The 56,944-nt window shown below is 54.6% G+C and carries 53 protein-coding genes, 2 tRNA genes and 3 pseudogenes; 34 read left to right on the top strand and 24 right to left on the bottom strand.

The window, feature by feature from the left end; all coding sequences use genetic code 11:
* Positions 1 to 207 precede the first annotated feature (207 nt).
* On the top strand, positions 208 to 1,836 hold the full coding sequence (locus FN082_RS00295; protein WP_139541090.1) for an ABC transporter substrate-binding protein: 1,629 nt from the start codon (positions 208 to 210) through the stop codon (positions 1,834 to 1,836).
* A 141-nt stretch (positions 1,837 to 1,977) separates the two neighbouring features.
* A tRNA-Ser gene (locus tag FN082_RS00290) sits at positions 1,978 to 2,065 on the top strand.
* A gap of 201 nt (positions 2,066 to 2,266) precedes the next feature.
* Here FN082_RS00290 and FN082_RS00285 read toward each other — a convergent pair.
* The 3 genes from FN082_RS00285 to FN082_RS00275 form a co-directional block, all read right to left on the bottom strand.
* Positions 2,267 to 2,680, bottom strand: coding sequence for a carboxymuconolactone decarboxylase family protein (locus FN082_RS00285; RefSeq protein ID WP_208436564.1), 414 nt, complete (start codon positions 2,678 to 2,680; stop codon positions 2,267 to 2,269).
* Between the two features lie 153 nt (positions 2,681 to 2,833).
* Positions 2,834 to 3,397 (bottom strand): RNA polymerase sigma factor, encoded by a 564-nt coding sequence (locus tag FN082_RS00280; RefSeq protein ID WP_139541092.1) that lies wholly within the window; start codon positions 3,395 to 3,397, stop codon positions 2,834 to 2,836.
* A complete protein-coding gene (locus FN082_RS00275; protein ID WP_139541093.1) occupies positions 3,397 to 3,609 on the bottom strand; it encodes a YgaP-like transmembrane domain in 213 nt (70 codons plus the stop codon). The genes FN082_RS00280 and FN082_RS00275 overlap by 1 nt, the downstream gene beginning before the upstream one ends.
* Before the next feature lie 292 nt (positions 3,610 to 3,901).
* Between FN082_RS00275 and FN082_RS00270 the strand changes: the two genes are divergently transcribed.
* A complete protein-coding gene (locus FN082_RS00270) occupies positions 3,902 to 4,279 on the top strand; it encodes a RidA family protein (protein ID WP_139541094.1) in 378 nt (125 codons plus the stop codon).
* A gap of 41 nt (positions 4,280 to 4,320) precedes the next feature.
* Here FN082_RS00270 and FN082_RS00265 read toward each other — a convergent pair whose 3' ends face one another.
* The 6 genes from FN082_RS00265 to FN082_RS00240 form a co-directional block, all read right to left on the bottom strand.
* Entirely contained in the window at positions 4,321 to 5,013 is a 693-nt protein-coding gene (locus tag FN082_RS00265) for a DUF4405 domain-containing protein (protein WP_235891800.1), read from the bottom strand.
* Positions 5,014 to 5,018: 5 nt separating this feature from the next.
* Positions 5,019 to 5,669 carry a flavodoxin gene (locus FN082_RS00260; protein ID WP_235891801.1) on the bottom strand — a complete coding sequence of 217 codons (651 nt, stop codon included), beginning with the start codon at positions 5,667 to 5,669 and terminating at the stop codon, positions 5,019 to 5,021.
* Positions 5,670 to 5,832: 163 nt separating this feature from the next.
* A complete protein-coding gene (locus FN082_RS00255; RefSeq protein ID WP_139541095.1) occupies positions 5,833 to 6,588 on the bottom strand; it encodes an SDR family oxidoreductase in 756 nt (251 codons plus the stop codon).
* Between the two features lie 57 nt (positions 6,589 to 6,645).
* Positions 6,646 to 7,599: a 2-hydroxyacid dehydrogenase gene (locus tag FN082_RS00250; RefSeq protein ID WP_139541096.1), complete on the bottom strand. Its 954-nt coding sequence runs from the start codon at positions 7,597 to 7,599 to the stop codon at positions 6,646 to 6,648.
* A gap of 70 nt (positions 7,600 to 7,669) precedes the next feature.
* Entirely contained in the window at positions 7,670 to 8,047 is a 378-nt protein-coding gene (locus FN082_RS00245; protein ID WP_112215258.1) for a VOC family protein, read from the bottom strand.
* An 84-nt stretch (positions 8,048 to 8,131) separates the two neighbouring features.
* Positions 8,132 to 9,460 carry an MFS transporter gene (locus FN082_RS00240; RefSeq protein ID WP_142980942.1) on the bottom strand — a complete coding sequence of 443 codons (1,329 nt, stop codon included), beginning with the start codon at positions 9,458 to 9,460 and terminating at the stop codon, positions 8,132 to 8,134.
* 618 nt (positions 9,461 to 10,078) lie between these two features.
* Here FN082_RS00240 and FN082_RS00235 point away from each other — a divergent pair.
* The 3 genes from FN082_RS00235 to FN082_RS00225 all read left to right on the top strand — a co-directional run bounded on the left by FN082_RS00235 (position 10,079) and on the right by FN082_RS00225 (position 13,668).
* Positions 10,079 to 11,032: a DctP family TRAP transporter solute-binding subunit gene (locus FN082_RS00235; RefSeq protein ID WP_185932094.1), complete on the top strand. Its 954-nt coding sequence runs from the start codon at positions 10,079 to 10,081 to the stop codon at positions 11,030 to 11,032.
* 229 nt (positions 11,033 to 11,261) lie between these two features.
* Complete coding sequence (locus FN082_RS00230; RefSeq protein ID WP_142980940.1) at positions 11,262 to 12,476, top strand: citrate synthase family protein; 1,215 nt, start codon at positions 11,262 to 11,264, stop codon at positions 12,474 to 12,476.
* A gap of 163 nt (positions 12,477 to 12,639) precedes the next feature.
* A complete protein-coding gene (locus FN082_RS00225) occupies positions 12,640 to 13,668 on the top strand; it encodes an LLM class flavin-dependent oxidoreductase (RefSeq protein WP_139541100.1) in 1,029 nt (342 codons plus the stop codon).
* A 52-nt stretch (positions 13,669 to 13,720) separates the two neighbouring features.
* On the opposite strand, the gene FN082_RS00220 is transcribed toward FN082_RS00225, so the two are convergent.
* From FN082_RS00220 to FN082_RS00200, 5 genes are all read right to left on the bottom strand, one after another.
* Positions 13,721 to 14,056, bottom strand: coding sequence for a gamma-glutamylcyclotransferase family protein (locus tag FN082_RS00220; protein WP_139541101.1), 336 nt, complete (start codon positions 14,054 to 14,056; stop codon positions 13,721 to 13,723).
* A 140-nt stretch (positions 14,057 to 14,196) separates the two neighbouring features.
* Positions 14,197 to 14,955 carry a thiol:disulfide interchange protein DsbG gene (gene dsbG, locus FN082_RS00215; protein ID WP_139541102.1) on the bottom strand — a complete coding sequence of 253 codons (759 nt, stop codon included), beginning with the start codon at positions 14,953 to 14,955 and terminating at the stop codon, positions 14,197 to 14,199.
* A 45-nt stretch (positions 14,956 to 15,000) separates the two neighbouring features.
* Complete coding sequence (locus FN082_RS00210; protein ID WP_139541103.1) at positions 15,001 to 15,723, bottom strand: DsbA family protein; 723 nt, start codon at positions 15,721 to 15,723, stop codon at positions 15,001 to 15,003.
* A gap of 6 nt (positions 15,724 to 15,729) precedes the next feature.
* Positions 15,730 to 17,772 carry a protein-disulfide reductase DsbD family protein gene (locus tag FN082_RS00205; RefSeq protein ID WP_142980939.1) on the bottom strand — a complete coding sequence of 681 codons (2,043 nt, stop codon included), beginning with the start codon at positions 17,770 to 17,772 and terminating at the stop codon, positions 15,730 to 15,732.
* Between the two features lie 46 nt (positions 17,773 to 17,818).
* Positions 17,819 to 18,196, bottom strand: a complete 378-nt coding sequence (locus FN082_RS00200; RefSeq protein ID WP_142463962.1) for a hypothetical protein — start codon at positions 18,194 to 18,196, stop codon at positions 17,819 to 17,821.
* 295 nt (positions 18,197 to 18,491) lie between these two features.
* Here FN082_RS00200 and FN082_RS30535 point away from each other — a divergent pair.
* The 7 genes and pseudogenes from FN082_RS30535 to FN082_RS00160 form a co-directional block, all read left to right on the top strand.
* Positions 18,492 to 18,587: pseudogene (locus FN082_RS30535) on the top strand (hypothetical protein); the annotation flags it as partial.
* A tRNA-Thr gene (locus tag FN082_RS00190) sits at positions 18,570 to 18,645 on the top strand. The pseudogene FN082_RS30535 and the gene FN082_RS00190, both read left to right, overlap by 18 nt.
* Positions 18,646 to 19,248: 603 nt before the next feature.
* On the top strand, positions 19,249 to 20,196 hold the full coding sequence (gene leuO / locus FN082_RS00180) for a transcriptional regulator LeuO (RefSeq protein ID WP_139541107.1): 948 nt from the start codon (positions 19,249 to 19,251) through the stop codon (positions 20,194 to 20,196).
* Positions 20,197 to 20,490: 294 nt separating this feature from the next.
* On the top strand, positions 20,491 to 20,988 hold the full coding sequence (locus FN082_RS00175; RefSeq protein WP_142463963.1) for a hypothetical protein: 498 nt from the start codon (positions 20,491 to 20,493) through the stop codon (positions 20,986 to 20,988).
* Between the two features lie 419 nt (positions 20,989 to 21,407).
* Entirely contained in the window at positions 21,408 to 22,424 is a 1,017-nt protein-coding gene (locus tag FN082_RS00170) for an iron ABC transporter substrate-binding protein (protein ID WP_142980937.1), read from the top strand.
* A 23-nt stretch (positions 22,425 to 22,447) separates the two neighbouring features.
* On the top strand, positions 22,448 to 24,022 hold the full coding sequence (locus FN082_RS00165; protein ID WP_185932093.1) for an ABC transporter permease: 1,575 nt from the start codon (positions 22,448 to 22,450) through the stop codon (positions 24,020 to 24,022).
* Position 24,023: 1 nt separating this feature from the next.
* Positions 24,024 to 25,052 (top strand): ABC transporter ATP-binding protein, encoded by a 1,029-nt coding sequence (locus FN082_RS00160; RefSeq protein ID WP_142981153.1) that lies wholly within the window; start codon positions 24,024 to 24,026, stop codon positions 25,050 to 25,052.
* Positions 25,053 to 25,062: 10 nt separating this feature from the next.
* Here the strand turns inward: FN082_RS00160 and FN082_RS00155 are convergent, their stop codons facing one another.
* Entirely contained in the window at positions 25,063 to 26,031 is a 969-nt protein-coding gene (locus FN082_RS00155; RefSeq protein ID WP_142980936.1) for a PDR/VanB family oxidoreductase, read from the bottom strand.
* 13 nt (positions 26,032 to 26,044) lie between these two features.
* Positions 26,045 to 27,082 carry a molybdenum cofactor-independent xanthine hydroxylase subunit HpxD gene (gene hpxD / locus FN082_RS00150; RefSeq protein WP_142463929.1) on the bottom strand — a complete coding sequence of 346 codons (1,038 nt, stop codon included), beginning with the start codon at positions 27,080 to 27,082 and terminating at the stop codon, positions 26,045 to 26,047.
* Positions 27,083 to 27,206: 124 nt separating this feature from the next.
* Between hpxD and hpxR the strand changes: the two genes are divergently transcribed.
* On the top strand, positions 27,207 to 28,130 hold the full coding sequence (hpxR, locus tag FN082_RS00145; protein WP_142463930.1) for a LysR family hpxDE operon transcriptional regulator HpxR: 924 nt from the start codon (positions 27,207 to 27,209) through the stop codon (positions 28,128 to 28,130).
* A 230-nt stretch (positions 28,131 to 28,360) separates the two neighbouring features.
* On the opposite strand, the gene hpxO is transcribed toward hpxR, so the two are convergent.
* On the bottom strand, positions 28,361 to 29,515 hold the full coding sequence (hpxO, locus tag FN082_RS00140; protein ID WP_142980935.1) for an FAD-dependent urate hydroxylase HpxO: 1,155 nt from the start codon (positions 29,513 to 29,515) through the stop codon (positions 28,361 to 28,363).
* A gap of 242 nt (positions 29,516 to 29,757) precedes the next feature.
* Between hpxO and uraD the strand changes: the two genes are divergently transcribed.
* On the top strand, positions 29,758 to 30,258 hold the full coding sequence (uraD, locus tag FN082_RS00135) for a 2-oxo-4-hydroxy-4-carboxy-5-ureidoimidazoline decarboxylase (protein ID WP_142980934.1): 501 nt from the start codon (positions 29,758 to 29,760) through the stop codon (positions 30,256 to 30,258).
* The gene (uraH, locus tag FN082_RS00130; RefSeq protein WP_139541114.1) at positions 30,255 to 30,581 is read left to right on the top strand and encodes a hydroxyisourate hydrolase; all 327 of its coding nucleotides are present in this window, start codon (positions 30,255 to 30,257) and stop codon (positions 30,579 to 30,581) included. Before uraD ends, uraH begins: the two co-directional genes overlap by 4 nt.
* A 169-nt stretch (positions 30,582 to 30,750) precedes the next feature.
* Here the strand turns inward: uraH and guaD are convergent, their stop codons facing one another.
* Positions 30,751 to 32,070, bottom strand: coding sequence for a guanine deaminase (gene guaD, locus FN082_RS00125; protein ID WP_142980933.1), 1,320 nt, complete (start codon positions 32,068 to 32,070; stop codon positions 30,751 to 30,753).
* 110 nt (positions 32,071 to 32,180) lie between these two features.
* Positions 32,181 to 33,668 (bottom strand): NCS1 family nucleobase:cation symporter-1, encoded by a 1,488-nt coding sequence (locus FN082_RS00120; RefSeq protein WP_142980932.1) that lies wholly within the window; start codon positions 33,666 to 33,668, stop codon positions 32,181 to 32,183.
* A 144-nt stretch (positions 33,669 to 33,812) separates the two neighbouring features.
* Between FN082_RS00120 and FN082_RS00115 the strand changes: the two genes are divergently transcribed.
* The 3 genes and pseudogenes from FN082_RS00115 (at position 33,813) to puuE (ending at position 36,221) form a co-directional block, all read left to right on the top strand.
* Positions 33,813 to 34,529, top strand: a complete 717-nt coding sequence (locus FN082_RS00115) for a GntR family transcriptional regulator (protein ID WP_142467371.1) — start codon at positions 33,813 to 33,815, stop codon at positions 34,527 to 34,529.
* A pseudogene (gene hpxA, locus FN082_RS00110) lies at positions 34,529 to 35,437 on the top strand (allantoin racemase). The gene FN082_RS00115 and the pseudogene hpxA overlap by 1 nt, the downstream one beginning before the upstream one ends.
* Complete coding sequence (gene puuE / locus FN082_RS00105; protein WP_235892110.1) at positions 35,322 to 36,221, top strand: allantoinase PuuE; 900 nt, start codon at positions 35,322 to 35,324, stop codon at positions 36,219 to 36,221. The pseudogene hpxA and the gene puuE overlap by 116 nt, the downstream one beginning before the upstream one ends.
* A 166-nt stretch (positions 36,222 to 36,387) precedes the next feature.
* Here puuE and hpxZ read toward each other — a convergent pair whose 3' ends face one another.
* The 4 genes from hpxZ to hpxW are packed head-to-tail and all read right to left on the bottom strand — an operon-like array spanning position 36,388 to position 39,946.
* Positions 36,388 to 36,774 (bottom strand): oxalurate catabolism protein HpxZ, encoded by a 387-nt coding sequence (gene hpxZ, locus FN082_RS00100; protein WP_167492792.1) that lies wholly within the window; start codon positions 36,772 to 36,774, stop codon positions 36,388 to 36,390.
* Positions 36,771 to 38,168 (bottom strand): AtzE family amidohydrolase, encoded by a 1,398-nt coding sequence (locus FN082_RS00095; RefSeq protein WP_142980929.1) that lies wholly within the window; start codon positions 38,166 to 38,168, stop codon positions 36,771 to 36,773. Before FN082_RS00095 ends, hpxZ begins: the two co-directional genes overlap by 4 nt.
* Positions 38,165 to 38,353, bottom strand: coding sequence for an oxalurate catabolism protein HpxX (hpxX, locus tag FN082_RS00090; protein WP_142512370.1), 189 nt, complete (start codon positions 38,351 to 38,353; stop codon positions 38,165 to 38,167). Before hpxX ends, FN082_RS00095 begins: the two co-directional genes overlap by 4 nt.
* A gap of 9 nt (positions 38,354 to 38,362) precedes the next feature.
* Entirely contained in the window at positions 38,363 to 39,946 is a 1,584-nt protein-coding gene (hpxW, locus tag FN082_RS00085) for an oxamate amidohydrolase (protein WP_142980928.1), read from the bottom strand.
* Between the two features lie 168 nt (positions 39,947 to 40,114).
* Between hpxW and hpxU the strand changes: the two genes are divergently transcribed.
* The 15 genes from hpxU to FN082_RS00010 all read left to right on the top strand — a co-directional run bounded on the left by hpxU (position 40,115) and on the right by FN082_RS00010 (position 56,824).
* On the top strand, positions 40,115 to 40,954 hold the full coding sequence (gene hpxU / locus FN082_RS00080) for a MurR/RpiR family transcriptional regulator HpxU (RefSeq protein ID WP_142463938.1): 840 nt from the start codon (positions 40,115 to 40,117) through the stop codon (positions 40,952 to 40,954).
* A gap of 214 nt (positions 40,955 to 41,168) precedes the next feature.
* Positions 41,169 to 41,954 (top strand): transporter substrate-binding domain-containing protein, encoded by a 786-nt coding sequence (locus tag FN082_RS00075; RefSeq protein ID WP_142980927.1) that lies wholly within the window; start codon positions 41,169 to 41,171, stop codon positions 41,952 to 41,954.
* Positions 41,955 to 41,963: 9 nt separating this feature from the next.
* Positions 41,964 to 42,629, top strand: a complete 666-nt coding sequence (locus FN082_RS00070; protein ID WP_142980926.1) for an amino acid ABC transporter permease — start codon at positions 41,964 to 41,966, stop codon at positions 42,627 to 42,629.
* The gene (locus FN082_RS00065) at positions 42,629 to 43,285 is read left to right on the top strand and encodes an amino acid ABC transporter permease (protein WP_180349658.1); all 657 of its coding nucleotides are present in this window, start codon (positions 42,629 to 42,631) and stop codon (positions 43,283 to 43,285) included. The genes FN082_RS00070 and FN082_RS00065 overlap by 1 nt, the downstream gene beginning before the upstream one ends.
* Positions 43,266 to 44,006, top strand: coding sequence for an amino acid ABC transporter ATP-binding protein (locus FN082_RS00060; RefSeq protein WP_004100907.1), 741 nt, complete (start codon positions 43,266 to 43,268; stop codon positions 44,004 to 44,006). The genes FN082_RS00065 and FN082_RS00060 overlap by 20 nt, the downstream gene beginning before the upstream one ends.
* 10 nt (positions 44,007 to 44,016) lie before the next feature.
* On the top strand, positions 44,017 to 45,258 hold the full coding sequence (locus FN082_RS00055) for a pyridoxal-phosphate-dependent aminotransferase family protein (RefSeq protein ID WP_142980925.1): 1,242 nt from the start codon (positions 44,017 to 44,019) through the stop codon (positions 45,256 to 45,258).
* Positions 45,255 to 46,505, top strand: a complete 1,251-nt coding sequence (gene hpxK, locus FN082_RS00050) for an allantoate amidohydrolase (RefSeq protein WP_142980924.1) — start codon at positions 45,255 to 45,257, stop codon at positions 46,503 to 46,505. Before FN082_RS00055 ends, hpxK begins: the two co-directional genes overlap by 4 nt.
* A 372-nt stretch (positions 46,506 to 46,877) precedes the next feature.
* Positions 46,878 to 48,563, top strand: a complete 1,686-nt coding sequence (locus tag FN082_RS00045) for a ShlB/FhaC/HecB family hemolysin secretion/activation protein (protein WP_142980923.1) — start codon at positions 46,878 to 46,880, stop codon at positions 48,561 to 48,563.
* 33 nt (positions 48,564 to 48,596) lie between these two features.
* A complete protein-coding gene (locus FN082_RS00040; RefSeq protein ID WP_142980922.1) occupies positions 48,597 to 53,936 on the top strand; it encodes a two-partner secretion domain-containing protein in 5,340 nt (1,779 codons plus the stop codon).
* Positions 53,933 to 54,439: a contact-dependent growth inhibition system immunity protein gene (locus FN082_RS00035; protein ID WP_142980921.1), complete on the top strand. Its 507-nt coding sequence runs from the start codon at positions 53,933 to 53,935 to the stop codon at positions 54,437 to 54,439. Before FN082_RS00040 ends, FN082_RS00035 begins: the two co-directional genes overlap by 4 nt.
* A gap of 140 nt (positions 54,440 to 54,579) precedes the next feature.
* Positions 54,580 to 54,906: an adhesin gene (locus tag FN082_RS00030; protein ID WP_142980920.1), complete on the top strand. Its 327-nt coding sequence runs from the start codon at positions 54,580 to 54,582 to the stop codon at positions 54,904 to 54,906.
* The gene (locus tag FN082_RS00025; RefSeq protein WP_142467512.1) at positions 54,906 to 55,256 is read left to right on the top strand and encodes a hypothetical protein; all 351 of its coding nucleotides are present in this window, start codon (positions 54,906 to 54,908) and stop codon (positions 55,254 to 55,256) included. Before FN082_RS00030 ends, FN082_RS00025 begins: the two co-directional genes overlap by 1 nt.
* 122 nt (positions 55,257 to 55,378) lie before the next feature.
* Positions 55,379 to 55,774, top strand: coding sequence for a hypothetical protein (locus tag FN082_RS00020; protein ID WP_142467513.1), 396 nt, complete (start codon positions 55,379 to 55,381; stop codon positions 55,772 to 55,774).
* A gap of 226 nt (positions 55,775 to 56,000) precedes the next feature.
* Positions 56,001 to 56,288 (top strand): endonuclease toxin domain-containing protein, encoded by a 288-nt coding sequence (locus FN082_RS00015; RefSeq protein WP_208436563.1) that lies wholly within the window; start codon positions 56,001 to 56,003, stop codon positions 56,286 to 56,288.
* 65 nt (positions 56,289 to 56,353) lie between these two features.
* On the top strand, positions 56,354 to 56,824 hold the full coding sequence (locus FN082_RS00010; RefSeq protein ID WP_142980919.1) for a contact-dependent growth inhibition system immunity protein: 471 nt from the start codon (positions 56,354 to 56,356) through the stop codon (positions 56,822 to 56,824).
* Between the two features lie 11 nt (positions 56,825 to 56,835).
* Here FN082_RS00010 and FN082_RS00005 read toward each other — a convergent pair.
* Positions 56,836 to 56,944: pseudogene (locus FN082_RS00005) on the bottom strand (integrase); the annotation flags it as partial.

The raw sequence follows: 56,944 nt of genomic DNA, 5'->3' as shown, positions 1-56,944 counted from the left end.
CATAGTGCTTTTACCCATCTTTACTCAAAGCCAGATGGCTGCCTCGCAGAATATTATTTCAGAATTTAGAGAATAAATAGCATGTTTATGTGTTCACCATCTGAAGCTAGATCAAAATCTGATAACTAACTGAAAAATATTGCGTTATAGCCGTTCTGTGACTAAGTCTGGAGAGGGTACAAACGAAGCGCAATAAAGGCAAGGGATATGAAACCACAAAAATATAATCACATAACACGCATGCTGCTGGCCGTCGGCCTGTTCTCAATGACCGTTCCGGCGCTGGCCGCTCAGGTGCCACCGGGAACGGTGCTGGCAGAGAAGCAGGAGTTAGTCCGAAATAACGGCAGCGAGCCATCGTCGCTGGATCCGCATAAAGTGGAAAGCGACGTTGAGTTCAATATTCTCAGCGATCTTTTCGAAGGGCTGGTCAGCGTTTCTCCCGCAGGCGAGATTCAGCCCCGGCTGGCCGAAAAATGGGAAAATAGGGATAACACCGTCTGGACATTTCATTTACGCCCAGGTGTAACCTGGTCCGACGGTTCGGCAATCACCGCACAAGATGTTGTCTGGAGCTGGCAGCGGCTGGTCTCACCGCTAACCGCTTCCCCCTATGCGAGCTATCCTGGCAATATGCATATCGTCAACGCTGCGGAGATCGCGCGAGGGCAAAAAGCGCCCGAAACGCTGGGAGTGAAAGCGATAGATGATGCCACCCTCGAGGTGACACTCACTCAGCCAAATGCGGCGTTTCTGGCGATGCTGGCGCACCCGTCTCTGGTTCCACTCGATAAAGTGCTGATATCTCGCTACGGCGATAAGTGGACTAAACCGGAGCATATGGTCACCAGCGGGCCCTATAAGCTGTCACAGTGGGTCGTCAATGAGCGCATTGCGGCCGAACGTAATCCTCGGTACTGGGATAATGCCCATACCATTATTAATAAGGTGACGTATTTGCCGATAAGTTCTGAAGCCGCAGACGTTAACCGCTATAAGGCCGGGGAGATTGATATTGTCTATACCGTACCAATTAATCAGTTCGCCCAGCTTAAGAAAACTATTGGCGATCAGTTGGATGTTTCGCCGCAGCTGGCAACCTATTATTACGAATTTAACACCACCCGACCGCCGTTTAACGACCCGCGCGTACGGCGGGCGCTGAATATGGCGCTTGATAAAGACATTATTGCCGAGAAGGTGCTGGGACAGGGGCAGCGTCCGGCCTGGCTTATCAGCCAGCCTGATATCGGCGGCGTGAAGCTACAGAATCCGGATTACGCAAGCTGGCCGCGCGATAAGCGTATCACCGAGGCGAAAAAGCTGCTGAGCGAAGCGGGATATAACGAGGCTCATCCACTGGTGTTTAATCTGCTTTATAACACCTCGGAATCGCACCAGCGAATTGCTATCGCCGCCAGCTCAATGTGGAAAAAGAATCTTGGCGTTGAGGCAAAGCTGCAAAATCAGGAATGGAAGACCATGCTGGATACCATGCATACGCATAATTTTGACGCCGTGCGCTACGCGTGGATTGCCGATTATGACGACGCCGCCACCTTCCTGAATAACTTCCGCACCGGCGATAGTGAAAATACCACCCAGTACAGCAATCCGGCCTACGATGAGGCGCTGCACAATGCGGCTAAAGCAGCCGATGCGGCAGCGAGGGGCAAGTTTTATCAGCAGGCGGAAGATATGTTAGGGCAGGATGTGCCTGCTATCCCGGTCTATCACTATGTGCGGACGCATCTGGTAAAGCCATGGGTCGGAGGATTCACGCCGGATAAGCTGGGGTATTACTACACCAAAGATATGTACATCAAAAAACATTAACGTAGAGAGGACAGTTTGCGCTTGAATTCTGCGCAAACTGCCTGAATTTCAGGCGAATAACACGTTTTTGTTTGTTTTTAAGGCAGTTGAACAAAATCATGCTTTACAGCCTGAACGGAGGTGTTTATAGTGCGCCTCATTGGAAGCGTGGCCGAGCGGTTGAAGGCACCGGTCTTGAAAACCGGCGACCCGAAAGGGTTCTAGAGTTCGAATCTCTACGCTTCCGCCAAATAAAACAAGGGGTTACCGAAAGGTAACCCCTTGTTGCTTTGGGCGATTAGAATACAGTTAGAATATTCCTTGAGTTGCGAACCGAACAAAACATACCGGAGCGTAATATATTTCACTGAGCAAATGACCTGTATACTCGCCTGAATCTGGTTGAGGTATAAGAGGCGCTAACTTGCTTAGGTTACTAACCGAAGATATGTCACTTGGCTTCTTGTTCAACGCCAAACAGCCGTAAAGCCATCAATCCATGCCCCATCGTTGCCCCGGCGCGTACAGCGGCAGCAATCGATATCAATTCAGCAAGTTCTTCTCGGGTCGCCCCTGCTTGTTTGGCTCTTTTGCTGTGGACATCCAGGCAATATGCGCATTGCGTAGTTAGCGCTACGGCAAGTGCGATGAATTCACGCGTCTTTGGCGGGATATGCCCATCTTCACGCCTGGTTGCGTGGTCGAAACGCATAAAAGCACTGCCTTCCTGCGGAGCAAGCTCAAGCAGTGACGCTGTTTGTTGAAAATCGCCGGGTGATTGGTAACGGCTCATTGCGGATTTTCCTTGAATGATTTCAGAGGTGAGGTTTTTTTTATCTTTTTGAACAACTCGATTGCCCAACAAAGAGGGCAGCCTCGTAGCAATAGCATGGAACCTATCAGCGCGGGGACGATAAAGATGGGCATAATTGATGCCATAAAAAATCCGCAAGCAAGTAGCATAATGGCAACAATGCCCCGCAGGAGATGCAGGGCTATGGGAGCGAAGCAATACATATCAGTCTCCTGAGCGATTAATGGCTTGAGAGGTAGTTTCGGATGGACAATACCCACCAGAAGTCAGGTTGTCCCTCACCATCACGCGCGCACGGTGCAGTCGGCTTTTTACGGCCTCTGATGTGAGTCCAGGTCGCTCTGCAACCTCTGGTGTGCTCCATCCCTCAATATCACGCATAACGAAAACAATGCGATAAGCCTGCGGCAACGTAGCAATCGATCTTGCTAAATCAATGCATAACCCGTCATTCGCCAATGGTGCAACGACATCATTGCACACTTCAGAAAGTGACTCAGCGCGCTCCCCGCGGAATAATCGATAGCATTCGCGTTCGACAATACGAAACAGCCAACTGGCAAATGCCGCAACGGTTTTGAGCGTGCCTATCTTTTTATGCAACTGCCAGAGCGCGATTTGTACAGCATCCTCCGCGTCTTCGCTGGTTGAACAGGTTCTGCGAGCAAACCTTTTTAGATCTGGCTGGCAGATGGTCAATAATTGCGATAGTGCTTGCTCATTGCCCGAACAGGCAGCCTCGATCAATGCTGCGCTTGTCTTAATCATTACAAACGACCTCCCTGGTTTTTATTTACTATAAGCTTAGCGGGACAAAATCCAATGCAAGCCGTTATCGCCAGCGTTGCTGCAACGCCAGATGCCAGAATTTGTAATAGTCTATGCTCCAGAAAATAGAATGTCCCTGCACCAGCCAAAATGGCAAAACATAGACGGAGTACCTGTTCTTTGAGGCACAAATTACGTTTAAAACTTAACATGATGTTCCTTTTTTTGACGGTTTTGTCTCGATATCTTTAACTAAGAGGAAAGAAAACAGTAAAAGGATTCACACCACGGTTTTTTTAATTAATTACGCTAGCATAAGAGGGTTTTTGTACCGGTATCCGCTTTATTCGAATGTATATTCATGTTGCATTCGAAGTGCATGATGCGCAGGAAGAGGGGTTGGCAATTGATATATGATATTCAGGTAGTCAATGGTTATAGCCCTCGAAAGATAAAAAGCATGGTAGGATTGCTGCCTGTTTCCTCTCAAAGAAGGATGTCAAAATGAGCAAGGTGCTACGGAAGAATTATCCTGAGTTGGGTGAGGTCAAGGCCCCCTATGTCCACTCGGTAAAACACGGTAACACGCTTTATATTTCAGGATTGACCGCATTTGGTACCGCTGCGCAGCACGCAGGCATTGCTGAACAGGCTGAGGAGATATTCAGGCAGATTAAGCAGATTGCCAGTGCGGAGGGTATTGATTTTTCATCACTGATAAAAGTGACTATCTTTATCACTTCATTTGATGAGGTTGGCGAGTTGCGTAAAGTGCTCTACCAAAACTACGGCGATTGCCTGCCCGCCAGCTCTCTTGTTGAAGTTAGCCGTCTTTTTTCACCCGAACTTAAGATAGAAATCGAATCCGTTTTTGCCCTCTGATACCTTGCATAAGGCCGGGCGGCGCCCGCTCGGCTTTATGGCTATTTTTCAGCGTCTACCCGAGCTGTTCTGAAAATAAACATCCACAGCAGAAACCGAGTGACCAGGGAAAATAAGATAATGATGGATAAATAGTTCGCATAAAAAGCGACGGCAGATTCATCGTAATCGAAAAAGGAAAAATCAACCTGCATCAGTAAATAGGAAATATAGTCTCCACTCAGGAAACAGTACGCACCGCATAGCGCAATAATGGTAAAAATAGTTGGCATGATGATATTCGCGAAAACAGCATTTTCAGGAATATGCATGATCCGACAGAAAAACGTTGCCAGCATTTTCCAGTGGATCCCGATATGTACGGCCAGAATGAGCATACCCCAGTGTACTGCCGTCATATGCATTTTTCTGACCCACGTTTGCGGGTTGTGAAAAGGTAAGTCAGGAAGCAGGTGACGTGAGAGCATTATTCCGGAAACCAGCGCCGTCAGGATAATTATCAACGTCACAATGTTAATGGTTCTGTTAATCAACACCATTGCCGAAGGGAGCCTCAGCGACAGCGACCATAATCGATGTTTGTTGAGATACAAATGCAGAAGAATCATCAGAGTAAAGAGAATGCCTGCCCATTCATGCAATATTTCACCGTATAAATGAAATGCCATTAGCACAAGCAGTAATAACGCCATCAGCGTATCCAGCATGACCTGAAACAGATAGATGCTTTTCATCTTGATTAACGCTGGGGTTGTACTTGCTGAACCCATTGTTCGACTTGTTCCGGTATGTCGGGGCGTGCAATATCACTGCGCGATATTGCGAGGGCGCGAGTGATTATTTTTGCCTGCGGTTGCATACGTGCGATTTCGCGCAGGGAATCCGCTAACCGACTCCCTCCATGGGTGGTAAAGAGAATGACATTTTTACCGGCAAAATCATTTTGCTCGAACAGGGTATATATCACCATGGGCATGGTGTACCACCAGATAGGATAACCGACGTAAATCGTGTCGTAATTATTGAGGTCAGGAAGCGGTGTTTTTAGCGACGGTCTGGCTTTGGCTTGCTGTTCTCTTTCGGCAACACGCAGCAGCGCATCGTGCTGGCGAGGGTAGGGCTCTGCCGTTTCAATGCGGAACAGGTCACCCTGAGTTTGCTTCTCGATGAGCTGCGCAACGTACTGAGTACTGCCGGTCTCCGGCGTCAGCTTTTGCAATACGCTGGCACCGGAAAATCCATCTACCGCGTCAGCGGCCATCTCCTCCGGCTGAGAGAAATAAACAATCAACGTCCGGGACGGCACGGCAATATTCTCCGATGCGAGAGCGGCCGACCCCATCAACCCGATGACCATTATCGTCAGAAATATGCTAATTACTGTTCTCACTGTATTTATTCCCTCAATCAGCAAACGCCAGATACTTCACGCTATTCTGGCGGAAGCCACCTGTCGTCAGGCTGACGTTCGTCTGACAATTTCGTCAGCTGTTGCTTACTGAGGGGGCATTTTTATGGGCTGAGAGACCCAGCCCATGTTTTGTTAATTCCAATCAGCCGCGCCCAACGAACGGCATGGTGGTCGCCATCACGGTGATAAACTGCACGTTGGTGTCCAGCGGGACGCCTGCCATATAAACCACGCTGTTGGCGACCTGCGAGACATCCATCATCGCTTCAATAGCCACTTCGCCATTCGCCTGTTTAACCCCTTTTGACATGCGCTGCGACAGTTCGGTATGCGCATTGCCAATGTCAATCTGACCGCAGGCAATGCCATATTTTCTCCCGTCGAGGGAGATGCTCTTCGTCAGGCCAGTTACGCCGTGCTTTGTCGCCGTGTAGGCCGCTGAGTCAGGGCGCGGGGCGTGGGCGGAAATCGAACCGTTGTTGATGATTCGCCCGCCCTGAGGGCTTTGCTCTTTCATCAGACGGAAAGCGCCCTGCGCGCAAAGGAACATTCCCGTCAGGTTGACGTCCACAACCGCCGTCCACTTCTCATAGCTCAGCTCCTCGAAGGGGATCCCGGGAAAGTTGGTACCTGCATTGTTGAACAGCACGTCAAGATGACCGCATTTTTCATGGATCCGGGCGTACAGAGCCGTCACGGATTCCGGACTGGTGACGTCGGTTGGTACCACCATTGACTGTTCGCTGCCGCCAAACGCTGCAACGGTTTCCAGTAAGGGTTCCAGGCGACGTCCGGCGAGGACCACAAAATAACCTGCATTCGACAGCGCGATGGCCGTCGCTCTGCCAATCCCGGTGCCTGCGCCGGTGACCAGGGCGATTTTACTTGAAGTGAACATAGCTACATCCTTCTGCTTCATTAACGTTACTGGAATGGTTGGCTAAAATGTTGACTCTCAGGCCGTCAGGCTGCATTCAGGACGCTGGCCGCTCAACGCCTGAGCAAGGCTTGCCAGCACCATTTCGCCCATGGCTGTTCGGGTTTCAATCGTGGCGCTTGCACGGTGAGCCTGCAGAACAACGTTATCCATCCCTAAAAGCGGGGCGGGAACATTCGGCTCATCAACGAAAACATCCAGCCCCGCCCCCTGAATACGTCCGGCAACCAGGGCATCCACAAGGTCAGGTTCATTGACCAGCTTCCCGCGGGCGATATTCACGAGAAAACCGTTCTCACCGAGCGCTTCAAGTACGGCGGCATTGACGATACCTTCCGCTTTGTCTGCCGAGGCCGCGAGGATCAGCGCATCGCTCTGACGGGCCAGCTCCTGCAGGCTGGCGACAAACGGATAGTCGAGGTCGGTCATCTGGTGAAGGTCGGTATAGGCAATCGGGCAGCCAAAGGCTGAGGCGCGCGTAGCGATGGCGCGCCCAACCCGGCCCATGCCAACGATTCCTACGCGCATACCGCTGAAGCGGCGGGAGAGGGGAATCGCTCCGGGATGCGGATTTTTCGCCCATTCGCCGTTGCGCACCACGCGGTCGCCTGAGCAAATACCTCGGCAGGTGGCAATCAGCAGGCCAATGGCCAGGTCGGCAACGTCTTCAGTCAGCGCGCCGAGGGTAGCGGTGACGTGAATCTTACGTTTACGTGCATAGTCCAGGTCGACAGCATCAACGCCGACGCCGTTGATAGCGACGACTTCCAGCGCGGGCAGTTGCGCCATCAATGCATTGCTGATGCCGGTGTGACCACCAGAAATGACACCGCGAATAGTGTTACCATATTCTTTGATAAACGCTTCTTTATCTTCCAGCTCAAAGAAACGATGTACGGTATAAAGCGCGTTTAATTTTTCGCTAATCGCGGGGATAAGGATAGGGTTTAACTGCAGGATGCTGGGTTTCATTATGCTATATCCATAGTTGCGGCCAATAAATGACAGGCTAAATTTTTATGCTTACGTATGCCGGAGGCGATTAACTCAAGCGCCGCTCAAGTATTTCAATCGAGATGTTTTGCGGTCCGCGAATAAAACAGCCGCGTACGCCAGGGCGAATAGCGATCGGTTCCTGGGTGAATTCCACACCTTTGCTTTTTAACTCGGCGGCGGTTTCATCCAGGTTGTCGACCGTCAGGCCAAAATGGTCGAGACCCTGGTAGGGCGGCAGCGGCGGTGGCGCCACGCCGTCTCCTTCGCTCACCGGGGCGATAAAGATATTGATTCCGGCTAAGCGGATATCCACCTTGCCGGGCTTGCGAACGATCTCTGCGTTCAGGCAGCGCTCGAACCAGGCAGCGGTCAGTTCAGGGTCAGGACTGCGCAATTGCAAATGATCCCAGGTGTATTTTGACACGTTCACTCCTCTGTCTATAAAACCGGTTTGAGCCACAGACGAACGCGGATAGCGGCTCAAACCCGGTGAATCAGCGTTGACTTATTAGTCCATTTCGATGCGGGATAATGGCCCCAGCAGGAATGAATAAGCGAATGCACCAATTAAACACATAATCCCCATCATATTGAGCGCCCAAAAGAATTGGCCAGTCGCATGGAGGATATAACCAATCATTATCGGGGTAGTGACGCCAGCAATATTAGCCGCGAGGCTGGTGATACTGCTGGTTAATCCAATATATTGCCTTGGCGCTATTTCAGATACCGCTGCCCATGATGATGAACCCACGCCCTGAGCAAAGAAAGATATGGTTAAAATAACAATAATCATCTCGTTAGAGGTGACAAAGTTAACGAGTAGTATTGATGAACCCAGCAGCGTACCGATAATTAACGGTGCTTTTCTGGCGGCGGACATCGAATAGCCGCGGCGAATAAAGAAATCTGAGAAGAAACCCGCCAGTAATATCCCTGCGGTTGCGCCGATAAACGGTAAAGCCTGGAAAATACCGACTTTAATCATAGTCATCTGGCGCTCTTCAACCAGGTACGTCATAAACCAGGTGGTAAAGAAAACCAGAATGGCGTTATTGCAAAACTTGCCCAGGCAAATAGCCAGAATCTGACGATGCTTGAGCAGGCGGAGCGCATTTTTCCAGTCAAAACGATCCCGTGTTTTTTTACCAACAAGACCACCGCCCTCTTGAATATGTTTCAATTCGGCTGCATTGACGGCTTTATGATTTAACGGATCGCGATACCAGAGATACCACAGAATACCGAATATTACGCCTGCGCCGCCGGTCAAATAAAAGGCGGATCGCCAGCCAAAGCCGTTGGCAATCCACAGCAGCAGGCCGGTGAATAATGGCGTGCCGATATATTGGCCCATAACGTAAACGCTGGTGGCAAAGCCGCGCTCACCGGTTGGAAACCACATGGTGACGGCGCGGGCGTTTGATGGGAAGGCCGGGGCTTCAAGTGCGCCAATTGCCAGGCGAGAACCAAACAGCATATTAAAGCCGCTGGCGACCCCTTGCGTCATGGTGGCCAGCGACCAGGTTATCAGGGAAAAGGCGTAGGCAATACGTGAACCTAAGACATCCGCAATAATTCCTCCGGGAACGAGCGCAAACGCGTAGGTAAGACCAAATGCGGCGAAAATTTGCCCCATCTGAACTTTATCCAGTTGGAGGTCTTTGCTGATAAATGGCGCCAGAATACCCAGACTCGATCTGTCGACAAAATTGATAATTGTCGCAAAGAGAATCAGGGCCAGCATGTAATACCTGATGCGCGTCGCCTTCTGTTGGGGAACCGCTCTGGCATCTATTGATGCCTCGGTCAGTTCTTGCTGTTGCATATTACTCATATTTTTCGTCCTTCATGGATTTGTAGGTATACGTTTTATTCTTTTAACCCTTGTTGATTGCGGGTTAATCATTATTTCGTAAGGTGTCAATCCAACCCAAATGCCCATCGATTTTCATGAGCAACGGTTCTACAAATAAAAAATTGATACGTCTTCTTGTCGGGAGATTAAACCCGCGTAAACGCTTTTTTCTGTCGATTCCGTCGCTTGCTGTGTTTGTGGTTTTTCAGGGCATCAATTTGTCAGGCTTCACTGCATATGACCATTGATTGGGCTGACGTTAAAATAACGCCTTGCCGGGATCAATCTTGATTAAAAAAATCAATGCAAATATTTTTGCCGATAGTCCCGGAGTGTGACGCGGTAGCGATAGATTGAAATTGTTTGTTGACACCACAGGCTAAAAGGGAGTTGAAAAAATAGTTTTCGGCATTTAGTGCTTATTTTGTAATGGCTCATGGCTAATATTCTTGCTCTGAAACGTATTCAGCCATTTTGCGATCTATCTATCAGTTGATTTAATTAATCAATCTTGATTGGGCGAAAATGGAAACGTACAGTTTTCTCATTCGATTCGATTTATCGCACGCCCGCAACGGCATATGGGAGAGAACAGAAATGGTATTTTCGACAGCAGAACGCAGTGAAAAGCGCCGCTTTAGCATCGGTTTTGAAGGCTCGATGGCAAGCTCGCAGGGCGTTGGCATTCAGGAAATGGTTCGTGTTGCCGGGCAATTATCGCAAGGAGAAATGGCGTTCGAACTTTATCCCGACGCGAAGCTTGGCAATGGCCCGAAAATGGTCGATATGGCCCAGCAGGGAGAACTGGATATCTTTCTCGGCGGTGCGGGTTATTTTGCGGCGCTAGACGGGCGGATCAATGTCTTTGATATTCCTTATCTGTTTGAAAACGTTGAACAGGCCTACAGGATAATGGACAGTGACTTCGGGCGTGAAATGCTGGATGTACTGGATCAGAAAAAACTAAAAGGGCTGAGTTTTTGGGAAAACGGTATCCGTTCATTTACCAACAATGTCAAACCGGTCACTCATCCTGATGATTTCAGCGGCCTGAAGATTCGCACCATGCCGGGCAATCAGGTGCATGAAGCACTATGGCAAAGCGTGGATATCGATACGCTGCCCTTACCGTCCGGTGCTATCTATGCGGCTATTCAGGAAGACACTATCAATAGCCAGGAGCACCCGATTTCTGTCATCTATGCGCGCAAGCTTTTTGAGGTGCAACGCTATCTCTCGCTGACCCGCCACATGTATGGTCCGCTTATCCAGGTGATGAATAGCGTCACCTTTACCTCCCTGAGTAAGCCGCAGCAGGATATTTTGCTTAGCGCATCCTACGCCGGTGCGGTGGCGACACGGAACTTCTCCAATGAGAATGAAGCGATATTTCTTGCCCAAATGAAACGCGCGGGATTGCAGGTTAATGACGTTGATCCCAAACCCTTCAGAGAGATGATGAAACCGGCGATAGAGCATGAATTCATCGATAAAAATGGTGATGACTGGCTGAAGAAGATTAATGCCATGCTGGCCGATGACGGCAAATAATGAGGTCGGTTTTTTTACCTTCAGACTTCACATTACTGCCCCTTACGGCGGGACAGAAGACGATATCTATCTAAAATTGACATGTTCATCTTGATAAAGATTATCAATATAAAATAAGCGGTTATTATCAGGACTGGATTTTATCTACTCATTTTTGTACAGGACGACAGCATCCCGCTTACTCGATCTCTCATTTGATAGGTATTTGAGCTAAACCATGCAACCAAAGATGAAGTTAGCACCCTGGCTCACGCTGGATGAGGTTCAGGAATTTCTCGGCGTTCGTCCCCAGACTATCTATGCGTATGTCAGCCGTGGGTTAATCGCATCGCATCCCGACCCTCAGAATACGCGGCGCAGTCTGTATAGCGCGGAAAATATTCAGAACCTGAAGCAGAAAAAGCAGCAGGGAAGAAAACGCGAAACGCTTGCTGTTAACACGCTGTTTGGTACCGAGCCGAGCATTCCAACCGCTATTTCCACCTTTGCTAAAGGTCATTTGTATTACCGGGGAAAAGATGTCATTGCGTTCTCTGAAAACGCGACGCTTGAAGAGACGGCGCGTTTGCTCTGGAACGCTGAAATCACGTCCGGTTTTTCGGTCCCAACCCGGGATTATCCTCCCTCACCGCCGGAACGATCCCATGCGTTTATTGCTCTGGCTGCGGCAACCGCCTCGGGACATTCGACGCATGGGCGAACGCTTAAGGTTCTGCATGCCGAAGCCGCGACGCTGGTGGGACACCTGGCTTCGACGTTTGGCGCACTCAATCAACCCGAAATGTCGGTTCACCAGCGTCTTGCTTTGGGATGGGGCATGGAGAAAGAGGTGGCCAATATCCTGCGCAGGGCAATGGTGCTGTTGGCTGACCATGAATTGACAAGCTCCGCGTTTGCCTCCCGAATTGCCGCGTCTAACGGCGCATCGTTATCTGCCTGTCTGCTCACCGGGCTGGCGACGTTTACCGGGCCGCTACACGGCGATGCAACCCAGCGGGTTAAAGCGCTTTTTGATGAAGTTGAGCATTCGAATGCCGATCGGGTGGTTAACCGCTATCTCTCTTCTGCGCTCCCGATCCCGGGGTTCGGCCATCATCTTTATCCCGATGGCGATCCGCGCGCCATCGCGCTACTGGCAGAGTTTGCGCCGCCGCAGGAGATTGCGAAATTTATTGAAAAAGTGATAACGCTGACCGGCCTTCAGCCCAATATTGATGTGGTACTGGCCGCGCTGGTGGCCCGTTATCGTCTGCAGGGCGATGCAGCATTTGCGCTGTTTTCCATTGCTCGCAGCGTGGGGCTGCTGGCCCACGCCATGGAGCAAATCAATACCGGTAAGGTGATTCGTCCGCGCGGGCGATATATAGGACCAGAGTTAGAGGCATCGACCGAGACCTCTTTTTCAGACAACGCTGGCAGGCCGTGCCGCTTTACTCGCCAGTAAACTGAATCAGTCAATTTATTTGATGTATTCGGTTAAACAAAGGATATTTATTCTCACCTGGTAATGCGTAGAGTAGGGGGGATAACTCGACAGGAACGGGCTTTTCACGCGCGATAATCCGCCGCCTGTTGACGATTCCCCTGCAAACCAGGATACCCACGTCATGAAAAAGATTGGCTTTTTATCATTTGGTCACTGGACGCCGTCGCCGCAGTCCGGTACGCGTTCAGCCGCCGATGCGCTGCTGCAATCCATCGACCTGGCCGTTGCCGCCGAAGAGCTGGGCGCGGATGGCGCTTACTTCAGGGTGCATCATTTCGCTCGCCAGCTCAGCTCGCCGTTTCCTCTACTGGCAGCAGTCGGTGCGAAAACCAAAAGTATTGAAATTGGCACCGGCGTTATCGATATGCGCTATGAAAATCCGCTGTATATGGCAGAGGATGCAGGCGCTGCGGATCTCATTTCCGGCGGTCGTTTACAGCTGGGCATCAGCCGCGGCTCTCCGGAGCAGGTAATTGATGGCTGGCGCTATTTTGGTTACGTCCCCGCTGAAGGTGAAAACGAGTCGGACATGGCCCGCCGTCACACTGAAGTGTTGCTGGACGCGCTGCGGGGCGAAGGTTTTGCGAAGCCTAATCCGCAGCCGATGTTCCCCAACCCGCCTGGCCTGCTGCGCCTTGAGCCTCATTCCGAAGGCCTGCGCGATCGAATCTGGTGGGGGGCGGGGTCAAATGCGACGGCGATGTGGGCGGCAAAGCTTGGGATGAATCTGCAAAGTTCGACCTTGAAAGACGATGAAACCGGTGAGCCGTTCCATATTCAGCAGGCTAAACAGATCCGCGCCTATCGCGAGGCGTGGGCCGAGGCCGGTCATACGCGTACACCGCGGGTTTCGGTCAGCCGCAGCATTTTTGCCCTGATGGACGAGCGCGACCGGATGTATTTTGGCTCAGGTCGTGATGAGCGCGATTCGATAGGTTTTCTTGATGAGAAGACACGGGCGATTTTCGGGCGCAGCTACGCCGCAGAGCCGGACAAGCTGATAGAACAGCTGAAACAGGATGAAGCAATTGCTGAAGCGGATACGCTATTATTGACGGTACCGAACCAGCTGGGCGTGGATTATAACGCGCATGTGATTGAGTCTATTCTGAAACACGTTGCTCCGGCGCTGGGCTGGCGCGACGCATAAATGTGAAGTGTGTTACGCCCTGCAGACGTTCGGTATGCAGGGCGTAATTGTCTTACGAGGTCATCTTTGGCTGTAGCTGATAGATCCACGCGGCCACGCGTTGACCATCCTCCGTGGTAACTTCAACAGCAACGCGGTCGTAGCCATCTTCGAATTCGTCCAGCATTGACCAGTGAGCGTGAAGATTCGCGGACACGAAAAGGTAACCGTGGACGCGAGGGCCGCTTTTATCAAGCACGATCCCCGGAAAATCCGCCGCCGCTCCCCAGCCTCGTTCATAAAATGTGCCTGTCACGTAGCCTGGCAACCATTCTCCGCCGATGCTTTCCATAATATGGGCATTTGAGTGGCCCGGACGCAGCGTGCCGTAGACAAATAAGCGTTCCATTATTCCTCGTTAACTCAAGCAATGAATTCTGTATAAATGGGCAGAGCAAGACCCAAAGTACGAGGTAATGATGGGGTAAGCAAGGCGTTTTCGATGGCCAACAAAGCGCCCGGAAAGCGCTATGTTGGTCATCGGTTTAGTCAGGGTTTTGGCCCGAACATCTCTGTCAGCTGTTTCTCATCGGGCATGCCGATGACCTGCTGAAGTTCATTCTGTTCATTCATGTAATAGATTGCCGGCGTGGCGCTGGCCCCTAAATCATCCATCAGTTTTTGATGATGCTGAAGAAGATTAAAGGTTTCTCGCGGCGTAACCCCGTCAAAGCGCGGCAGTTTTTTGCCACCGGATAGCTCATACTCTTGCCACGCGGCGACCGGATCTTTGGCATTCAGAATAGCCGTTGCGTATCTGCCGCTTTTCGGGTTGAGAAAAGCAACCAGCAGGGTATTCAACTGGACCTTGCCCGCTTTTACCCACGGCTGGGCTGCAGACCAGAATTCTTTGCAATAGGGGCAAAAAGGATCGGCGAAGACAATGACTTTTCGGGCCGCCGAATCAGCACCTTCTTTGAGCGGCTGGGCATTATTTAGCGTTTTCCACATTTCGCGGCCTAAAGGGGTATAAATCGCCTCTTTGAACCAGGCTTCGCTAAGATTTTTACCTTTATCGTCATAAAGATATCCTGAAATGACGTGTTTCTCGTCCGGCGTCAAAAACATTGTCACCCCCATATCCTGGTACTGACCGACCCAGCCCTTAACGCCTCCGGTCGAATCTATCTCCTTGATAATTTTTATTCCCTGCTGCTCAGCAAAATTTTTAACTACCTGAGGGATAGCCTCTTCGGCAAAAGCCAGGCCCGACATCATCCAGGCCGCCAGGAGTAGAATATATTTCATCGTATTGCCTCTAAATTCTGGGGGCGCGCGTCCCCCAGACGTGGGTTATTGTTTCTTCAGCGCATCGCTGACCATAGCGTCAAATTGCTCATATGGGATCCAGCCTGACAGCATGTCATCGCCAATCAACGTGGCTGGCGTTCCCTGAATGCCAAGCTTTTCGGCGACAGAAAAGCTTTTCTTAATCGTTTCCAGACTTTGCTCATCCGGTGTGTCCACAATGACGCCCGCTTTCTTTTTCGCCTCCTCAATGCTGGCGGTATCGTGATACCCCTTTTTCGCCATCAGGATATGGTTAAATTTCATAAACTGTTGAGGATGCGTGCGCCAAAGGGTTAACGCATCCCTTGCCGAGGTGACTGAACTTTCCGAACGCCAGGGCAGAAACTTAAATATCACGGCAACTTCTGGATATTTTTCAACAATCTTTTCCAGATACGGATCAAACTTTTTGCAGTACGGACAGTTGTAATCGGTAAACACGACCAACGTCAGCTTCGGATTTTGTGCACCGATACGCGGTGAATTGGGGTCATGAAAAATAAAATCATTGTACTGCGAAATCACGTGTTTCAACTGTTCTTGCCCGGCCTCGGCATTTTGCCGATCGAGCTTATCGGCTGCGGCGACCAGGATCTCTGGATGGCTAAGCAGCGTCTCCTTAACCAGCTCTTGTACGCGGGCTTCTTGCGCCGGGGTAAGCGGCGAAGACGCCGATGCCTGCAAAGATGCCGAAAGGAGAATGAGAGTGAGCAGCGTTTTTTTCATAGCAAATTAACCTTTGGCATGATTGAGAGCATCGAGGACAGTCTGTTGATCGAGCAGCGGCGGGAGCATGACTCCCTGCGGGCTGCCTGGGCCATAAACTTCGTTAAAGGGAATGGCATAGCTATTTCTTTTCTGCAGGAAGCGGGTAATCAGGTCAGACGGTTTACTCCAGTCGCCGCGCAGCGCGACCACGTCAGGTTGACTCAGCGCGCTGATGATGGCGGGCTGATTTAATACCCGGTGTTCATTCACCTTACAGGTGACGCACCAGTCGGCCGATATATCGACAAAAACCCGTTTGCCATCGGCCAGCGCGCTCAGGATGGCGTCCTCGCTAAGGGGCTGCCAGCGGATGTGCTGCGCGGTCGTATCCTGCGAAGAGAGAGCGGCTTCATTAGCAAGCAGGCCGCGCACCTGATAGCCACCCAACGCCGCCAGCGCGATAACCACCAACCAGAAAGTTGGCGTCGTTCGCTTGCCGGTCACTAACAAGGCGAGCAGGGCCGCCAGGATAAGCGCCAGCGTAATCATGGCGCTGGACGTTTCGCCAAGATGGAGACTCAACAGCGTCGCCAGCCAGAAGCTGGAGGCCAGCATCATGGCACCGAGCACCATTTTTAACGTGTTCATCCAGCGGCCGGGGCGAGGGAGCAGCGTGGCCGTCTTAGGAATAATGGCGACGAACAGCCACGGCAGGGCCATGCCCAGTCCGAGCACCAGGAAAATCAGCCATAGCTCCTGAAGGGGGGCACCCAGCGCAAAAGCCACGGCCGTGCCCAGGAAGGGCGCGGAACAGGGGGTTGCCAACAGGGTAGCAAAAACACCTTCACAGAAACTGCCTGCTATCCCGGCGCCACCGGCGGTCGCCATTCGGCCAATGGCTGATGACGGCAATAACATCTCGAATACCCCGAAGAGGTTCAGCGAGAAGATAAATGTGACCGCGACCATTAGGCCGATAAACCAGGGATTCTGGAACTGTATCCCCCAGCCCAGCGATGAGCCGGTAAGTTTCAGAATGGTCACCATCAGCGCCAGCAAGGCAAACGAGGTCAAAATGCCGGCGCTGGTGGCCAGAAAACGCAACCTTACCTTGCCCTTATTTGACCCTGAATTCAGCACGGCGCTGAGCTTCATACCGAGCACCGGCAATACGCAGGGCATCAGGTTAAGGATTAACCCACCAAGTAGCGCGAAAAGCAGCATTTGTCCGAGATTAACCGCCGTTGTTCCCTGAGCTGCTGTCGTCGACGCTTGATCTGCCCCCACCGTGAGGCTGGTCTGCTGCGCTTTGCCACCATTTGTCAGAACAAACGACAGATTCTTCCCCGACAGCGTTGCGGGCTTCTCCCCCCATTCATCGGTAACCGGCACCGTAACCCGGAGGTTTGCCCCCTCGGTGCTAATGTGCGGATCGCCAGCAAGGATCCCCCCTTCTAACAGGTCAAAATAGATGCCAGGCTTTTTCCACTCACCGGATGTAGTACCCGTTATCACAAGGTGAGTACCGACCAGATGCGCGGAAAGATCGTCCGAAACCCCTTTATCCGCTGGGATACTCCGCATTGCTTGTTCGAAAGCGCTCTGAAAGCCGCTATCAACGGGCTGGTTGAAGTCCAGATGAAGCTTGTAGTCGGTCAACAGACAGACGTTGCTACAGGTGGATAGCGTGAGCGTACCCTCGAGTACATCGCCAGGATTGCCGGTGATAATCATCGGGATGACGACCTGTTGGTGATAACCCTGGGTTGTCAGGCCGGAAATCTCGAATCGCGATGGAACTGGCCAATACCACTGCGCCTGTTCATTGCCCTTCCAGACTATTTGCGGGGCGACGCCGCCTTCTCCCGGCGAGCGCCAATAGGTTTTCCAGCCGGAAGCAAGCTCAACCGAAAGCAGCCCGTAGATCCGGTCTTTCCCTTGTTCAGCCTGGAAGCGTATCCGGGCATGGTCGTTTTGTGGGGATGTCAGCCATCCTGTGTCCGCCGCATGAGCAACGCCCATACAGACCAGCAACAGGAAGACGATGCCCCTGAAGATATTCAGCATTTTTTTCTCCGTGAATGAAAAAGTTAATCGTGTGAAAAACGATTTTTCATTCGCGGAAAACGCAGTTTTTGAGATGAATTCGCAGCGTGGGTGGCCAGACGGGATCGTCTCTGAAAATGAAGATACGAACCGCGGCGAACAGCTGAAGCAGAGCAAGGAATATAATGACGGCAGGTAAAGCGCCATCAAAGAAAAGTGGCTGTGCGCAGAGCAAGGATTTGGCGCTCAGCTGGCAGGGAGAAGGCCCTTGCTCAGCGCCCTCTGACGGTTGCGGTGACAGCAGGCTGATGGTCGGCCCTTGAGCCTGGCGACTGGCGTCCTCCAAAAAATGGTGCAGATAGACCGCCCGCTGAACAAGGCAGATAGCCATGACCAGGCAAGTCAATATCAAAAACCATTTACCAGGGAGCTGACGATTGTGCATAGGATACCGGGTCATTTCAGAACCCGCAGATCATAAACAATACTTATCAATGTTCAAGAGGCTATCGTGTAAGGTTTTGTCTGTATCCAGTATTGGTGATTTTTCCTTGAGCGGAAAGATCTTTGCGAGACCCGCTTTCCCGCGTTGATTCTGGGTTCATCGTTAGCCTAATCATGTATGGATTCGGATATTTCATGCATTTATATTATTTACATAGTTAATTAATCTGGTTACTATGCGCGCCGCTAATCAGTATCGGCAAGCCACTACTGTAGGATTTACTGATTAGTACCTGACCGCCATTAGCTCATCTGGAAGAGCGAACGACGTACGTTGTAGGGAACGGGGTTCGAGGCCTCGATGGCGGCCCAATGCCGACTTAGCTCAGTAGGTAGAGCAACTGACTTGTAATCAGTAGGTCACCAGTTCGATTCCGGTAGTCGGCACCATTTTTCCCCTGGGTTTTAGCTGATAATGAGCGAAATAATCCGCAACCTCCCGCTTGTATCGATATTTCCGTCTTTCTTCTGCACGATTATTGCCACGCTCTTAAACCTCTCAATTGTTATTCCGTCATAGGCATTGCAATTGCCTGTATAACGATTTCAGCCACGCCCATCAACGCGGCGATATGCGAATTAACTGTTAAATCGACTGGTTTGCTGACAGCAACATAGTTGCATTTTAAACACTCACACGTAAGTGCTATTTGATAGTTTCAATGAGAATTTACTTATTAGGATTAAGTCGCGTATTTTTCAGAAATTTCACTAGTTTTTATATGGTATTGTTCCTTGTTCAAGGAGTGAACGAAGGGAAAAATAATGCTGTATCGCTACGCCGTTTTCTCCAGAAAACACAACACGTTTCATATTCTTTTGCTGTTTACCATCTTGATAATAAGTTTCATACATTTGAGCGTGCTGCTGGAAACGGATAACACATGGCTGCTGTTGCCAATGATGATTTATCTTCCCATCTTTTTTCTTTGGCGAAAGATCTCAGTGTTACGAAGCAGAATCGCTAATTAATGTGCTGGTGGAGTTCCCAACATGAGTGAAAATACAACGTCTAAACCAACCTCTGAACCAAAAATCATGCAACCTGCATTGCGCAGAGTGGATCTTAATTTGCTGACCATTTTTGATACCGTGATGCAGGAAAAAAGTTTAACCAGAGCAGCGCAAACTTTGGGGATGTCGCAACCTGCCGTCAGTAGCGCAGTATCTCGCCTGAAGGTGCTGTTTAAGGACGAACTGTTTGTTCGCAACGGTCGCGGGATTAAACCGACAGATCGCGCCTTCCAGCTATTTAGTTCGGTTCGACGGGCGCTGCAGTTGGTGCAAAATGAGCTACCGGATACGCTCTTCGACCCGCTTGACTGCGAACGCGTTTACAATCTTTGCGTCTGTAGCCCTCTGGATAACTACCTGACACCGCTGATTTTTAACAAAATAAGTGAGATTGCGCCGAGGGTCAGTCTCTCCTTTAAATCCTCGCTGAGTCAGCAGGTCATCAATCAGCTTCGCTACCAGGAGGTTGAATTTGTTCTCGATTACAACAAATTCAATCATCCGGAGTTTACCAGCATCCCATTGTTCAATGATGAAATGGTGTTGGTTGCCAGGCGAGGCCATCCACGCATTACAGCCTCGCTGGACGAGCAGGAGATTTATCAGGAGCAGCATGCAACCGTCGCCCTCGATCGCTATGCGTCATTCAGCCATCCCTGGTATAGCTCCGAAGAGCAGCAGGCCTGTATTGCTTTTCACGGTAATGCGCTGGTCAGCGTATTGAGCGTGGTGTCGCAAACCAATATGGTGGCTATCGCGCCCGAGTGGTTGGCCAGAGAGTTTGAAGAACAATTTGCGCTACAGCTGCTGCCGCTGCCTTTAGATATGAACAGTCGAACCTGCTATCTCTCGTGGCATGAAACGGCAGGTCAGGAGAGAAGCCACCGCTGGATGGCTGAGCTGTTGACCAAAATTTGCCAGCGTTAAATATATTTCAATAAATACCTGGTCAGACGCCGGGTATTTATTGCCGTTTATCGGATCCAGTCTTGAGAGTAAATTTAATAGTATTAAATTTATCTGTCCTTTTACCGGTTAAATAACAGCTGACGTTATTATTTGATATAATTTGCAGACATAAAATTCATTGCAATATCAAGTTGCAGAAAATCAGCCATTTGTACAGCAGACCTGCGCGGCGGTTTCTATACTCTCAATATCCAGTGGGGCTGATGCCTGAACCAAGAGATGATGTTGATGTACAGAAAAATGAAGTGCGCGATGGCGTCTGCCGCCATGTTTGCCTCGACGACGTTCGTGCAGGCTGATGAAATCAATCTCTATTCGGTAAATACCGGTTCATGGATTTATCATTTATCGAACAACCACGGGCAGTACACTGAAGGTTTTGATAACCAGTTTGCCTCCGTCGAGCGCAAGTTCTCTGAGGACTCAAAGTACAGCCTGCTGGCCGGGACGATGAAAAACAGCTTTGATGACCGCTGCATTGCGCTTGGCGTGCGCCGCGATTGGGTATCCTTCGGCAACGGTTGGGTATTTAAGGGGATTTACGGCTACGTGGGTGAATTCTTCTTCGATGCTTTTGAGCACTGCGGGGATCATGGCTCTTATAAAGATTTTAAAGATGCCACCGGGATCGGCTTTTCTCCCTACATTTATCATGGTTTTCAGTACAACTTTACCGATTACTTTGGCATTGAAACCGGGATTATTATCCCGACCGTTTTTGTCGTCAGCATTCAGTGGAGTTTTCGCTAGTTACGGATGTATTCTGTATCACGCTAATGCGATGCCGATCATGTTTTTAATTAATGGCTGTAAAAAGTTAAATCGTCTTAAGGTTATTTTAATGTTCATTATTCCCATCCTTTTTTAAAAGAATTTTCCCGCCCCCAAATACCCGCGCTCAGTATATTTCACTCTTTTCATTAGATGGTAATTGTTTTCATTATCATTCACATTTCACTGTGTTTTAATCCTTTCCGCCGGCTGGTTGGTTTAGTTTGCCCACATATACTAAGAGCCTACCCCATTAGGCTACTTTATTTGCCATTTTGGCCCTGGGCAGTGCTCACAACCCTCACGTACTACGTGTACGCTCCGGTTGTTCCGCGCTGTCCGTGTCCAAACTGACTACAACAATTACGCCTACTGGGATAGGCTCTAAGGATTAGCTTATGCGTTTTCGCTTATCGTTTTATTGCACCGCTGCGTTGCTTGCTTCTTCTGCATTTCTTGCCCCGCAGGTTATGGCTGCTGACAGCAGCGAGGGAATTGTCGTCTATAACGCGCAGCATGAAAATCTGGTTAAGTCATGGGTGGATGGCTTTACCAAAGAGACAGGAATTAAAGTGACGCTGCGTAACGGCGGCGATAGCGAGCTGGGGAATCAACTGGTGCAGGAGGGGTCTGCCTCCCCGGCGGATGTCTTCCTGACGGAAAACTCTCCGGCGATGGTGCTGGTGGATAACGCGAAGCTGTTTGCACCGCTGGCGTCTGAAACTCTCAAGCAGGTTGCGCCGCAATACCGCCCTGAACACGGACGCTGGATTGGCATTGCCGCCCGCAGTACCGTATTCGTCTATAACCCGGCAAAAATCAGCGAAGCGCAGCTGCCAAAATCGCTGATGGATCTGGCGCAGCCGGAGTGGAAAGGCCGCTGGGGCGCTTCGCCATCGGGCGCGGATTTCCAGGCCATCGTCAGCGCTATGCTGGCGCTGAAGGGGGAGCAGGCTACGCTCGAATGGCTCAAAGCGATGAAAACTAATTTCGTGGCCTACAAAGGCAACAGTACGGTGATGAAGGCGGTGAATGCCGGTCAGATTGATGGCGGCGTTATCTACCATTACTACCGCTTTGTCGATCAGGCGAAAACCGGCGAGAACAGCAACAACACCCGTCTCTACTACTTTAAAAACCAGGACCCGGGCGCTTTTGTCAGCATTTCCGGCGGTGGCGTTCTGGCTTCCAGCAAACATCAGGAACAGGCGCAGGCCTTTATCAAGTGGATAACCGGCAAGCAGGGCCAGGAAGAGCTGCGTACCAACAACGCCTTTGAATATGCCGTGGGCGTTAACGCCGCCTCCAACCCGAAATTGACACCGCTGAAAGACCTGGATGCGCCGAAGGTTGAGCCGTCTTCACTGAACAGCAAAAAAGTGGTCGATTTGATGACCCAGGCTGGCCTGCTGTAATCGCCAGATAAAGTGAATACGCCATGTCTTCTCTGAGTTTCGCGCTCGGGAAAAAAGCACAACGCCTGCCCGAGCGCAGGCGTCCTGCCTTCCCGATGATCGCTTTAGCTATTCTGTTTTCCCTGATGGCGCTGCTGCCGCTGGGATTTGTTGTTGCCGTAGGCATTGAAACCGGTTGGCAGACAATCAAAACGCTGGTATTTCGCCCGCGCGTCGGTGAGCTGCTGAGTAATACCCTGTGGCTTATTGCGCTGACGGTACCGCTTTGCATTGCGCTGGGCGTTGCTCTGGCCTGGCTCACGGAGCGGACCTTGCTGGCCGGACGGCGAGTCTGGTCGGTGCTGGCGGTTGCGCCGCTGGCGATCCCGGCCTTCGTGCAAAGCTACGCCTGGGTCAGCGCGGTGCCCTCATTGCACGGTCTTTCCGCCGGGGTATTCCTTTCGCTGCTGGCCTATTACCCGTTTATCTATATGCCGGTTGCCGCGGTATTGCGGCGTCTGGATCCCACGCTGGAAGATGTCGCCGCCTCATTAGGCACGCCGCCGTGGCGCGTCTTTTTGCGCGTGGTTTTACCGCAGCTCAGACTGGCGCTATGCGGCGGCGCGCTGCTGGTGGCGCTACACCTGCTGGCGGAGTACGGCCTGTTTGCGATGGTCCGTTTTGATACCTTTACGACCGCTATTTACGACCAGTTCCAGTCGACTTTCAGCGGCCCGGCGGCGAATATGCTGGCCGGGGTGCTGGCGCTCTGCTGTCTGGCCATTCTACTGCTGGAAGGGGCATCGCGGGGAAAAACGCGCTATGCCAGAATTGGGTCTGGAGCGGCACGCGAACAAAAACGCTGGCGGCTGAGCCTGCGGGCAGCGATCCCGCTACAGCTCGCGCTGCTGACGCTGGTCATCCTGGCGCTGGGGGTTCCGCTGATGGTGCTCTGCCGCTGGCTATGGCTGGGCGGAATGGCGAGCTGGATGAACGCCGACCTTTGGCACTCTCTGCGGCAAACGCTATTTCTTGGCGCAGTGGGCGCTCTCCTCACCACCGCCTGCGCGGTCCCTATCGCCTGGCTGGGCGTTCGCTACCCGCAGCGTCTTTTTCGCCTGCTGGAGGGGTGTAACTACGTGACCAGCTCTCTGCCCGGCATTGTCACGGCGCTGGCGCTGGTGACGGTCACCATTCACTACGCGCGCCCCATCTATCAAACTGAAGTCACGCTGTTCCTGGCTTACCTGCTGATGTTTATGCCCAGAGCGCTTATCAACCTGCGCGCCGGGATCGCTCAGGCCCCGGTCGAGCTGGAAAACGTCGCCCGCAGTTTAGGCCGCAGCCCCGCTCGGGCGCTGTGGAGCGTGACGATGCGCCTGGCAGCGCCGGGCGCGGCGGCGGGGGCGGCGCTGGTATTCCTCGGTGTGACTAATGAACTGACCGCCACGCTGCTGCTCTCTCCGCTCGGTACCCGCACGCTCTCAACCGGCTTCTGGGCCTTAACCAGCGAGATTGATTATGTCGCCGCTGCGCCTTACGCGATGCTGATGGTTCTGCTGTCGCTGCCGCTGACCGGTATTCTCTATGTACAGTCGAAAAAAATTGCAGGCCTGTAAAATGCTCGAACTCTCCTCAATCTCAAAATCTTTTGCCGGTACGCGCGTGCTCGATGACCTGAATCTGACGGTGGCCGCAGGCAGTCGGACGGCGATTGTCGGCCCCTCCGGCTCCGGTAAAACGACGCTGCTGCGGATCCTTGCGGGCTTCGAAACGCCGGACAGCGGGCGCATCGTGTTGCAGGGGCGAACGCTGTTTACACAGGGGACATTTATCCCGGCCCACCTGCGTGGGGTGGGCTTTGTTCCGCAGGAAGGCGCGCTGTTCCCCCATCTTAACGTTGCGGACAATATTGCCTGGGGTCTGGACGGCAGTCGTCAGGAGAAATACCTGCGGGTGGCGGCGCTAATGGAGATGGTGTCGCTGGACAGCCAGCTTTCGAACCACTGGCCGCATGAAATCTCCGGCGGTCAGCAGCAGCGCGTCGCTCTGGCACGCGCGCTGGCGCAGCGGCCTGCGCTGATGCTGCTGGATGAACCTTTCTCGGCCCTCGATACCGGGTTGCGTGCGACCACGCGTAAAGCCACGGCGGATCTCCTGGAACAGGCTGGAGTCGCGTCGATCCTGGTGACCCACGATCAGAACGAAGCGCTCTCCTTTGCCAGCCAGGTTGCGGTAATGCGTCAGGGGCGTTTTGCCCAGGTTGGTACGCCGTTTGAGGTCTATAGCCATCCCGTTGATGAAGAGACCGCGCTATTTCTCGGCGATGCGCTGATGCTGCCTGCCAAGCTTCGCGGCGGACGCGCGAGCTGCGCGATTGGCGAAGTATTCACCGACAATCCTGATGCCGTCGGACAGGGGCGGGTGATGCTGCGCCCGGAGCAACTGATTATTTCTGCCTGTCCGGCAGAGGAAAACCCTCTGACCATTCGCGATGTCGATTTTACCGGCCACCTGTCAACGTTAACCCTGGCGATGCCCGGTCAGCACCCGCCGCTAATCGTTAAAACCGTCAGCCAGCAGAACTGGAGAGTGGGGGCGGCGGTGCGAATTGACGTCGTGGGCAAGGCGCGAGTCTTTGTTAGTTAACGTCGCAAAGTCATAAATCAATGCACAGATTTGCCGACCGACTGCGCGAGCAGCACAGGGCAATCTGCTGCGCGCTGGCGGATTTCTCCGCCTCCGACTGCACGGTGTCGCGATGATCGACAACCCCGTCGATGACCGGCGTCAGGCAGGCGCCGCAAATCCCCATCTCGCAGGAGAGCGGGACGGCGACGCCGTTCTCCTGGAGTACCTGAGCAATGGTTTTATCCGGGGGCACCGGCCACTGCTCGCCCGATGACGCCAGCGTCACGTTAAAGGTTTCTCCCTCCTGGCCACCGGCTGGCGTTACGATGGGCTGAAAGGCTTCGCTATGGATCAGCGCTTCGGTCCAGCCTTTTTCCTGCGCCACCCGACGCGCGGTGGCCATAAAACCCTCCGGTCCGCAGAGATATATCGGATGCCTGGTATGCGCATCCTTCAGCGCTGCGGCCAAATTATGTCGGGCGCTGTGCCCTTCGCAAGAGCTGTGAATCACCACGCTTTCAGCGCTGAACTGCTGCTGCAGTTCGCGTACAAACGCCCCCTGTTGGCGGTTTTTCAGGTAATAGTGCAGCGTAAACGGCACACCCTCTGCGTCCAGTCTCAGCGCCATCGCATACAGCGGCGTGATCCCGATCCCGGCGGCCAGCAGCGTCACCCGTTCCGCCGCGCGTAAAGGAAACAGGTTCCGCGGATGGGAAATCAGCAGCGTCTGGCCAGCGCGCAACTGCTGATGAATATAGCGCGAGCCGCCGCGGGACGTTTTCTCCAGCGCGACGCAAATCAGGTATCCGTCATCGGGACTTTCAGGGCCGGTAAGCGAATACTGGCGGATAATCCCGCAGGGCAGATGCACATCAATATGCGCGCCGGGCTGCCAGCCGGGGAGCGGTTGACCGTTCTGCGCTACCAGCCTGACGGCGAGGCTTTGACTCCCCTGACGCCAGAGACCGTCAACGATAACCTCTATTATATCGCTCATGATGATTCTCCACTCAGACGAGGAAAAAGTCGCCGAAGCCCATTTTCTTCAGCCCGCGCCGATAGGCAATTGAGCTGCGATCGGCGGGGATATGCGCTTCGAGGGTTAAATCCAGCGGTAATCTTTCCGGGCGCTGGGTCTCCACCATCAGGCGGTCTTCCTCAAAGACGCGCAGGTTAAACGCGTGGACATCTTCCACCGGCACGTGCAGGTCGAAATTGCGCGCGATAGGCGCAAACATCCGGGTTATTCGCGAGGAAACGGGTGAGGCGGCGTTCATAATCACCAGCCTGGCATCACCGGGGAAATGGATCGTCAGGGTGGCGGTAAACGGCAGATGCATCTCGAAATGACGCAGCCACTGGAAACCTTCCGGCGCGCGAAATTCGGAGCTGGCGGGATAGTTGCCGACCGAACTCCAGTAATCGGCGATAAAACCAAACGCCGTTTCCTGCGGGTTGTAGTTCGGTACCACCTGATTATCCGGGTCGGCGAAGGTATCGGTATGGATCCACGCAAAATGAGCGACATCCAGAAAGCCCTCAACCTGGCGGCCCGCAAAGCCGTTGACTTCAAAGGCCGGGCAGTTAATTTGCTGAAAGCCGTCGTCGTGCCAGTGCGGCATCACCGGCAGCGGCAGAGGATTTTCCGGGTCGAAGGCCAGGCAGGTCCAGATCAGACCATAGCGCTCCTCCGCCGCAAAAGAGGTGAGGTTAAGCTTTGCCGGTACCGGTTGGTCAGGACTGGAAGGGATGCGGTTGCAGCGGCCATCTTCGCCGAAGCGCAGGCCGTGGTAGGGGCAGACGATCCCTTCCTCATCATGAAAACCGAGCGTCAGCGGCACGCCGCGATGGGGGCAGACGTCGCGAGCGACCACCACCTGTCCCTTAATTCGATAGATAACCAGCTGCTCATCAAGCAGGACGGCTTTCACCGGCGCGGGGCCGATATCGCAGGCGCGGGCGACAGGGTGCCAGCATTTTGCCAGGCGCAGCCAGTCTTCAGGCTCAAAGGTGCAATGGGCGGGTGGGGTGGGTTGTTGTCTGTTCATGGCTTCTCTTCCTGCTCACAAAAACATTTGTTTAATTGTTGTGAGTTTATTGTTGCCATATTAGGGTGTTGACATCCATCGTCATTAATTCAGTTAGCTGTTGCAAAAAAGAGAACAGGTACCCATGAGCCCATTTTCGCGTTTTGCTCTCTATTTTGCCGAGGTGGCCCGCAGCGGCAGCCTGCGGCGGGCGGCGGAAAAACTGCATATTTCCGCTTCGGCCATTAACCGGCAAATTTTGCAGGCGGAAGAGGATTTCGGCACGCCGCTGTTTGAGCGCCTGCCGGAAGGTCTGCGCATGACCACCGCCGGAGAGTTGTTGTACGACAACCTGCTGCGCTGGCAAAAGGAGTTTCATCTGACGCGGCAGAAGTTTGATGAGCTGCAGGGGCTGAAGCGCGGTACCGTTAGCGTTGGTATGGTGCAGGCACTGGCGGAAGGGAGCTTTGCCGCCGCGCTGGCGGAGATCATCGGCAACTGGCAGTGGCTGGAGCTGAATTTGCAGGTAGCGGACAGCCACACCGTCAGTCAGAAGGTGCGGCAAGCGGATCTCGATTTTGGCCTGATTCTGGACCCCGAAGGCCAGGCCGGGCTAAGCGTGCTGGCCTTTGCAGAGCTGGAGATGGGCGTGGTGATGCGCCCGGATCGTCCCCAGGCGCATGCTGCGATGCTCTCATTGGGTGAACTAAGCGAGGAGCGGCATATTCTTCCCGGCGCGCCGCTGATCGTCCATGAGCGGGTGGCGATGCTCTATCGACATTATGATTTTTCCCCGGCGAACAGCGTCAGCTGCAACGATATCCGGCTGATTAAGTCGCTGGTGCTCAAAGGCAGCGGCGTGACTATCCTCAGCCGCCTGGACGTGCTGGATGAGGTAAAAAGCGGGCAACTGGCGTTTGTCCCGTTGCGCAACAAGCTGCTACGACCTCTCACCCTGGCCCTGTGTACCGCTCCCTCGCGCCAGCTTTCCCGCCCGGCGCAAATGGCGATTCAGAAACTCACCGCGGTGATGGAGGAGATGCAGACACCGTCCTCTGCGAGCGAGTAGCCCGGCCTGAAATCCTCTGCGCTTTGCCTCCCCGGTGGTGCTGCGCTTACCGGGGCTACGGGTTCACCGCCGTCTGCGGGCTGGTAGCCCGGACAGGCGCAACGCGCCGCCTCCGGGAATGTGCCTAACCTGAAATTTCCTGCAACCTGTTTCCCCGGTGGCGCTGCGGCTTCCCGGGCTACGGGTTTATTGCCGTCTGCAACCCGGGAAGGGAGCTGATGCCAATATCTTTACCCTAACGGGCCGCCCTGAATGGTTTCGCACAGGCCGTTGATAATCCGCTCACCGGTCTCGGTTTTCAGCTCCTGGTACCAGGCTTGCGTCTGCGCCATATCTTTGCCATGGGTCACATCACAACGTTTACGCGCTTTCAGCACCAGGTCGCGAACCCGGTCGCGGCGCAGTGCTTCATACTGCTGCAATACCCCGGCAATATCGTGGCTCTGGCGGAACAGATCTCCCAGCACCACCGCATCTTCCATCGCCGCGCAGCCGCCCTGGCCGATATCCGGGGTGGTGCTGTGCCCGGCGTCGCCCAGCAGAGCGACCTTACCGCGGATCAGCTTATCAAACGGCTCAATATCATGGATTTCAATCCGGTTGGTGGTCTGCGGATCGAGAGCGGAAATCAGCTTCTGCACCTGCGGCGCCCAACCGCTGAAATAACGGCTGAGATCCGCCCGCAACGTGTTGCGATCCTCAGCAAGCCCGGTCGGGAGCGGAACATCAAAGAAAAAGTAAAACCGTCCATCAGAGACCGGCATCAGCGACACGCGTTTGCCCTCGCCGACAAAGGTCGTCCACTGATTACCCGGCGCAATCGCCTCATCGATTTCTACCAGACCATTCCAGTTAACGTAGCCCGCGTAGCGCCGCTCCGGGCTAAAGCCGAGGACGTAAGGGCGCAGCGCTGAATGGCTACCGTCGGCGGCAATTAAACAATCCCCCTCAGCAGTCGACCCGTCGGTAAACCAGACGCGAACGCCGTCGGCGTGTTCTTCGCAGCGGGTGACCCGTTTACCAAACTGCACGGCATCGCGCCCCCAGAAGTCGAGCATTTCTCGCTGCAGCTCGGCGCGGGACACCGGGCAGGGACGACCTCCGGTGCGCTCCACCAGCGGAGCAAGGCTGAACTGGGTAAGGTTCTCTCCCTGCAGGTAATCCTTGTAAGCCAGAAAATGCATCGGGCCGCCGTAGTTCTCGATAATCTCGCCCATGCCCAAATGCTGCATACACTTCACGCCGTTGGGCCAGATAGAGATAGCCGCGCCCACCGGCTTAATTTCTTTAACTGCTTCAAACACTTCGCAGTCTATGCCTGCATTTTTCAGCGCCACCGCCGCGCTCAGGCCGCCAATTCCGCCGCCGATAACTAATGCTTTCATTTACTTCTCCTTTGCCTGGGTCGTTATTGGCTTGAGCAATTTGCGTACCACCCTGTTGAACGGCGATATTTACGGCAAAGGGCGGCGTAAATGCGCCAAAGTAGTGCGTTTTGCCACCACGAGTGCCTTTTTATGAATCAAAAATTGCTAATTGAGTTATGGGGAATCTATTGTTTCATGCAGGGGAGGTTTGGCGTGGTTTATGCAAGGTTCAGGTTGTGAGTGAGGCTAAAGGAGCCACGATGATTTCTCTGGAACGCTTTAATCAGCTCAGTCAAGACGATGCTCGCGCTGTACTTCAGCCCTGCGTAGCGCTTCCAATCTGGTCAGCGTCGCTGATACAGGCACGACCATTTGCGAATTTTGCCGTGCTGCTCAGCACCGCGCAGCAGCTGATGCAGGAGTGGGGAGAGGCGGAATTGAACGAGGCGCTGAGCGCCCATCCGCGTATCGGCGAGAAGCCCTCAGGGCAAGAGGCGCATGCGGCGCTCTCACGTCAGGAACAAGGAAGCGTTAACGATCGCGATGCCCGGCTGAGCCAGGCGCTGAAAGAGGGCAATGCCCGCTACGAAGCGCGGTTTGGTCGGGTCTTTTTGATTCGCGCCAAAGGGCGCAACGGGGATGAGATCTTAGCGATGCTGTCGCGTCGTTTGCGTAATAGCGATAGCGAAGAAGTACAGGACGCGTTAGCGCAGCTGCGCGAAATCACCTTATTAAGACTGGAAGGAGTTATTGGCGAATGAGCACGTTAAGTACCCATATTCTGGATATCTCAACCGGCCGCCCGGCGCAGGGCGTTAAGGTTGTGCTGGAGCGAGAAGGGGCGCGGATTGCCAGCGGCGTGACCGATAGTCATGGCCGCATTGGCGAACTGGGGGCCGGGCCGCTGGCGGTGGGGTGTTACCGGCTGGTTGCCGAGATTGGCGAATGGTTTGCCGCCAGCGGGCGCGAGACACTGTATCTGAACGCGCAGATTGATTTTGTCATCCGCGAGGCGGCGGACGACCATTTTCATCTGCCTTTTTTAATTGCTCCCGGCGGCTGGTCGACCTATCGCGGCAGCTAAATTCCCCCGGCGGCGGCGCTGTAGTTTGGTAGCCCGGGTAAGGCGCTTGCGCCGCGATCCGGGATGGTCTCTGAATGAAAATCCTCTGCGGCTGGTTTTCCCGGCGGCGCTACGCTTGACCGGGCTACAGGCCCAAAGTCGTCTATGGTCTTGTAGCCCGGGAAAAGAACTATACCGCAGCCGCATCACCCCATACGCGCTCGCCGTTCACCCACGTCTCGCTGATATTACGCTCATCGCCCAGGGTCATCAGGACGAACAACTGCTCATAGATATCTTTGCAACGCCCGTTGCGTAAGCGCTGAAGAGGCGTGACCGCCGGATCGATAACCACAAAATCGGCTTCTTTTCCAGGCTGGAAATTACCAATCTTCTCATCGAGACGCAGGGCGCGCGCGCCGCCAAGGGTCGCATGGTAGAACGCTTCGCTGGCGCGCAGGCGATAGCTTTGCAACTGGCTCACTTTATACGCCTCACCGAGGGTGCGCAGCATACTGAACGTCGTGCCTGCGCCAACATCGCTACCGATACCCATCCGCACCTTTTTCTGCCAGCAGGTCGGCAAACGAAACAGCCCGCTGCCGAGAAACAGGTTTGAGGTCGGGCAAAAGGCCAGCGCCGAACCGGTATCGTGCAGGCACTGCCATTCTGCATCCGCCAGATGAATACCGTGGGCGAATACGCTGCGCTCGCCGGTCAACCGATAGTGATGGTAAACATCAAGATAGTGCTCATGTTCCGGCCACAGGCTTTTCACCCATGCGACTTCGTTGAGGTTTTCGCTCAGATGCGTTTGTAGCCAGGTATCGGGAAACTCCTCCCGGAGCTGCTGCACCGCTGCCAGCAGCTCCGGCGTCGAGGTTGGCGCGAAGCGTGGCGTAATGGCGTAGCCGAGGCGGCCGCGCTGGTGCCAGCGCTGGATCAGCTCGCGAGTTTGTCGGTAGCTTTGCTCTGCGCTTTCGCTCAGATAATCCGGCGCGTGGCGGTCCATCATCACTTTCCCGGCGAGCAGGCGCATATTCAGCCGTAGCGCTTCGCTAAACAGCGCATCGACCGATTGCGGATGCAAAGTGCAAAATACCAGCGCGGTGGTGGTGCCGTGGCTCAGCAACTGGTTAACGAAAAATTGCGCGATCTCCGCGGCGTAGTCGGCGTCGGCAAACTGGCTCTCCACCGGAAACGTGTAGGTAGTGAGCCACTCCAGTAGCTGCTCGCCGAATGCGCCAATCATTTCGGTCTGCGGATAATGTACGTGGGCATCGACAAAGCCGGGGAGCAGCAGCCTACCGCGCAGGTCGCGATAGCCCTTCAGCGGATGCAGATACTGTTCGCCTTCCTGCCAGGGCAGCAGCGCCTGAATGCACCCGTCCCGGAGAAACAAAATACCATCCTCCAGATAGCGCGCGTGGCGGGCGATATCGTCAGCGCTATCGGCAACGGCGGCGATATCGAAAAATGCGCCGCGAACTGCGGCATGGTAGTCCATCATCTTGGCTGCCTTGTGGATTAGCGAAAGGATAGGTTAATTGAGCAAGATTGATGCCAGTTTGCGCAGGAGGAGAACCGCCGCGACAGGACGCCGCGGCGGGAGAAGGAGAATCACTCTTTCTGGGCGAGGGCGCTAAAACCGGCAGTCGCGCCGACCCGTTCGTCGCGGGCAATCCAGCGATAGGCCACGCCGCTCAGGAATACGCCGATAAACCAGCTAAAGTTAGCCACTTCGTGCAGGGCTGGAATAAAGCTGATAATCAGACCAATGGCCACGGAGGGCACCAGCGCGGCGATCGCTTTTGGATTAAAGCCGTTGCGGTACCAGTACTGGCCTTTTGGCGTGTCGTCAAACAGATCGTTGACCGAAACCTGCCCGCGCTTAATGATGTAGAAATCGACGATCAGGATACCGAACAGCGGGCCGATAAACGCCCCCAGCACGTCGAGGGTATAGTGGATAAGCTCCGGTGAGTTAAACAGGTTCCACGGCGTCAGCAGAATTGACCCGACGGCGGCAATCATCCCTCCGGTACGGAAGCTGATTTTCTGCGGCGAACAGTTCGAGAAATCGAACGCTGGAGAGACAAAGTTAGCCACGATATTAATCCCGATGGTGGCGGTGATCATGGTCAGCAGGCCAATGGCGACCGCCAGATCGTTGCCCACGCGGCTCACGGTCTCAATCGGGTCGGTGATCATGTGGCCAAACAGCGACTGGGTGCCGGAAACAATCACTACGGTCACGATAGAGAACAGCAGGAAGTTGAATGGCAGGCCCCAGCGGTTGCCGCGGCGGATCTCGCCCATGCTTTTACCGTAGCGCGAGAAATCGCCAAAGTTGAGCAGCGGACCGGAGAAGTAGGAGACCACCAGCGCGGTGGCAGTGATCATCTGCCAGGTTTGCTCCCCGGCGTTCAGCGATTTGCTGGCGAGGGTAAAGGAGATCCCGTCAAAACCGGTTTTGTATACAATCCATCCCGCTAACGCCAGCATCACTACGTAGACCGCCGGACCGGCAATATCGATAAAGCGCTTAATGGCGCTCATCCCGTGCCAGAACACCATTGCCTGCAGTAGCCACATGGTGGCGAAGCACAGCCAGCCCAGATGCGACAGGCCAAGGAAGCTGGCTTCGGTGAGCGTCGACAGCGAAGGAAAGAACTTCAGCAGCACCAGCATCAGCGCGTTGGCGGCCAGATAGGTTTGAATACCGTACCACGCGAAGGCGATAAGCCCGCGGATCACCGCCGGAATATTGGCCCCGAAGACGCCAAACGCCTGACGACAAATCACCGCGTAGGGGACGCCCGCCATCTGGCTGGGCTTCGCCACCAGATTCGCGCACAGCTGAACGATACAAATCCCCACCAGCAGGCACAGCAACACCTGCCAGCTCGCGAGGCCAAGAGTAAAGAAGCTCGCGGCAACCACATAACCCCCCATGCTGTGCACATCCGACATCCAGAAAGAAAAGATGTTGTACCAGCTCCAGTTCTGGTCGCGCGTCGGCGCCAGATCCTCATTGCAAAGTCGTGGGCTGTATCCAGCGTGGGGATCAGCGGCCTTAACCTGGTGCGTATTTTGTGTATTTGGCATGAAACCTGCTCCTGTAAATGAAAACCCGTTTAAATGGATTGCAGAGGCTGTTGCAGGATTCAGGCCAAAACAGTTAATTTTGTATGCAAGAATTTATTTTTATGTATACGATTTGACATCAGAAAGTAAAAACCGGAGTGGTTAATGAACAACCAACATCGCCTGCAGGCCGCGCCAGAGCTGCATGACAAAGACGAATCAATCTATCAGGCGCTGATGACCGCTATCGTTGAGCATCAGCTGCCGCCGGGAAGCAAACTGCCGGAAGAAGCCCTGGCAGAGGTGTTTGGCGTGAGCCGCACAGGGATCAGAAAAGTGCTGCAACGACTCGCCACTGTGCAAATGGTCACTTTGACGCCCAAACGTGGTGCACAGGTCGCCAGTCCGACGGTAGAAGAAGCGCAGGCGATCTTTCGCACCCGCGCGTTGCTGGAGGTGGCGAATTTGCCAGATGTGCTGGCGCGCTGCCAGCCGCCGCATCTGGCGGCGCTGGAAGCCATTACCCGTCAGGAGCAGCTGGCGCACGAAAGCTATAACGGCCCCGCGGCGATCCGCTACTCCGCCGAGTTTCATATCCAGCTACAGGCGATTTCCGGCAATCAGGTGCTCACCGAGATGGTGACCCGCCTGAGCCAGCGCTCTTCATTAGTTATCGCGGCGTGGGGATCGCCGTGGCGTCAGGGCTGCCGCTGTGACGATCATGAACAGCTTATCCAGCTATTGCGCGACAAAGCGCTGCAGCCCCTGAGCGATGCGCTAACGCACCATTTTGAACATATCGTCGCCAGCCTCTGCTTTGAGCGTTCTGGCGTGACCTTACCTGATTTTGCCCGGCTGTTTGCCGATTATAAGGAGCCGTAATGGCCGCTATTTGTATACAAGTGATAAATCCCAATACCAGCCCCGGGATGACGGAAACCATTGGTGCCGCCGCGCGGGCGGTTGCCGCGCCGGGAACAGACATTCTGGCGGTCTGCCCCAGCGAGGGCGTGCCGTCAATAGAGGGCCATTTTGATGAAGCCATTGCCGCCGTCGGCGTGCTCGAGCAGATTAAAGCCGGTCGTCAACAGGGGGTGGATGGTCACGTGATTGCCTGCTTCGGCGACCCGGGTCTGCTGGCCGCGCGTGAACTGGCACAGGGGCCGGTGGTGGGGATTGCGGAAGCGGCGATGCATATGGCGACGCTGGTCGCCACTCGTTTCTCTATCGTGACCACGCTGCCGCGCACCTTAATTATCGCTCGTCATCTCCTGCATCAGTATGGTTTTCACGAGCACTGCGCAGCGCTGCACGCGATTGATTTACCGGTGCTGGCGCTGGAGGACGGCAGCGGCCTGGCCCAGGAGAAGGTGCGCGCACGCTGTATTCAGGCGCTAAAAGAGGATGGCTGCGGGGCTATCGTGCTGGGCTGCGGTGGGATGGCGACTTTGGCTCAGGAGCTGACTCGCGAGCTGCGCGTGCCGGTAATTGATGGCGTCAGCGCGGCGGTCAAAATGGTTGAGTCGCTGGTGGCGTTGGGGCTGTCGACCAGCAAGCACGGCGATCTGGCCTTTCCCGAAGCTAAGGCATTGAGTGGCAAATTTCAGGCATTAAATCCATTTTAAATTGAAGAGGTGGCAGATGGCATTTTGGGCAGACGATTATCCGCGCGACCTGCGCGGCTACGGCGGGCAGCCGCCGCACGCGCGGTGGCCGAACAACGCGCGGGTTGCCGTGCAGTTTGTTTTGAACTACGAAGAAGGTTCGGAAAACCATGTGCTGCACGGTGACGCCGGTTCCGAACAGTTTCTCTCCGATATCATCGGTGCCGCCAGCTATCCTGACCGCCATATGTCGATGGATTCATTATATGAGTACGGCAGCCGCGCGGGTTTCTGGCGCATCCATAATGAGTTCAGCAAGCGTGGACTGCCGCTGACCGTGTTCGGCGTCGCCATGGCGCTGGCGCGTCATCCTGAGGTGGTCGAGGCGATTAAAGCGGCGAACTATGACGTGGTTAGCCACGGCTGGCGCTGGATCCATTACCAGAATATGCCCATTGAGCAGGAGCGGGAGCATCTGAATAAAGCGGTGCAGGTGTTAACCGATCTGTTTGGCAAACCGCCCACCGGCTGGTACACCGGGCGCGATAGCCCCAATACCCGCCAATTGGTGGTTGAACACGGCGGTTTTGATTATGACAGCGATTATTACGGCGACGATTTGCCGTTCTGGAGCGAAGTGGCGTGCAGCGACGGTACGCGTAAGCCGCATCTGATCGTACCTTATACCCTCGATGCTAACGATATGCGCTTCGCCACCGCCCAAGGGTTCAATACCGCCGAGCAGTTTTACACCTATCTGAAAGACAGCTTCGATGTGCTGTATGAAGAGGGGGCCAGCGCGCCGAAGATGATGTCCATCGGCATGCACTGCCGCCTGCTTGGGCGTCCGGGCCGCTTCCGTGCCCTGCAGCGTTTCCTTGATTATGTTCAGCAGCACGACCAGGTTTGGGTCTGTACCCGTCAGCAGATTGCCGACCACTGGCGCGAATTTCATCCGTTTGGTGGGTAACGTTGTTCCCCGGGTCGCAGACGGCGGTGGACCCGTAGCCCGGGCAAGGCGCATCGCGCCGCCCCCGGGGTAAGGCCGCAGAGTGTTGCAGGGTTTCCCGGAGGCGATGCTGCGCATCTGTCCGGGCTACCGGCCTGAGCGCCGCCATCGGGAAATACACAAGGACTTAACTCATCAAACTGACTTGGGCGGCGACGATGCGCCAGCCAAAGGGGAAACGCACCCAGGTTTGCTGCTGGCGGCCAATGCGCTCGCTGCCTGCTCGAGTGAATTCCGTGCTGCACACCGCGTAATCTTCACCGAAAGTGGTGATGGTGGTGTGCCGCAGTTCGCGCTGCAAACCGGCCGCAGGACGGGCGGCGCGGAAGGCGCGAATTTCGTCGATACCGTATAAATTTTCCCCAGCTCCCAGCCGTACCGTGCGCTTATCGTGCCAGAACAACTCATCCAGCACCGCAATATCGTTGCTCACCAGCGCCTCCTCATAGCGGTAAAATGCCGCCGTTACTTCGGCGAGGACGAGCGGGCGATTAATATGCTCTTGCGTCATCATGCTGCTATCTCCGCAGGTCGGGCATCGGTCATGCCCATCTCTTCCAGCGCCCGCGCCACGCGCAGGCAGGCTTGTTCGTTAAACGGCGCGGCAATTAATTGCAGGCCAATCGGCTGCCCGCTCGCCGTGCGCAGCGGTACCGTGACCACCGGTAACCCCAGGAAAGAGATAGGCTGGGTCAACATTCCCATACTGGCGCGAATGGGCAGCGGCTGACCGTTGATCTCCATCGTCTGCGCGCCGATAAGCGTGGCGCTGCAAGGCGTCGCCGGGGCGATCAGCACATCGGCATGGGCGAACAGGGCTTTAAACGCCTGCTGAGCATGGCGGCGGAAGCGCTGGGCCTGGAGATACCAGGATGCTGGAATCATCGCCCCTGCCAGCAGGCGCTCGCGGGAGTTTGGCTCAAAACGTTCAGGTTCGCGGCGCAGGGCGGGCAGGTACTGATTTCCCCCCTCGGAGGCACTCATAATAAACGCCGCCGACCGGGCCAGTTCGGCCTCCGGGAAGATCAGCTCTTCATGCGCCCCAAGCGCCTGGGCTACGCGAGCGACGGCGGTACGCGCATCACTATCGCACCAGGTTGAAAAATAGCCGCCGAGGGTGGCGCAGCGCAGCCCTTCCAGGCCCCGCGGCAGCAGATTCGCCGTGCGCTCGCTGGCCTTGTCAGCCTGAAAACCATCGGCGGGATCGCGGCCCTGTAGCGCGTCATAAACCGCTGAAAGGTCGCAAACGCTGCGGGCAAACGGGCCGATGTGGTCAAGACTGGCGACGAACGGATGGCTACCGGAGCGCGACAAGCGGCCAAGGGTCGGCTTCAGGCCAAATATCCCGCACAGCGAGGCCGGGACGCGAATAGAGCCGTTGGTATCGCTCCCCAGCGAAAAATGGACCAGCCCGGCGGCCACCGCTGCCGCCGATCCGCCTGAAGAACCTCCGGCGATCCGCGAAAGATCGTGCGGGTTATGCGTCGCCCCGTAGTGGCTATTTTCAGTGGTAAAACCGTAGGCGTAGGCATCCATATTCAACATGCCGGATAGCAGCGCGCCCGCGCTATGCAGCTGGCGTACCGCCCAGCTATCGGCAGTCGCCGCAGGACGGTCGCTCAGCAGCTGCGCTCCGGCAAGGGTCGTGTGTCCGGCGACATCAAACAGATTTTTCACCGCATAGGGAACGCCAGCCAGCGCGGGCAGAGGCTTTTTTTCCCGCCGCAGGGTGTCGATATTCTCCGCTTCAGCCAGCATTCGCTTTTCGCTGACGTGGGTCCAGGCGTTGATTTGCGGGTTAACGCGCGCGATGTTCTCCAGCGTATGGCGGGCAATCTCTTTGGCGCTGAGTTCACCGCTGTTCAGCGCGCGCTGTATGTCGTGAATCGTCATTTCATTGAGCTTCATGCTTTATACACTCCGGCAATTTCGATGCGCTCGTCGAGGGGAAAGGCCAGCAGCGGCCCGGCCATCGCCGCAATGCGGCTGAACTGCACTCTGAGCTCTGCGCGGCGTTCTTCGTCCAGCTCCAGCGCCAGCAACTGTTCCATTTGTGTGAGATAAGCGTCCCATTCATTGTGCGGTGTGTTCATTATCTGCTCCTAATATCCGGCGGCGGAGCCGTTGCTGCGCGGATCGCTGGCCCCCTCAAACAGGCCATTGGGGTGGCGAACAATCGCCCCGGCGTGGCCCATGGCTTCGCTAAAATCGGCCAGAACTTCAACGTCGTGCCCCAGCTCGCGCAGTTGGGCGATGCTTTCAGCGCTGAAGCGGCCCTCCAGCTTGAGTGAGTCCGAAGTCTGCCCCCAGGTGCGCCCCAGCAGCCAGCGCGGCCGGGTGATGCTCTCCTGCAGTGGCGCATTTTGCATTACGTAGCGGGTGAAGATGGCGGCCTGGGTTTGCGGCTGGCCGTCGCCGCCCATCGAGCCATAAACCATCACCCGACCATCGTTTAGCCGTGCGGCGGCGGGATTCAGGGTATGGAACGGTTGCTTACCGGGGGCCAGCGCCAGCAGGTGGCTCGGGTCAAGGCTGAACGACGCTCCACGGTTCTGCCAGACGATCCCGCTATCGGGCAGCACCACGCCGCTACCGAACTCGTGATAGAGGCTCTGAATAAAGGAAACCGCAAGGCCGTTTTTATCGATCACGCCCATCCACACCGTATCGCCCGGACCTTTGCCTGCGCCCCACGGAGCGGCCTGCTGGTCGTTGATTTTATCCGCCAGCGGCTGTAGCGCGGTGGGTTCCAGCAGGCTTTGAATATCGACATCCAGGTGGCGCGGGTCGGTGATATGCGCGTCGCGCAGACCGAAGGCCAGCTTGGTGGCCTCAACAATGCGGTGGACGGTCATCGCCTCGTCAGCCTCGGCCATCGCCAGCCGGTCGGTGATGCCGAGGATCGCCAGCGAAACCAGCCCCTGAGTCGGCGGCGCGAGGTTCCACAGTTCGCCGTGCTGATGATCGAGCCGGAGCGGCAGCGGACGGCGGGCGCGATGCTGCTGCAGATCGCTGAGGGTCACCGGCAGCCCGTATTTTTCCATGTCGCGAGCCAGATGCTCCGCCAGCGGTCCGCGATAGAAGCTGTCTAATCCTTCCTCTGTTAAACGACGCAAAGTGTTCGCCAGTGCTGGTTGTAAAAAGCGGCTGCCGGCTTTCGGCGGCTGGCCGTCGACCAGATACGTTTCGGCAAAGCCGGGCTGGTCGCGCAGCTCGCTGAATTTGCCGGCGGTTGCGCTGGCCTGCGAGGCGGTGACCGGGATGCCGTTTTCCGCGTAGCCGATGGCGTCCTCCAGCAGGCGCGTCAGCGGCAGCTCACTTGCGGTTAAATCGCGCGAAATCTTCAGCGCTTCATCCCAGCCGCTAACGGTACCCGCCACGGTCAGCGCTGCCTGCGGGCCACGATGGGGAATGTGCGCCAGCCCGGCATAGGCCTGCGGCGTTGCTCGCGAACCCGCCGCGCCGCTGGCGTCGATAGCAATGGGGTCGCCCTCGGGCGGGACGATAAGCCAGAAACCATCGCCACCGAGTCCGTTCATATGTGGGTAAACCACGGCAATCGTCGCGGCGGCGGCGACCATGGCTTCGATCGCGCTTCCCCCTTCGCGCAGAACCGCCAGCGCGCTTTGGCTGGCCAGATGATGGGGGGCGACCGCCATCCCGTGGGCGGCAACATGACTTTGCATGGAGTGTCCTCAATTAACAGAATCGTTTGCTGAGGGTTGCAAAAGCTGTTCCATGTCTGAACGTAAAGTTTCAACCGCTGCCGACACCGCGCATTTTTTGCGGAACTGGCATGCATTATGAAAGCGGATATGGTTATGATGCGGTGAAACGAAAGTTACAGAGGTCTTATGCAACAGCTTGATGAACGACTAAAAGAGCAATACGCGTCTTTATCGCCCCAGGAGCAGCGGGTGGCGGATTTTATTTTCGATCATTTTGATGACCTGATTAGTTACAACAGCGCAGAGCTGGCACAGCTTAGCGGCGTATCGAAGGCCACGGTCAGCCGTCTGTTCAAGCGTCTGGGCTATGAGAAATATAAAGATATGCGCGATGAGCTGCGCACGCTGCGCCAGAGCGGCATGCCGCTGACCGACAACCGCGATGCTGTTCAGGGCAACACGCTGTTGGCGCGCCATTATAAACAGGAGATGGCGAACCTGACCCAGTGGGTCAACGCGCTGGATGTGCAGCAGTTCGCCGAGGCGATTCAGGCGCTGGTTGCCGCCCGGCGTATTGTTATTGTCGGCATGCGCAATGCTTATCCTGCGGCGCTGCACCTGCGCCAGCAGCTATTACAGGCGCGCGGGCAGGTGCTGGTGCTGCCGCAGCCGGGGCAAAGCTTAAGCGAAGAGCTGGTGGATTTAACTGCCGAAGATCTGGTGGTGGTGATGGCGTTCCGCCGCCGCCCGCGAATTATTCGCCCGCTGTTGCAGCAGCTACAGAGCAGCGGGATCCCGGTTTTGCTGATGTGCGAGCCGCAGGCCCACGGCCTGTTTCCGCTGGCGCGCTGGCAGCTCTGTGCGCCGCTGGATAGCGTATCGGCCTACGACAGCTACGCCTCGGTCAATAGCCTGATCAATCTGCTGTCGAACGCTTTCCTGCATGAAATCCTCGATAAAGGGCGTCCGCGCATTCACGACATAGCGACCCTTTACCAGCAACTGGACGAACTGGAACAACGATAATGGGGCGCCAGCGTGGTGCTTTGCATAGTTTTGGTGCGCTAAAATAACGAGGAGACGCACCTCCGTTTCCTCTTAATTCCTCTCTTTTTCTTTTATTCCCTGCGGTTAACGGAATTTCGGTTAATGGCTTAACGCTGAGATTTATCTGGCACATTAGTTGCAAAAGTGACTTTAAAGAATCTTTTGTTTCATGCTAACGTAACGGGTAAACATCATGAAGAAACTGTTGATCGCACTGGCCGGGGCCGCTTGTCTGTTAACCAACCTGTCGGCGGCGAAGGCTGACCAGCTCCAGGATATTGAAAAACGCGGCGTTATCCGCATTGCGGTGCCGCAGGACTTCCCGCCGTTTGGCTCGGTGGGCACCGACCTTCAGCCGCAGGGCTACGACATCGACATGGCGCGATACCTCGCCAAAGAGATGAAGCTCAAATTGCAGCTGGTGCCGGTCACCAGCGCCAACCGCGTACCTTATCTGCAAACCGATAAGGTGGATCTGGTGATTTCCAGCCTCGGGAAAAACGCCGAGCGCGAGAAGGTGATTGATTTCAGCCGCGCCTATGCGCCGTTTTTCCTCGGCGTATTTGGCCCGAAAGGCGCTGAGCTGAAAGACCCGGCGGCGCTGAGCGGGAAAAGCGTTGGTGTGACCCGCGGCGCGGTGGAAGACATGGTGCTGACCAGCGTAGCGCCGAAAGAAGCGCAGATTAAGCGCTACGAAGATAACAACACCACGCTGTCGGCGTATCTTTCCGGCCAGGTGCAGTATGTGGCGACCGGCAACCTGGTGGTGGCGGCTATCTCGCGGCAGAATGCGGATAAAGCCCCGGTACCGAGCTTTATGCTGAAAGATTCGCCGTGCTTTATCGGGCTGAAAAAGAATGAACCGGCACTGAAAGCGAAAGTGGATGCGCTGATTGAGCAAGGCGTCAAAGACGGCACGCTGAACGATTTGTCTCAAAAGTGGCTGAAAGCGCCGCTGCCTGCCAACCTTGGCGCGTAAGGCCCGGGCATGACGGAGCAACTTCATTTTTCTGAGCTCTGGCCGCACTGGCCGGAGCTGCTGGCGGGACTGTGGGTGACCGTTCAACTGACGGTGCTGGCGACCATCGGCGGCCTGACGATAGGCATTTTGGGCGCGGCTATCCGCAGCGGGCGCACCTCGTGGTTCAGCCGAATTTGGGGCGGGTATGTCGAACTGATTCGCAACACGCCGTTTGTGGTTCAGCTATTTTTTATCGTCTTCGGCTTACCGAATCTGGGGCTAAAGATGACGGCGGGCGAGGCCGCGCTGCTGGCGATGGTGGTGAACCTCGGGGCCTACAGTACCGAGATCGTGCGTGCCGGAATTCAGGTGACGCCGAAAGGGCAGTGGGAGGCAGGGCGCGTGCTGGGATTGACCCGAACGCAGACCTTTATTCAGGTGATTTTGCCGCCCGCGCTACAGCGTATTTATCCGGCGCTGGTTAGCCAGTGCATTATCGTGATGCTCGGTTCATCGGTGGTGTCGCAGGTCTCTTATGAAGAGCTGACCTTCGCCGCCAACCTGATTCAGTCGCGCACCTTCCTCAGCTTTGAGGTGTATCTGGTGACGACGGGCATTTATTTAGTGCTGTCGATAACGATGCGCCAGCTGCTGATGGCGGCAGGGCGTAAATGGCTGGGGGTGCAGGCATGATGACCACCTTTACCGATTGGGACATTGTCCGCAATCTGCTGCTCGCCGGGCGCTGGACGGTGCTGCTGTCGCTGGTGGCGTTTATCGGTGGTGCGCTGGTCACTCTGCCGTTATTGCTGCTGCGTATGACCGGTGGACGCCAGGTAAAACGTCTGATCCGCGGCTATATCGAACTGTTTCAGGGAACGCCGCTTCTGATGCAGCTGTTTCTGGCCTTTTTCGGCGTGGCGCTGTTCGGCATTGACGTTTCGGCATGGACGGCGGCGTCGCTGGCGCTAACGTTTTATACCAGCGCCTTTTTGCTCGATATCTGGTTCGGCAGCATTCGTGCTCTACCAAAAGGGCAGTGGGAAGCCTCGCGCTGCCTGGGGTTGAGCTTTGGTCAGACTCTATTTCGGGTAGTGGCCCCGCAGGCGCTGCGGATCGCTATCGCCCCGACGGTGGGTTTTGCCGTCCAGGTGATTAAGGGCACGGCGCTGGCGTCGATTATCGGCTTCGTCGAGCTGACGAAAGCGGGAACGATGCTGACCAACGTGACGTATCAGCCGTTTAAAGTCTTTGCGCTGGTGGCGCTGGGCTACTTCATTCTGTGTTACCCGCTGTCCCGCTACAGCCGTTATCTGGAGAACAAATTCAATGCCTCTCATCACCATTAATCAGATGCAGAAGTATTACGGCGATAACCACGTGCTCAAGGGTGTCGATCTGGATATCGATATGGGCGAAGTTATCTCGATTATCGGCCGCAGCGGGTCCGGCAAAAGCACGCTGCTGCGTTGCATTAATGGTCTTGAAGGCTATCAGGATGGCAGCATTAAGCTCGGCGGGATGACCATTACCGACCGCGATTCCCAGGCGCGGGAAATCAGCCGTTCTATCGGCATGGTGTTCCAGAACTTTAACCTGTTCCCGCATATGACGGCGCTGGAAAACGTCATGCTGGCACCGCGCCGGGTACTGAAAAAGAGCGCCGCCGAGTGCCGCGAACTGGCCCAACGGATGCTGGAAAAAGTGGGGCTTGGCGACCGACTTGATTACTACCCGTCCAGTCTTTCCGGCGGCCAGCAGCAGCGCGTGGCGATTGCCCGGGCGCTGGCGATGTCGCCAAAAGTTTTACTCTGTGACGAGATAACCTCGGCGCTGGACCCGGAGCTGGTTGGCGAAGTGCTCAAAGTGCTGGAGCAGCTGGCAGCGGAGGGAATGACGCTGATTCTCGTGACCCATGAAATGAATTTTGCCCGCGAAGTGGGCGACCGCGTAGTGTTTATGCATCAGGGACGGGTCTGGGAGCAGGGCGACAGCAAAACGCTGTTTGCCAACCCGCAGACCAGCGAGCTGAAGCAGTTTATTTCATCCGTGCGCGGCCTCAATCAATAAGGACTTAAAGATGGATATCACTCAGTTTTCGCAAATCAACCCGCCGTCGCGCCTGCTGATGGGGCCTGGCCCGATTAACGCCGACCCGCGCGTGCTGCGCGCCATGTCGAGCCAGCTTATTGGCCAGTATGACCCGGCGATGACCCACTATATGAATGAGGTCATGGCGCTGTACCGTGGCGTATTTCGGACCGAAAACCGCTGGACGATGCTGGTGGACGGAACCTCTCGGGCGGGGATTGAGGCGATTCTGATTTCGGCTATTCGTCCCGGCGACCAGGTACTGGTGCCGGTATTTGGTCGCTTTGGTCATCTGCTGTGTGAAATCGCCCGCCGCTGCCGGGCGGAAGTACACACCATTGAAGTGCCGTGGGGTGAGGTGTTTACCCCGGATCAGGTTGAAGATGCCATCAAACGCGTGCGCCCGCGTCTGCTGCTAACGGTACAGGGCGATACCTCCACCACCATGCTGCAGCCGCTGGCGGAGCTGGGGGAAATCTGCCGCCGCTATGACGTGCTGTTTTACACCGACGCCACCGCCTCGCTGGGCGGAAACCCGCTGGAAACCGATGCCTGGCAGCTGGATGCGGTGTCGGCGGGGATGCAAAAATGCCTCGGCGGCCCGTCCGGGACCTCGCCGGTGACGCTCAGCGCGCGCATGGAAGAGGCCATTCGCCGCCGTAAATGCGTGGAAGAGGGGATCCGTACCGATGCCCATCGCGACGGCGACGAAGAGATGATCTACTCCAACTACTTCGACCTTGGCATGGTTATGGATTACTGGGGGCCGGAGCGCCTGAACCACCATACCGAAGCCACTTCGGCGCTGTTTGCTGCCCGCGAATGCGCGCGTCTGATCCTGCAGGAAGGTCTGGATAACGGTATCGCCCGCCATAAATTGCACGGTGACGCGCTGGTAAAAGGCATCCAGGCGATGGGGCTGGAGACCTTCGGCGATCTGAAACACAAGATGAACAACGTGCTGGGCGTGGTGATCCCGCAGGGGATCAACGGCGACCAGGCGCGCAAGCTGATGCTGGAAGATTTCGGCATTGAAATCGGTACCTCGTTTGGCCCGCTGCACGGCAAAGTGTGGCGTATCGGCACCATGGGCTACAACGCGCGTAAGGATTGCGTGATGACCACCCTCAGCGCGCTGGAGTCGGTGCTCAACTATCTCAAATTCTCGACCACTCAGGGCGCAGCGATGCAGGCGGCGTGGGATCACTATCGCAGCGAGAGCGCGCAATGAGTCAAACAACACGCCAGCAGGCGGAGATGCAGCAGGCCGCAGCGCGGGTCATGGCCCGCGCCGATGAGCTGGCCGCGATCAGCGAAACGCCGGAGGGATTGACCCGGGTTTATTTGTCACCCCAGCATCTGCAGGCCAACCAGCAGGCGGCGCTGTGGATGACCCAGGCCGGTATGACCGTCTGGCAGGACAGCGTCGGCAATATTTGCGGGCGCTACGAAGGGGAACAGGAAGGCGCACCGGCTATCCTGCTGGGGTCGCACCTTGATACCGTGCGCAACGCCGGGCGCTACGATGGCATGCTCGGCGTACTGACGGCGATTGAGGTGGTGCACAGCCTGCACCGACAGGGGCGGAGGCTGAAAAAGGCTATCGAGATTGTCGGTTTTTGCGATGAAGAGGGGACGCGTTTCGGCATTACGCTGCTTGGCAGCCGCGGGCTGACCGGTACCTGGCCTGAGAGCTGGCTGGCGCAGACCGATGCCGATGGCGTCAGCGTGGCGCAGGCGATGGTGCTGGCCGGGCTGGATCCGGCGCGTATTCACCTTGCTGCCCGCAGCCAGGAGGAAATTGCCGCCTATCTGGAGTTGCATATCGAGCAGGGGCCGTGTCTGGAGCAGGAAGGGCTGGCGCTGGGCGTGGTGGAGGCTATCAACGGCGCACGCCGCCTGAACTGCTGCTTTACCGGCGAGGCCGGGCACGCCGGGACGGTGCCGATGAGTCATCGCAAAGATGCGCTGGCCGCCGCTGCCGAGTGGATGGTGCTGGTCGAAAACCTGACCCGCGAGCAGGGCGGGAATCTGGTTGCTACGGTAGGGACGCTGCGCTGCGCTCCCGGCGCGGTTAACGTGATCCCCGGCGAAGTGACGCTGACCCTCGATATTCGCGGGCCGAACGACCAGCCGCTCGATGCGCTGTTGAACAGGCTGCTGACGCGAGCGCAGGACATTGCCGCCCGTCGCCAGCTGCAGTTCAGCGCCGAAGAGTTTTACCGCATTGCCGCCACCGCCTGCGATAGCGAATTGCAGCGGGTATTAAGCGAGGCGGTGCAGGAGGTGCAGGGGCGTTCAGTTAGCCTGCCGAGCGGCGCCGGGCATGATGCCATCGCTATCGCCGAACGCTGGCCGTCAGCGATGCTGTTTGTGCGCTGCAAGGGCGGCATCAGCCATCACCCCGCCGAGTCGGTTACCGCCGACGATGTGGCGCTGGCGATAGACGCATACTCGCGCGCGGTGTTGAAGCTGTAAACGGATCCCGGAGGCGATGCTGCGCATCTGTCCGGGCTACTCGTCCGCAGACGGCGGTGAACCCGTAGCCCGGGCAAGGAAGACCAGCATCAGCATCAACATCCCCCGGGTTGCGGCTGACGCCTTACCCGGGCTACCCAACCCTCAGACCGCACGAACCTGTAGCCCGGGCAAGGCGCTTTGCGCCGCCCCCGGGAAAAGCAGACCAGCATCAACATCCCTTAGGCCCCTTGTAATTAAGACACTCGCAGCCATTCGACCGATCACTATTCCTAAAATGACCATTTTCCAGCCTCAATTGTGGAGAAATTATGGATTAATCAGCGCTGTTAATGATAACTATTTGCACTAAGTCACGAAAATGGAGTTTCGATGCCTGTGCAATCCGCTTTCCCCTGCGCGCTTTTCAGCGCCGCTATTCTGCTGGTTTTCCCTGTTTCTCTGGCGGCTGCACCGCTAAGCCCGGCTGACCACAATACTATTGAGCAGCAGCAAAAAGCGCTGCTGGAACAGGCCCAACAGCAGCGTGACTCGCTGCAGGGTACTTCGCCACCCCCGCGTCTGCCTGATGCGCCAGCATTGACCGAAGACAGCCGTTGTTATGCGCTTCAGCGCGTGGAGGTCTCCGGCGTGACGGTGCTCTCTCGTTCGGCGCAAACGCGCTTCGCCTCAGTTCCGGCTCGTGGTTGTATGACGTTTCAGGATATTCGCCAGCGCGTGCGGGACATCACCCAGGCCTATCTCGAAAAAGGCTACATCACCTCCAGCGCCTGGCTACCGGAACAGGATATCTCCGCAGGAAGGCTGAACATTGCCGTGACCGAAGGGCGAGTGGAATCGGTCCGCGTCGACGGCGAAAAAGAAGCATCGTTGCGGATGGCTTTTCCCGGCGTGGAAGGGCAGGTGCTTAATCTGCGCGATCTGGAGCAGGGGCTTGAGCGCCTCAACCGGCTGGCTTCCCGCCAGTTAACCATCGATATCCTGCCGGGAAGCACTGCCGGATATTCGCAGGTTCAGTTGATACCGACCAGCACCCGCTTTCCCGTCAGCCTGACGCTTGGGGCGGACAATAGCGGGCAAAAAAGCACTGGTCGTGGGCAGATGAACGCCGGGCTGGTGGCAGACAACCTGCTGCGGCTGGCTGACCAGTGGTCGTTCTCTGCCGCCCGCGACAGCGAGTTTCACCACGATCGCCGCAGCCGCAGCCTGCAGGCGGGCGTCACCCTGCCTTATGGCTACTGGCTTTTCAGTGCGCAGTACGGCTGGTCCGACTTTTATCAGCCTGTTTCGACAGGGCAGTCATCCGCCAGCTGGCGTTATGACGGCAGCGTGCAGACTCAGCGGGCGACGGTGAACCGTACCCTGTGGCGCGACGGCAAACAGCGCCTGGCGCTGGATGTCGATTTCGCCCGCCGCAAAACCGAAAACAGCCTCGGCGGCGTGCGTCTGAACGTCAGCAGTCCAACGCTCACTAGTCTGACTACCGGCCTTAACTACAGTCGCTCGCTGGCGGGCGGCTGGCTGACGGTCGGTCCCGCTTTCGCTCATGGCCTGGGCATCGCCGGAGCGACGGAAGACGACCCGGCGCATCCGTCGCTCCCGCGCAGTGAATATCGCCGTTTTAGCCTCAACGGCAGCTGGTTTTATCCCGTGACATCTTCTCTGTACTGGCTGACCTCCGCATACGGCCAGACCACCCCCGATACCCTGTATGCCAGCGAGCGCATCTCCGTTGGCGGTCAGTATTCGGTCAGAGGATTTAAGGAGCAGTATCTGACCGGCAACCGCGGCGGCTACTGGCGTAATGAGCTGACCTGGCAGTGGCTAACCCTGCCGCGATTGGGAACGCTGTCGCTGACTGGCGCGCTGGATGCGGGTCATGTGATGAGCGAGAACGGAAAAATTGCCGGCGGCAACGTAGTCGGATCTGCTCTGGGACTGGAGCTGAGCGGGCGCTGGTTTACGCAGTCGCTCTCCGTGGGCTTCCCGCTCGCCTGGCCCGACTCGCTGAGCCCGGATAAACCGGTGGTTTACTGGCAGGCCACCCTCACGCTTTAACTGCCGGCACAACAAATAAGGATATTTATCACAATGGAAAAACTACTCCACCCGTTAGCGCGGGCGGCAGGCTGGCTGTTGATTTATCTGACCGCCGTGCAGCCCATGCACCCCGCCATCGCCGCCGGTATCACGGCGGCGAACGGCAACAGCAAAGTGGTGATGAAGCCGGGCAACGTCCCGGTGGTCAATATCGCCACCCCCAATTCTGCGGGTATTTCGCATAACCGCTACACCGATTTCAGCATTAACGCCCCCGGCGCGGTACTGAATAACGCCACCGCTGCGGCGAAATCGCAGCTGGCTGGACAGCTCGGGGCAAACCCGAATCTCAAAGGCAAGGCGGCGGAGCTGATTATCAATGAAGTGACGAGCGGCACCCGTTCGACGCTGAACGGCAAGCTGGAGGTGGCCGGGAAGAAGGCTAACGTGATGATTGCCAACCCGAACGGCATTACCTGCGACGGGTGCAGTTTTATCAATACCCCTGGCGTGACGCTGACCACCGGTAAGCCGCAACTGGATAAGCAGGGGGCGCTGAGCGCGCTGGAGGTGAAAAAAGGCAGCGTGATTATCGGCAGCAAGGGTCTTGACGGCGGTTCGGCGGAGTATGTCGATGTGATCAGCCGGGCGACGGAGCTGAACGGTAAAATTCGCGGTCGCACGGTGAGCCTGACCCAGGGGGCGAACAAGGTTAATTTTCAGGATGGCAGCATTAAGCCCATTGCCGGGGAGGGCGCGAAACCTCAACTGGCAGTAGACACCAAAGCGCTGGGCGGGATGTACGCCAATAAAATACGCCTGGTGGCGACGGAAGCTGGCGTTGGCGTCAATCTTAATGACATCACCTCGACCCAGCGGGACATTTCGCTGACTACGGCGGGGAAAATCACCCTCGGCAACGTGAAAGCGCAGACCGACCTGAACGTCAGCGCCCGTAGCTTATCCACCACGGCGGGTGCCAGCGTCAGGGCCGAACGCGATATGACCCTGGCTGCCACGACGCTGGAAAACCGCAGCGCCACCACCGCCCACGGCGATATGCGTATTTTCGCTGAGACGGTGCGCAATACCAACGGCGCTGCACTGCACAGCAACAAGAGTATGTGGATCCAGAAGGACGCGAAGGGGAATAAGGCGAAGCTGGTGGAGAACCGCTCGGCGCGTATTCAGACCAACAGCGGCGATTTGGTGATACGGACGGACCGGCTTGAGAATGTGATTAATAAAGCTGAGGCGGTGGTACGAACGGAGAAGCCGGGAAGTGCGCAGGTGTCGAATAACCGGCTGGGTTGGTACTGGACACATTTAGGGCCGCACGGCGGTCTTATGGCTCCTGTTCGGGTGACTGGTGCTATGGATACCGGTGAGCCTGAACGTTGGTTCGGTTCGGTTGATTTTGCAAACCTGACCTGGTTGAATACTGAAAAAACACGCTATACCGTGCAAATTCAGGGGGCCAGACCGGTTATCAGCGCGGGGCAAAATCTCTATATCCATTCCACTAGCCTGGTTAACAGGCTGGGAGATATTAGCGCTGCTCGTGATGCAATACTGACCGGACGTTCACTTATCAACGAAAACCGTTATGAAGGTGTTTTGCAAAAATATTTCTTCTACGGAAATAATCCAGTCTCCCGAGCCCTCGCCCCGGAGAAAGAAAAAGGGGTTTCTAAACTATATGGCATTCCACAAGAGCATAAATTTCGACATTCAAGTGAAACAACCGACTGGGTGCAGAGTAAATTACATGTTTCCCGTCTGAAAGCAGGCGGCAACCTGGTTGCCGACTTCTCCGAACGCATTGAAAGCAGCGAACCGCATCCCGGCGGTGCTAAATACGCCAGCGTCATTGCACGTCCCGACACTATCACCGCCAATAATATCCTCCTGCGCTCCGGCACGATTATTACCAGCGATGTGATGAAGGCGACCGGCGACATCACGCTGCTGGCGGATAAAACCACCCGCATGACGCAGGCGCTGCTGACGGCGGGGAAAGATATCTCCGTACTCTCCGGCGGCGGGCTTGAAGTCAAGCAGAGTGAAGTGAAAGGGCGCAATATTACCCTCGTCAGCCGCAGCGGCAACGTCACCTCGCACACCAGCGAAGCGCCGCACTACTTTCATGCCGACGGTACCCGCTGGCTGGGAAGCCTCGAAGCCACTGGCGATCTCTTCATTAACGCGGGCGGCAATATTCTGCTCAAAAACACCCGCCTGCCGGTACAGAGCAAAAACATCGCCATGACGGCGGGCGGTGATATCACCGTCGATAAAAATGAAGCGATGCTGGACCATCAGCGCCCCGGCGTTCAGCTTTCTGCAGAGCGGAAACAGGAACTGTTAAACCGCATGTTGCCGGGCGATCCGCTGCGTGCATCGGGTGATATTACCCTCAGCAGCGGTAAAAACCTGACCTTAAAAGGCATTCGTGCGGAGGCTGGCGGGAACATCAGCATGACTTCAAGGGCGCAGGCTGATTTCAGTATGCGTACACTCAGCGAGCGCTTCAGCCCGTATTTCCCCGCCAGCCGTACGCCGGAGCTGCGCAGCGTGCTGAAGGCAGGCAAAAACCTGCTGATCAGCGCGGCGGCGGATATCTCGCTGCCCGGCGCCAGCGTGGTCGCCGGAGATAAAGCCACCCTGCAGGCCGGCAGGCATATCCTGTTGCCCGCCAAAGGTTACAGCGTCACCGACGGTAAAAATGACAATAACCATGATGAACTCAACGTATTCAGCAGTCTACGCGGTGCAAACCAGCTGACGCTGGCGGCCAGTGGAACGATTCAGGCGGCGGGCAGCAGTCTGACCTCCAATGGCAATATCTTCCTGACCTCTGGCGGCAATATGCGCCTGGAGGCGGTGAAGGGGACGCAATATCGGGAAAAGGGCAGCAGCTGGAGCGAAGCGGTCACCCAGACCGGCGTCACGCTGAACTCAGGCGCGGCGCTGACGGTGATTTCCGGCGGCAGCATTCTGTTCCAGGCGACCCGGCTGATTGCAAAAGGCACGATGGACGTGGCGGCGAAAGGCGGCTGGTTGTATGCCCAGGCGATGGAGGAATCGAGCCACTACGAGAAGAAAACCGTCAAGCGCAAGTGGTGGGGTAAGAAAACCACCATTAAAAAGACGAAGCACGAGACGATAAAAAGGGTCACCGAGTTTACCGCCGGGGGCGATATCAACCTGCTGAGCCGCGACGACAGCACCTATGAGGCGAGTAAAATCGCGGCAGGGAAAAACGCTCGCCTCACCAGCACCAACGGAAAGGTCAACTTCCGGGCGGTGAAAAATACCACTTTCGAGCAGACGGTAACTAACTCGAAAGGTTTTTACATCAAGCAGAGCAACCGGGGCTACAGCGAAGATAAGTGGGTCCTGCCGTCAATTCATGCGGGTGGCAAGCTGACCATCGATGCGGCTAGCGGCATCAGCGCTGATGTGCGGACCAAAAATGCGCAGACGCTGCAGGGTGCCGTGACCGCGCTGGGTGAGCTGCCCGGCACCGCGTGGCTGAAGGGACTGAATACCCGCAGCGATGTGCAGTGGAATACGGTTAAGAACGCTTACGACAGCTGGAACTATAAAAGCCAGAGCCTGAACCCGGTGGTGGCGGCAGTGATTGCTGTTGCGGTGGCGGCCGCCACGGCGGGAACCGGACTGGCGGCGGCAGCAGCGACCAGCGCGGTATCGGCCACCGGAGCGGCAGGCACGACCGCGACGATGGTCTATGGCTCGGCCTATGCCGGGATGTCATCGCTGATGTCGCAGGCCGCGGTGGCGCTGGTTGAACACAAGGGTAACCTGTCGAAAACCCTGAAAACGATGGGCAGCAGCAGTTCGGTGAAATCGCTGGCGACGTCGATGGCGATTGGCGGCGCGCTGGCCGGGTTCGACAAAATGATGGGGCTGGATGTCCCGGCGGATAAAGCCCGCCTGCCCGTGCTGATTAAGAATGAGGGCTGGGCCAAAATCGCCCAGCGGATTGCCGGGCAGTCGGTTATCAGCTCCAGCCTGAACACCGCCATCAACGGCGGTAGCTTCCGGGATAATCTGAGCACGGCCCTGCTGGCGAACGTCGCCGGTCAGATCAACGCCGAAGGGGCGGGGCTGATTGGCGACAACGGTCAGGTGCTGGGGCCGCATGGCAGAATGCTCAGCCACGCGGTGCTGTCGGGCATCAGCGCCGAGATTGCCGGCGGCGATGGTAAGGGGGCTGCGGCAGGGGCGCTGGCTGCGGAACTGGCCGGAGTGCTTTTGGGGGAAAACACCGTTAAACCTGAACAGTGGCGGGTTAAGTCCGAGCAGCAGGCGCAGATGGCAAGAGTTCTGGGCGCAACTGCAGGTGCCGTCTTTACCGGGAAAGCAAATGGGGTATACAGCGGTGCCAATGCAGCAGAGACGACGTTCCGGTATAACTATCTAAGCCATAAGCAAAAAGAGCTGATGGACAAGGATTTGGCTGCCGCTAAAACGCCGATGGAAAAAGCGTTTGTGAAAGCCCGGTGGGGAGTAACGAGTCAGACGCAGAACGGTGCGTTTCTGGCTGGTATGGTCTCAGGTGTTCCGGTTGAATTCGTTGAGACCGCCCAGAGCGCGATTGCTTTGATGGAAAATCCCTCGCAGGCGATTGACGCGTTTAAAGCTTTGATGCGTGAAGATGACGTCTGGTCTGCAATCACTAACAGCGTCAAGCAGAGTTATGTAGCCCGTCTTGATGCCATGAAAGCCAGCTATCAAAAAGCGGGCGTGAATGGAGCCTACAGCGCAGGCCTGGAATTTGGTCAGTTGATGACGGAGGCTGTAACGTCGGTGCTGGGTGTTGCGGGGGCTGCCAAGTATGGCGCGAAGCTCACGGTTAATGGGGTTAAGGCGCTTGAGAAGGTTGTAGCAAAAAATTCTCGCAGTCTTGTTGATATTCGGGATATATATAAAATTGAGAAGGATGGAAGCCGAACTCCGATGAGCTGGGTCGAGGGAAATTACAAACAGGGATTTACGTTTGAGGACTATATGGCCAGACAGTTACCGCCAGCAAGCAGGCTTCCAGAAAACTTTAAAACATTTGATTTCTTTGATGCGAGGAAAGGTATTGCCATAAGTGTTAAAACTCTTAACACGCAAACCGCAGCAAAAATTAGAACACCTAAAGAAATTTATTATTCTTTAAAACGTGATATTGATAAGGCTGCAAACTATGTATCTGCAACAAAAAGTGGTTTCACTCTTAAAACATCAGATATAGTAAGGAAGGATGTATTGGTTGCTGTGCCTAAAGCCACAACAAATCAGCAGTGGGAGCATATTAATAATGCTATTGCTTATGGAAAAACCAAGAACGTTAATGTTTTAATTACGGTGGTTAAATGAAAAATATACACTTAACACAGGGTGATAATGCCAGTGTCAGCTTTAATGGTGATTTGTATAGTATCGTGACGTTATCAGGCTGCCGTATATTGATAAACGACTACGAAAGCTATTGTTCGATTCTGAATGCAGATAGCTCAGACTTTGATTTGGGTAGCGCGGTCTGTGTTGCTCTGGATAATAGTAAAATAGTTAACCCTGAGGAAAACTGTTTTTTTGATCGAGATATAGTTGGGATTCATTATAAGAAATGGGTTGCTAACATAATGCAAAAATATAGTTATAAGACAAAAAAAGTAATGTTTAAAAAAATGAATCTTTGTAATATCCGCAGGGTTAATGGGGTAATAACTATTGAGCCAATGTGCCATGATAAACTGGAAAGTTGGTCTGGAGATAGAATAAGTGAATCTGATTATGTCATCATTCCTGACACTGTTTCTTATGAGGATGTAGGTGCCGCTCTACGTTTGGCTTTTGCCAGATGTAAGAGTCGAGTGTAATTATTTTCAGACTATTTTGATATCTCCCTTCTGTATGAGGGGAGTATCTTACTTAGCAGGCTACATCTGTACAGAAAATATCTATACGAGTCCATTAGGGCCTAATTAAAAAAACTATCGTTCAATCCATAACTAATGTCTTGGTAAAAGGCTGGAAACATGTTGTTAAACGGTACTTTTCAGATAAAAATGCTAGCCAATTTACAGTCAGTCAATCGGACTTAAAGGGGATTCTCCAAATCCGAGATATTGAAAATGTTCCAATTAGTCGTGTAGTCGATAGTAAAGATGGTCACCGCTATGGGCGCGTTGTTGTATTGGATAAAAATATTAGCATCGATAAATTTGGTGGTAATCCAACAAAAACGATGACAATATTTACAGGTGAAATGGGTAATTTAGTGACAACAACACTAGGTTCTTGTAAGTTTATTACAACAATACCGAAAAATGGAGCGACCCAATAATGTTTATAGAAAATTTTCCTGATGAGATTGAATTGTTGGCTTTTTTTGAAAGTGAACCGGTTTACTTTGAGCGGGAGAATGTAAGTTTTATTTATCATGTTAAGGATGACCATGGATTCAGCATCGATTTTTCATTTAGTATTGTTGAAGGATGGGTTCATTATGTGATAAAGCATGGAGAAGTCAATGTTGTTGATAATTCTATTGATGGGGTTGGTTCGCTTTTACTAGGGAAAGATACAAAAGGTGAGTATTTATATGTCGAACTGAATTCGAATTCTTTTGTTAGTAGAACTGAGGTGAGAGTCGCACCTTATATATCAATAAGTGGTAATGTTTTCTCTAAATAAGATATTCTTGTTTCCAGGGAAGGGGTGTGATTTAATTGGGCTTGAAAATCTAATAAAATATACTGTTGATATTTGTCTATTATTAATCTTGTATATGAAGGATTATATAAAGGTTGGCAAAAATGATGTTGAAGATTAAATTTCCAGATAACTTAATTACCGGAATGCTCTCAAAGCAAAAAAATATACCATGTAGAGTTCAGGTTTCTGATAAATTTGAGATCATGTTTTTTACAGTTATCCCAGATACACTTGGTGTTGTCTATGATTGGGACCGAGAATTATTTGAGGAACGAGCCATGGCAGGAGCGGGAGGTTTGTATACCCATTACGAACCTGCACTAATAACTTTAAACCAGGAAAGTGATGACATATATGAGATTGTTGAACTGTCTTTATTTTATAATGATTTTGGATGGTGTCCTGTAATACATAATGGAGCATATGCCCCTCCAGTTAATTTTTGGGATTCTGATGACGAGGATCCTGACTACGTTCCCGGATCTAAGCTAGATTGAATACATTAATCGCCTGAACAGTGGTGAACGGTCGATTGTTAGATGCCCCTTTTATTTTTAAAGGGGCCATTTGTATGTGTGCCGTGACTGGTGCTGTGAAGTGCCGGGATGGGGCGGCAGAAGTCAGCCGAGGCCGTAGTAGTGCTGCGAAACCGGCAGCATGAAGGGCTGAACCTGTCACGAACGGTAAGTCACGCGTGTGCCCAGATTACTGAAACACAAGGCAATGGGACAGTTACCGCCAGCAAGCAGGCTTCCAGAAAACTTTAAAACATTTGATTTTTTTGATGAGAAAAGTAGGGTCGCAACTAGTGTGAAAACGCTGGATACTAACACACGTTCCCGTATTGAAAATCCTGGTAGGATTTATACAAAGCTTAAAGGGGATATCGACTCTACTCTAACATTCAAAGAGTATGAGTTGAAGGGGAAAGTTGTATATGCAAAGAATATAACCAAACGGGAAGTTATTGTTGCCGTTCCTAAGGTCACAACAACCCAGCAATGGGAGTAGATAAATAAAGCAATTGTTTACGGTACAGATAAGGGCGTAAATGTGAAAATAACGGTGGTGAAATAATGAATAGCGATTTTAAAAGAATGAGACACTCTAGTGCTAAGTTTAATCAAGATATTTATATAATAGAAACCTATTCGGGCTATAGATCACAATTAAAAGATCCTGAGGGCGAATGTATTATACTGAATTTAGATTGCACCGATGCAAAAATGGGGAGTGCAATAATGCTTGCATTATCAGCAAGTCGGTTGGTTGATCCTGACGATCAGGATTTTTTTTCGTTGGAGAAGTCCAATGAGAGATATCTTGGGTGGGTAAAAGATATAATGGATAAGTTTGGTTATAAAACTAAAAAATCACTATTCAAAAAAATGAATAGTTGTTCTATTACCCAATTAGACGGCATGATTACTTTTAGGCCAACAATTCATGAAAAGCTAGAGGGATGGTCTGGCGATAGAATCGATGAAAAAGACTATGTAGTAATTTCTGATACCAGTTCTTCTGAGGATATTGGGGCTGCATTGTAAGCACCCCTGCTTCAGTTCCATGCACTTTTTGAGAGTTCCGGTTTTTCAGCCATCAGCCGGTACTCTTCCGGTGTCAGGTTATTCAGGGATTCATGAGGCCGCTCGTTGTTATATTCCATC

Origin of the sequence: Klebsiella spallanzanii (assembly GCF_902158555.1) — a bacterium.
Classification (GTDB): domain Bacteria; phylum Pseudomonadota; class Gammaproteobacteria; order Enterobacterales; family Enterobacteriaceae; genus Klebsiella; species Klebsiella spallanzanii.
The sequence above is the reverse complement of the archived record's forward strand: the minus strand, read 5'-3'. Positions and strand labels throughout refer to the sequence as shown.

Bases quoted from the DNA above. Each gene is read 5' to 3' on its own strand.
- FN082_RS00295 (WP_139541090.1), top strand. From the start codon at position 208: ATGAAACCACAAAAATATAATCACATAACACGCATGCTGCTGGCCGTC.
- FN082_RS00280 (WP_139541092.1), bottom strand. From the start codon at position 3,397: ATGATTAAGACAAGCGCAGCATTGATCGAGGCTGCCTGTTCGGGCAAT.
- FN082_RS00275 (WP_139541093.1), bottom strand. From the start codon at position 3,609: ATGTTAAGTTTTAAACGTAATTTGTGCCTCAAAGAACAGGTACTCCGT.
- FN082_RS00270 (WP_139541094.1), top strand. From the start codon at position 3,902: ATGAGCAAGGTGCTACGGAAGAATTATCCTGAGTTGGGTGAGGTCAAG.
- FN082_RS00265 (WP_235891800.1), bottom strand. From the start codon at position 5,013: ATGAAAAGCATCTATCTGTTTCAGGTCATGCTGGATACGCTGATGGCG.
- FN082_RS00255 (WP_139541095.1), bottom strand. From the start codon at position 6,588: ATGTTCACTTCAAGTAAAATCGCCCTGGTCACCGGCGCAGGCACCGGG.
- FN082_RS00250 (WP_139541096.1), bottom strand. From the start codon at position 7,599: ATGAAACCCAGCATCCTGCAGTTAAACCCTATCCTTATCCCCGCGATT.
- FN082_RS00240 (WP_142980942.1), bottom strand. From the start codon at position 9,460: ATGAGTAATATGCAACAGCAAGAACTGACCGAGGCATCAATAGATGCC.
- FN082_RS00235 (WP_185932094.1), top strand. From the start codon at position 10,079: ATGGTATTTTCGACAGCAGAACGCAGTGAAAAGCGCCGCTTTAGCATC.
- FN082_RS00230 (WP_142980940.1), top strand. From the start codon at position 11,262: ATGAAGTTAGCACCCTGGCTCACGCTGGATGAGGTTCAGGAATTTCTC.
- FN082_RS00225 (WP_139541100.1), top strand. From the start codon at position 12,640: ATGAAAAAGATTGGCTTTTTATCATTTGGTCACTGGACGCCGTCGCCG.
- FN082_RS00220 (WP_139541101.1), bottom strand. From the start codon at position 14,056: ATGGAACGCTTATTTGTCTACGGCACGCTGCGTCCGGGCCACTCAAAT.
- dsbG (WP_139541102.1), bottom strand. From the start codon at position 14,955: ATGAAATATATTCTACTCCTGGCGGCCTGGATGATGTCGGGCCTGGCT.
- FN082_RS00210 (WP_139541103.1), bottom strand. From the start codon at position 15,723: ATGAAAAAAACGCTGCTCACTCTCATTCTCCTTTCGGCATCTTTGCAG.
- FN082_RS00205 (WP_142980939.1), bottom strand. From the start codon at position 17,772: ATGCTGAATATCTTCAGGGGCATCGTCTTCCTGTTGCTGGTCTGTATG.
- FN082_RS00200 (WP_142463962.1), bottom strand. From the start codon at position 18,196: ATGCACAATCGTCAGCTCCCTGGTAAATGGTTTTTGATATTGACTTGC.
- leuO (WP_139541107.1), top strand. From the start codon at position 19,249: ATGAGTGAAAATACAACGTCTAAACCAACCTCTGAACCAAAAATCATG.
- FN082_RS00175 (WP_142463963.1), top strand. From the start codon at position 20,491: ATGGCGTCTGCCGCCATGTTTGCCTCGACGACGTTCGTGCAGGCTGAT.
- FN082_RS00170 (WP_142980937.1), top strand. From the start codon at position 21,408: ATGCGTTTTCGCTTATCGTTTTATTGCACCGCTGCGTTGCTTGCTTCT.
- FN082_RS00165 (WP_185932093.1), top strand. From the start codon at position 22,448: ATGTCTTCTCTGAGTTTCGCGCTCGGGAAAAAAGCACAACGCCTGCCC.
- FN082_RS00160 (WP_142981153.1), top strand. From the start codon at position 24,024: ATGCTCGAACTCTCCTCAATCTCAAAATCTTTTGCCGGTACGCGCGTG.
- FN082_RS00155 (WP_142980936.1), bottom strand. From the start codon at position 26,031: ATGAGCGATATAATAGAGGTTATCGTTGACGGTCTCTGGCGTCAGGGG.
- hpxD (WP_142463929.1), bottom strand. From the start codon at position 27,082: ATGAACAGACAACAACCCACCCCACCCGCCCATTGCACCTTTGAGCCT.
- hpxR (WP_142463930.1), top strand. From the start codon at position 27,207: ATGAGCCCATTTTCGCGTTTTGCTCTCTATTTTGCCGAGGTGGCCCGC.
- hpxO (WP_142980935.1), bottom strand. From the start codon at position 29,515: ATGAAAGCATTAGTTATCGGCGGCGGAATTGGCGGCCTGAGCGCGGCG.
- uraD (WP_142980934.1), top strand. From the start codon at position 29,758: ATGATTTCTCTGGAACGCTTTAATCAGCTCAGTCAAGACGATGCTCGC.
- uraH (WP_139541114.1), top strand. From the start codon at position 30,255: ATGAGCACGTTAAGTACCCATATTCTGGATATCTCAACCGGCCGCCCG.
- guaD (WP_142980933.1), bottom strand. From the start codon at position 32,070: ATGATGGACTACCATGCCGCAGTTCGCGGCGCATTTTTCGATATCGCC.
- FN082_RS00120 (WP_142980932.1), bottom strand. From the start codon at position 33,668: ATGCCAAATACACAAAATACGCACCAGGTTAAGGCCGCTGATCCCCAC.
- FN082_RS00115 (WP_142467371.1), top strand. From the start codon at position 33,813: ATGAACAACCAACATCGCCTGCAGGCCGCGCCAGAGCTGCATGACAAA.
- hpxZ (WP_167492792.1), bottom strand. From the start codon at position 36,774: ATGATGACGCAAGAGCATATTAATCGCCCGCTCGTCCTCGCCGAAGTA.
- FN082_RS00095 (WP_142980929.1), bottom strand. From the start codon at position 38,168: ATGAAGCTCAATGAAATGACGATTCACGACATACAGCGCGCGCTGAAC.
- hpxX (WP_142512370.1), bottom strand. From the start codon at position 38,353: ATGAACACACCGCACAATGAATGGGACGCTTATCTCACACAAATGGAA.
- hpxW (WP_142980928.1), bottom strand. From the start codon at position 39,946: ATGCAAAGTCATGTTGCCGCCCACGGGATGGCGGTCGCCCCCCATCAT.
- hpxU (WP_142463938.1), top strand. From the start codon at position 40,115: ATGCAACAGCTTGATGAACGACTAAAAGAGCAATACGCGTCTTTATCG.
- FN082_RS00075 (WP_142980927.1), top strand. From the start codon at position 41,169: ATGAAGAAACTGTTGATCGCACTGGCCGGGGCCGCTTGTCTGTTAACC.
- FN082_RS00070 (WP_142980926.1), top strand. From the start codon at position 41,964: ATGACGGAGCAACTTCATTTTTCTGAGCTCTGGCCGCACTGGCCGGAG.
- FN082_RS00065 (WP_180349658.1), top strand. From the start codon at position 42,629: ATGACCACCTTTACCGATTGGGACATTGTCCGCAATCTGCTGCTCGCC.
- FN082_RS00060 (WP_004100907.1), top strand. From the start codon at position 43,266: ATGCCTCTCATCACCATTAATCAGATGCAGAAGTATTACGGCGATAAC.
- FN082_RS00055 (WP_142980925.1), top strand. From the start codon at position 44,017: ATGGATATCACTCAGTTTTCGCAAATCAACCCGCCGTCGCGCCTGCTG.
- hpxK (WP_142980924.1), top strand. From the start codon at position 45,255: ATGAGTCAAACAACACGCCAGCAGGCGGAGATGCAGCAGGCCGCAGCG.
- FN082_RS00045 (WP_142980923.1), top strand. From the start codon at position 46,878: ATGCCTGTGCAATCCGCTTTCCCCTGCGCGCTTTTCAGCGCCGCTATT.
- FN082_RS00040 (WP_142980922.1), top strand. From the start codon at position 48,597: ATGGAAAAACTACTCCACCCGTTAGCGCGGGCGGCAGGCTGGCTGTTG.
- FN082_RS00035 (WP_142980921.1), top strand. From the start codon at position 53,933: ATGAAAAATATACACTTAACACAGGGTGATAATGCCAGTGTCAGCTTT.
- FN082_RS00025 (WP_142467512.1), top strand. From the start codon at position 54,906: ATGTTTATAGAAAATTTTCCTGATGAGATTGAATTGTTGGCTTTTTTT.
- FN082_RS00020 (WP_142467513.1), top strand. From the start codon at position 55,379: ATGATGTTGAAGATTAAATTTCCAGATAACTTAATTACCGGAATGCTC.
- FN082_RS00015 (WP_208436563.1), top strand. From the start codon at position 56,001: ATGGGACAGTTACCGCCAGCAAGCAGGCTTCCAGAAAACTTTAAAACA.
- FN082_RS00010 (WP_142980919.1), top strand. From the start codon at position 56,354: ATGAATAGCGATTTTAAAAGAATGAGACACTCTAGTGCTAAGTTTAAT.